The sequence below is a fragment of the Fodinicurvata sp. EGI_FJ10296 genome (assembly GCF_040712075.1).
In the GTDB taxonomy this organism is placed as follows: domain Bacteria; phylum Pseudomonadota; class Alphaproteobacteria; order DSM-16000; family Inquilinaceae; genus JBFCVL01.
Genome location: NZ_JBFCVL010000004.1, coordinates 173,015 through 229,654, shown reverse-complemented (window position 1 = coordinate 229,654; position 56,640 = coordinate 173,015). Strand labels below are relative to the sequence as shown.

The 56,640-nt window shown below is 62.8% G+C and carries 54 protein-coding genes and 1 tRNA gene (2 of these 55 only partly in view); 27 read left to right on the top strand and 28 right to left on the bottom strand.

Features of this window, described 5'->3' with window-relative positions:
• The 8 genes from ABZ728_RS09900 to ABZ728_RS09865 all read right to left on the bottom strand — a co-directional run.
• Positions 1–542 carry the 5' portion of an RraA family protein gene (locus ABZ728_RS09900; protein ID WP_366655934.1) on the bottom strand. 121 nt of this gene lie to the left of the window's left edge, so only the first 542 of its 663 coding nucleotides appear in the window; it begins with the start codon at positions 540–542; the stop codon falls past the left edge of the window.
• An 89-nt stretch (positions 543–631) separates the two neighbouring features.
• Positions 632–1,441 (bottom strand): carbon-nitrogen hydrolase family protein, encoded by an 810-nt coding sequence (locus tag ABZ728_RS09895; RefSeq protein WP_366655933.1) that lies wholly within the window; start codon positions 1,439–1,441, stop codon positions 632–634.
• A gap of 69 nt (positions 1,442–1,510) precedes the next feature.
• On the bottom strand, positions 1,511–2,794 hold the full coding sequence (locus ABZ728_RS09890) for a TRAP transporter large permease (RefSeq protein ID WP_366655932.1): 1,284 nt from the start codon (positions 2,792–2,794) through the stop codon (positions 1,511–1,513).
• A 44-nt stretch (positions 2,795–2,838) separates the two neighbouring features.
• The gene (locus ABZ728_RS09885) at positions 2,839–3,327 is read right to left on the bottom strand and encodes a TRAP transporter small permease (protein WP_366655931.1); all 489 of its coding nucleotides are present in this window, start codon (positions 3,325–3,327) and stop codon (positions 2,839–2,841) included.
• 3 nt (positions 3,328–3,330) lie between these two features.
• Positions 3,331–4,332: a TRAP transporter substrate-binding protein gene (locus tag ABZ728_RS09880; RefSeq protein WP_366655930.1), complete on the bottom strand. Its 1,002-nt coding sequence runs from the start codon at positions 4,330–4,332 to the stop codon at positions 3,331–3,333.
• Between the two features lie 149 nt (positions 4,333–4,481).
• Positions 4,482–5,399, bottom strand: a complete 918-nt coding sequence (locus tag ABZ728_RS09875; RefSeq protein WP_366655929.1) for a LysR family transcriptional regulator — start codon at positions 5,397–5,399, stop codon at positions 4,482–4,484.
• Between the two features lie 103 nt (positions 5,400–5,502).
• The gene (locus ABZ728_RS09870) at positions 5,503–6,066 is read right to left on the bottom strand and encodes an HNH endonuclease (protein WP_366656237.1); all 564 of its coding nucleotides are present in this window, start codon (positions 6,064–6,066) and stop codon (positions 5,503–5,505) included.
• Positions 6,067–6,253: 187 nt separating this feature from the next.
• A complete protein-coding gene (locus ABZ728_RS09865; RefSeq protein ID WP_366655928.1) occupies positions 6,254–6,901 on the bottom strand; it encodes an alpha/beta fold hydrolase in 648 nt (215 codons plus the stop codon).
• 116 nt (positions 6,902–7,017) lie between these two features.
• Between ABZ728_RS09865 and gluQRS the strand changes: the two genes are divergently transcribed.
• Positions 7,018–7,977, top strand: a complete 960-nt coding sequence (gluQRS, locus tag ABZ728_RS09860; RefSeq protein ID WP_366655927.1) for a tRNA glutamyl-Q(34) synthetase GluQRS — start codon at positions 7,018–7,020, stop codon at positions 7,975–7,977.
• Positions 7,978–8,004: 27 nt separating this feature from the next.
• On the opposite strand, the gene ABZ728_RS09855 is transcribed toward gluQRS, so the two are convergent.
• Positions 8,005–8,916 carry a DUF4743 domain-containing protein gene (locus tag ABZ728_RS09855; protein WP_366655926.1) on the bottom strand — a complete coding sequence of 304 codons (912 nt, stop codon included), beginning with the start codon at positions 8,914–8,916 and terminating at the stop codon, positions 8,005–8,007.
• Positions 8,913–9,278, bottom strand: coding sequence for a hypothetical protein (locus ABZ728_RS09850; protein WP_366655925.1), 366 nt, complete (start codon positions 9,276–9,278; stop codon positions 8,913–8,915). The genes ABZ728_RS09855 and ABZ728_RS09850 overlap by 4 nt, the downstream gene beginning before the upstream one ends.
• 324 nt (positions 9,279–9,602) lie before the next feature.
• On the opposite strand from ABZ728_RS09850, the gene ABZ728_RS09845 reads away from it, so the two are divergent.
• Both ABZ728_RS09845 and ABZ728_RS09840 read left to right on the top strand, forming a co-directional pair.
• A tRNA-Leu gene (locus tag ABZ728_RS09845) sits at positions 9,603–9,689 on the top strand.
• A 167-nt stretch (positions 9,690–9,856) separates the two neighbouring features.
• Positions 9,857–10,453: a methyltransferase domain-containing protein gene (locus ABZ728_RS09840; RefSeq protein WP_366655924.1), complete on the top strand. Its 597-nt coding sequence runs from the start codon at positions 9,857–9,859 to the stop codon at positions 10,451–10,453.
• Here ABZ728_RS09840 and cueR read toward each other — a convergent pair.
• Together cueR and ABZ728_RS09830 are read right to left on the bottom strand one after the other, a co-directional pair.
• A complete protein-coding gene (gene cueR, locus ABZ728_RS09835) occupies positions 10,422–10,835 on the bottom strand; it encodes a Cu(I)-responsive transcriptional regulator (protein WP_366655923.1) in 414 nt (137 codons plus the stop codon). The genes ABZ728_RS09840 and cueR overlap by 32 nt on opposite strands.
• Positions 10,836–10,999: 164 nt before the next feature.
• Positions 11,000–13,324 (bottom strand): heavy metal translocating P-type ATPase, encoded by a 2,325-nt coding sequence (locus tag ABZ728_RS09830; RefSeq protein ID WP_366655922.1) that lies wholly within the window; start codon positions 13,322–13,324, stop codon positions 11,000–11,002.
• 211 nt (positions 13,325–13,535) lie between these two features.
• Here ABZ728_RS09830 and ABZ728_RS09825 point away from each other — a divergent pair, with 211 nt between their 5' ends.
• The 7 genes from ABZ728_RS09825 (at position 13,536) to ABZ728_RS09795 (ending at position 22,655) form a co-directional block, all read left to right on the top strand.
• Positions 13,536–13,868 carry a multidrug efflux SMR transporter gene (locus tag ABZ728_RS09825; RefSeq protein WP_366656236.1) on the top strand — a complete coding sequence of 111 codons (333 nt, stop codon included), beginning with the start codon at positions 13,536–13,538 and terminating at the stop codon, positions 13,866–13,868.
• Between the two features lie 150 nt (positions 13,869–14,018).
• Positions 14,019–16,688, top strand: coding sequence for a hypothetical protein (locus ABZ728_RS09820; protein ID WP_366655921.1), 2,670 nt, complete (start codon positions 14,019–14,021; stop codon positions 16,686–16,688).
• A 217-nt stretch (positions 16,689–16,905) separates the two neighbouring features.
• The gene (locus ABZ728_RS09815; RefSeq protein ID WP_366655920.1) at positions 16,906–18,486 is read left to right on the top strand and encodes an ABC transporter substrate-binding protein; all 1,581 of its coding nucleotides are present in this window, start codon (positions 16,906–16,908) and stop codon (positions 18,484–18,486) included.
• Between the two features lie 102 nt (positions 18,487–18,588).
• Positions 18,589–19,569, top strand: a complete 981-nt coding sequence (locus ABZ728_RS09810) for an ABC transporter permease (protein ID WP_366655919.1) — start codon at positions 18,589–18,591, stop codon at positions 19,567–19,569.
• Positions 19,570–19,605: 36 nt separating this feature from the next.
• The gene (locus tag ABZ728_RS09805; RefSeq protein WP_366655918.1) at positions 19,606–20,598 is read left to right on the top strand and encodes an ABC transporter permease; all 993 of its coding nucleotides are present in this window, start codon (positions 19,606–19,608) and stop codon (positions 20,596–20,598) included.
• Between the two features lies 1 nt (position 20,599).
• On the top strand, positions 20,600–21,589 hold the full coding sequence (locus ABZ728_RS09800; protein ID WP_366655917.1) for an ABC transporter ATP-binding protein: 990 nt from the start codon (positions 20,600–20,602) through the stop codon (positions 21,587–21,589).
• Positions 21,590–21,593: 4 nt separating this feature from the next.
• The gene (locus tag ABZ728_RS09795; RefSeq protein ID WP_366656235.1) at positions 21,594–22,655 is read left to right on the top strand and encodes an oligopeptide/dipeptide ABC transporter ATP-binding protein; all 1,062 of its coding nucleotides are present in this window, start codon (positions 21,594–21,596) and stop codon (positions 22,653–22,655) included.
• 36 nt (positions 22,656–22,691) lie between these two features.
• Here ABZ728_RS09795 and ABZ728_RS09790 read toward each other — a convergent pair whose 3' ends face one another.
• The 9 genes from ABZ728_RS09790 to ABZ728_RS09750 form a co-directional block, all read right to left on the bottom strand.
• The gene (locus tag ABZ728_RS09790) at positions 22,692–23,648 is read right to left on the bottom strand and encodes a 3-hydroxyacyl-CoA dehydrogenase NAD-binding domain-containing protein (RefSeq protein WP_366655916.1); all 957 of its coding nucleotides are present in this window, start codon (positions 23,646–23,648) and stop codon (positions 22,692–22,694) included.
• Positions 23,645–24,049 (bottom strand): holo-ACP synthase, encoded by a 405-nt coding sequence (gene acpS, locus ABZ728_RS09785; protein ID WP_366655915.1) that lies wholly within the window; start codon positions 24,047–24,049, stop codon positions 23,645–23,647. The genes ABZ728_RS09790 and acpS overlap by 4 nt, the downstream gene beginning before the upstream one ends.
• A gap of 15 nt (positions 24,050–24,064) precedes the next feature.
• A complete protein-coding gene (locus tag ABZ728_RS09780; RefSeq protein WP_366655914.1) occupies positions 24,065–25,444 on the bottom strand; it encodes a hypothetical protein in 1,380 nt (459 codons plus the stop codon).
• Positions 25,445–25,568: 124 nt separating this feature from the next.
• Positions 25,569–26,432: an outer membrane lipoprotein-sorting protein gene (locus ABZ728_RS09775; protein ID WP_366655913.1), complete on the bottom strand. Its 864-nt coding sequence runs from the start codon at positions 26,430–26,432 to the stop codon at positions 25,569–25,571.
• On the bottom strand, positions 26,429–27,652 hold the full coding sequence (locus tag ABZ728_RS09770; protein ID WP_366655912.1) for an FtsX-like permease family protein: 1,224 nt from the start codon (positions 27,650–27,652) through the stop codon (positions 26,429–26,431). Before ABZ728_RS09770 ends, ABZ728_RS09775 begins: the two co-directional genes overlap by 4 nt.
• Complete coding sequence (locus ABZ728_RS09765) at positions 27,652–28,317, bottom strand: ABC transporter ATP-binding protein (RefSeq protein WP_366655911.1); 666 nt, start codon at positions 28,315–28,317, stop codon at positions 27,652–27,654. Before ABZ728_RS09765 ends, ABZ728_RS09770 begins: the two co-directional genes overlap by 1 nt.
• Complete coding sequence (locus ABZ728_RS09760; protein ID WP_366655910.1) at positions 28,314–29,027, bottom strand: hypothetical protein; 714 nt, start codon at positions 29,025–29,027, stop codon at positions 28,314–28,316. Before ABZ728_RS09760 ends, ABZ728_RS09765 begins: the two co-directional genes overlap by 4 nt.
• A gap of 11 nt (positions 29,028–29,038) precedes the next feature.
• The gene (fabZ, locus tag ABZ728_RS09755) at positions 29,039–29,491 is read right to left on the bottom strand and encodes a 3-hydroxyacyl-ACP dehydratase FabZ (protein WP_366655909.1); all 453 of its coding nucleotides are present in this window, start codon (positions 29,489–29,491) and stop codon (positions 29,039–29,041) included.
• Positions 29,492–29,506: 15 nt separating this feature from the next.
• Positions 29,507–30,715 (bottom strand): beta-ketoacyl-[acyl-carrier-protein] synthase family protein, encoded by a 1,209-nt coding sequence (locus ABZ728_RS09750; RefSeq protein WP_366655908.1) that lies wholly within the window; start codon positions 30,713–30,715, stop codon positions 29,507–29,509.
• Positions 30,716–31,048: 333 nt separating this feature from the next.
• On the opposite strand from ABZ728_RS09750, the gene ABZ728_RS09745 reads away from it, so the two are divergent.
• The 14 genes from ABZ728_RS09745 to ABZ728_RS09680 all read left to right on the top strand — a co-directional run bounded on the left by ABZ728_RS09745 (position 31,049) and on the right by ABZ728_RS09680 (position 44,343).
• Positions 31,049–31,924 carry a hypothetical protein gene (locus ABZ728_RS09745; protein WP_366655907.1) on the top strand — a complete coding sequence of 292 codons (876 nt, stop codon included), beginning with the start codon at positions 31,049–31,051 and terminating at the stop codon, positions 31,922–31,924.
• A gap of 49 nt (positions 31,925–31,973) precedes the next feature.
• Positions 31,974–32,282, top strand: a complete 309-nt coding sequence (locus tag ABZ728_RS09740; protein ID WP_366655906.1) for an acyl carrier protein — start codon at positions 31,974–31,976, stop codon at positions 32,280–32,282.
• A 127-nt stretch (positions 32,283–32,409) separates the two neighbouring features.
• Positions 32,410–33,117, top strand: coding sequence for a hypothetical protein (locus ABZ728_RS09735; protein WP_366655905.1), 708 nt, complete (start codon positions 32,410–32,412; stop codon positions 33,115–33,117).
• Between the two features lie 12 nt (positions 33,118–33,129).
• A complete protein-coding gene (locus ABZ728_RS09730; protein ID WP_366655904.1) occupies positions 33,130–33,870 on the top strand; it encodes an SDR family NAD(P)-dependent oxidoreductase in 741 nt (246 codons plus the stop codon).
• Positions 33,871–33,927: 57 nt separating this feature from the next.
• The gene (locus ABZ728_RS09725) at positions 33,928–36,339 is read left to right on the top strand and encodes a beta-ketoacyl-[acyl-carrier-protein] synthase family protein (RefSeq protein ID WP_366655903.1); all 2,412 of its coding nucleotides are present in this window, start codon (positions 33,928–33,930) and stop codon (positions 36,337–36,339) included.
• 10 nt (positions 36,340–36,349) lie between these two features.
• Positions 36,350–36,775 (top strand): thioesterase family protein, encoded by a 426-nt coding sequence (locus tag ABZ728_RS09720; protein ID WP_366655902.1) that lies wholly within the window; start codon positions 36,350–36,352, stop codon positions 36,773–36,775.
• 62 nt (positions 36,776–36,837) lie between these two features.
• Positions 36,838–37,650, top strand: coding sequence for a 3-oxoacyl-ACP reductase family protein (locus tag ABZ728_RS09715; RefSeq protein ID WP_366655901.1), 813 nt, complete (start codon positions 36,838–36,840; stop codon positions 37,648–37,650).
• The gene (locus tag ABZ728_RS09710) at positions 37,650–37,943 is read left to right on the top strand and encodes a phosphopantetheine-binding protein (RefSeq protein WP_366655900.1); all 294 of its coding nucleotides are present in this window, start codon (positions 37,650–37,652) and stop codon (positions 37,941–37,943) included. Before ABZ728_RS09715 ends, ABZ728_RS09710 begins: the two co-directional genes overlap by 1 nt.
• 3 nt (positions 37,944–37,946) lie before the next feature.
• On the top strand, positions 37,947–38,951 hold the full coding sequence (locus ABZ728_RS09705; protein WP_366655899.1) for a hypothetical protein: 1,005 nt from the start codon (positions 37,947–37,949) through the stop codon (positions 38,949–38,951).
• Positions 38,952–39,056: 105 nt separating this feature from the next.
• Entirely contained in the window at positions 39,057–40,409 is a 1,353-nt protein-coding gene (locus ABZ728_RS09700; protein WP_366655898.1) for a hypothetical protein, read from the top strand.
• Positions 40,410–40,454: 45 nt separating this feature from the next.
• Positions 40,455–41,678, top strand: a complete 1,224-nt coding sequence (locus ABZ728_RS09695; RefSeq protein ID WP_366655897.1) for a beta-ketoacyl synthase N-terminal-like domain-containing protein — start codon at positions 40,455–40,457, stop codon at positions 41,676–41,678.
• A 4-nt stretch (positions 41,679–41,682) separates the two neighbouring features.
• A complete protein-coding gene (gene fabD / locus ABZ728_RS09690; RefSeq protein WP_366655896.1) occupies positions 41,683–42,624 on the top strand; it encodes an ACP S-malonyltransferase in 942 nt (313 codons plus the stop codon).
• Positions 42,621–43,505: an ABC transporter ATP-binding protein gene (locus ABZ728_RS09685; protein ID WP_366655895.1), complete on the top strand. Its 885-nt coding sequence runs from the start codon at positions 42,621–42,623 to the stop codon at positions 43,503–43,505. The genes fabD and ABZ728_RS09685 overlap by 4 nt, the downstream gene beginning before the upstream one ends.
• A gap of 79 nt (positions 43,506–43,584) precedes the next feature.
• Complete coding sequence (locus ABZ728_RS09680) at positions 43,585–44,343, top strand: ABC transporter permease (RefSeq protein ID WP_366655894.1); 759 nt, start codon at positions 43,585–43,587, stop codon at positions 44,341–44,343.
• Positions 44,344–44,370: 27 nt separating this feature from the next.
• Here the strand turns inward: ABZ728_RS09680 and ABZ728_RS09675 are convergent, their stop codons facing one another.
• The 5 genes from ABZ728_RS09675 to ABZ728_RS09655 all read right to left on the bottom strand — a co-directional run bounded on the left by ABZ728_RS09675 (position 44,371) and on the right by ABZ728_RS09655 (position 49,219).
• Entirely contained in the window at positions 44,371–45,069 is a 699-nt protein-coding gene (locus ABZ728_RS09675) for an HAD family phosphatase (RefSeq protein WP_366655893.1), read from the bottom strand.
• Positions 45,070–45,165: 96 nt separating this feature from the next.
• Positions 45,166–46,329 carry a tRNA epoxyqueuosine(34) reductase QueG gene (queG, locus tag ABZ728_RS09670; protein WP_366655892.1) on the bottom strand — a complete coding sequence of 388 codons (1,164 nt, stop codon included), beginning with the start codon at positions 46,327–46,329 and terminating at the stop codon, positions 45,166–45,168.
• Positions 46,330–46,418: 89 nt separating this feature from the next.
• Entirely contained in the window at positions 46,419–47,591 is a 1,173-nt protein-coding gene (gene tgt, locus ABZ728_RS09665) for a tRNA guanosine(34) transglycosylase Tgt (protein WP_366655891.1), read from the bottom strand.
• Entirely contained in the window at positions 47,584–48,645 is a 1,062-nt protein-coding gene (gene queA / locus ABZ728_RS09660) for a tRNA preQ1(34) S-adenosylmethionine ribosyltransferase-isomerase QueA (protein WP_366655890.1), read from the bottom strand. Before queA ends, tgt begins: the two co-directional genes overlap by 8 nt.
• A 46-nt stretch (positions 48,646–48,691) precedes the next feature.
• Entirely contained in the window at positions 48,692–49,219 is a 528-nt protein-coding gene (locus tag ABZ728_RS09655) for a VUT family protein (protein WP_366655889.1), read from the bottom strand.
• 191 nt (positions 49,220–49,410) lie between these two features.
• Between ABZ728_RS09655 and ABZ728_RS09650 the strand changes: the two genes are divergently transcribed.
• The 3 genes from ABZ728_RS09650 (at position 49,411) to ABZ728_RS09640 (ending at position 54,004) form a co-directional block, all read left to right on the top strand.
• On the top strand, positions 49,411–50,835 hold the full coding sequence (locus tag ABZ728_RS09650; protein ID WP_366655888.1) for an amidase: 1,425 nt from the start codon (positions 49,411–49,413) through the stop codon (positions 50,833–50,835).
• Positions 50,836–51,012: 177 nt separating this feature from the next.
• Positions 51,013–52,326, top strand: coding sequence for a malonyl-CoA decarboxylase (locus ABZ728_RS09645; protein WP_366655887.1), 1,314 nt, complete (start codon positions 51,013–51,015; stop codon positions 52,324–52,326).
• Between the two features lie 94 nt (positions 52,327–52,420).
• Entirely contained in the window at positions 52,421–54,004 is a 1,584-nt protein-coding gene (locus tag ABZ728_RS09640) for an AMP-binding protein (protein ID WP_366655886.1), read from the top strand.
• A 70-nt stretch (positions 54,005–54,074) separates the two neighbouring features.
• Here the strand turns inward: ABZ728_RS09640 and ABZ728_RS09635 are convergent, their stop codons facing one another.
• Together ABZ728_RS09635 and ABZ728_RS09630 are read right to left on the bottom strand one after the other, a co-directional pair.
• On the bottom strand, positions 54,075–55,592 hold the full coding sequence (locus tag ABZ728_RS09635; protein ID WP_366655885.1) for a 5'-nucleotidase C-terminal domain-containing protein: 1,518 nt from the start codon (positions 55,590–55,592) through the stop codon (positions 54,075–54,077).
• A 217-nt stretch (positions 55,593–55,809) separates the two neighbouring features.
• Positions 55,810–56,640 carry the 3' end of a hypothetical protein gene (locus tag ABZ728_RS09630; RefSeq protein WP_366655884.1) on the bottom strand. It continues 1,761 nt past the right edge of the window, so only the last 831 of its 2,592 coding nucleotides appear in the window; its start codon lies beyond the right edge, outside the window; the stop codon is at positions 55,810–55,812.

Here is a 56,640-nt window from a genome sequence, read left to right as displayed (position 1 = left end):
ACCGCATCGACAGTGTCGGGGTTGAGTACGATGATGCCGTTCTCGTCCGCCAGAACCGCGTCGCCGGGATTGACGACAACGCCGCCGCAACTGACCGCCACATTCATCTGCCCCTCGGTGCCGAGCAGCTTGGTCGTGATCGGCGAGGGCCCCGTTGCCCAGACCGGAAGGTCCTTTTTGGCGAAATCGGCGATATCCGTGACCGGTCCGTCGACGACGCCGCCGGCGATGCCGATCCGCGCCAGGGTATGGGTGATCACGCCGCCCCAGCAGGCGTGGCGCCGATCGCCCGCGCGGTCGATGACGAGGAAATCGCCGGGGCGGATCAGCTTCATCGCGTAATGCAGCAGTGTGCTGTCAGCGTGCGGCAGGCGCAGTGTGACTGCCGTGCCGGCGACGCGGCGGCCGGGTAGAACGGCGCGCAGTTCCGGATCCATGAAGCCGGAATGCAGGAAATGACCGACTGTCGCCGTTTCGACCTGGCGCAGCTTCTCCAGACGGGCCGTGGTGACGGCCTCGGGCATCGGGTTGATTTTGAACATCTCTGGCCTCTGGTATTGGCATAATGCGCCGCTGTCGGTGGAAATGCGTCCCACCGGCAGCGGTATGGTTCGGCCCGAAAAGTCAGGCGTCAGTCCAGGACACGATGCGTCTGGATGGGGACGTTCTGGCGGATCCGGGCTTGCGATTCCCAATCGAACCGCGTGCAGACATAGCCGACGCGGTCGGGCATCTGGGCAACCACGGCGCCCCACGGCTCGATGGCCATGGTGTGGCCCCAGGTGGCCTTTTTGCCGCCGTCATAGGTTCCGACCTGCCCGACGGCCAGGAAATAGGTCTGGGTTTCGATGGCCCGGGCGCGTGCCAGAACCTCCCAGTGGTCCTTGCCGGTCATCAGCGTGAAGGCGGCCGGCAGGACGATGACCTGGGCGCCGGCGTCGCGCAGGCGCCGGAACAGTTCCGGGAACCGGATATCGTAGCAGATGGCACAGCCCACCGTAATGCCATCGACCTCGTAGGTGACGATGTCGCGTCCCGGCTCGACCGCTTCGGATTCGAGGTATTTCGTACCGTCGGGGGCAACGATGTCGAACAGGTGTATCTTGCGGTACAGCGCCAGCTGGCTGCCGTCGCGGCCGAATACCAGCGTCGTGTTGTGGACTTTACCGTTGCTGGCTACCTCCAGCATGCTGCCGGCGTGCAGGATGATCCCGTGCTTGGCGGCCAGATCGGCCATCTTGCCATAGACCGGGCCGTCGGGGACACGCTCGGCGGCGTCGCGGCGGTCCTGGGCCGTTCCGCCGTGGAACGTCCACATTTCCGGCAGAACGACCATGTCCGGCTTTTCCTCGGCCACCGCCCGTTCGATCAGGGCGATGCCGTCGCGGATATTGGCCTCCTTGTCGTTCTGCGAGTTCATTTGAATGAGGGCGGTTTTCATCGTCTGTCTCCTTTGATCCCGGGGTCTGCCCCAGGGTACGTCTGTCCAACGGTTACAACGATCCTGGCGCTATCCGGGTCCCATGATCAGGTTCGGAAGGAACAAGGTGAGTTGCGGGATATAGGTAATCAGGATGAGCACGACGATCAGCGGGACCAGCATCGGCAGGATCGCGATCGTGACCTTCTCGAACGAGACCTTGCCGACTTCGGAAATGATATAGAGACCGATCCCCATCGGCGGCGTGGCGATGCCGATCAACAGCGCAAGCTGGATGATCAGGCCGAAATGAACCCGGTCCACGCCGAACTGATCGATCAGCGGCAGCAGCATGGGCACAAGGATCAGCTTTGCCGGGACGCCTTCGACGACGCAGCCGATCAGCAACAGAAAGATCAGCAGCAGACCGAGGAATACGGGCCGGCTGTCGGTCAGCAAAAGTATGCCGGATGCCAGCATCTGCGGGATCATTTCAATCGCCAGCAGCCAGCCCATGACATGCGAAAAGCCGATGATGATCATGATGACGCTGGTGATCAGCATCGTGTCGGTCATGGCCGTCCACAATGCCTTGGCTGAGAGCGTCCGGTAGAGGAGCCCGAGCAATAGTGTGTAGGCGCAGGCCAGCACCCCCGCTTCGGTCGCGGTGGTGAATCCGGTCACGATCGCGAACAGGATGATCGCGGGCGCGATCAGGGCGGCAATGCCGTCGATCGCCGATCTGGCCGTCTGCTTGAGCGTCGCCCGTTCCTCACGCGGAAAGTTGTAGCGTGTGGCCGCCCAGCGATTGAACAGCATTAGCGCCACGACGATCAGCAGACCGGGAATGATGCCGCCAAGGAACAGCCGGGCGACGGACGTGCCGGAGAGATAGGCATAGATGACCAGGCCGATTGATGGCGGAATGATCGGGCCGATGACCGCAGCGGCCACTGTCAGCGCGGCGGCAAATTCGGCCGGATAACCCCGGTCGCGCATCGCCTTGACCTCGACCGCGCCGAGCCCGGCGATATCGGCTACCGCCGCCCCGGAGACGCCGGCGAAGATCATCGAGGCGATGACGTTGACCTGAGCGAGACCGGCGCGAAAATGACCGACCAGACAACCGGCAAAGTTGAAAATGCGATCGGTCATGCCGACGGCATTCATCAGATTGCCGGCGAGGACGAAGAACGGGATGGCCAGCAGCGCCGGGTTGTTGACGCCCTGGAGAACCTGGACGGGAATGATGTAGAGGGTGTCACCAAATCCCGCGAAGACGATCGACGCAAGGACGGCGAGGCCGATCGCCATTGTGATCGGCACGCGTAACAAGATGAAGGCGATGAAGCCGAGGAACAGAATCCAGGCCACGGTGGCGGTCTCCGTTCGTTATCGTTGGCGGAGGGCGCGGATCGTCAGTCGTCGTCGGGCGGTGGACGGCCGGCGACGACATCGACGGAATCGACGATGAAATGCACGATGATCAGGGCGCAGCTGACGAAAAGCGGCACCGAAAGCCAGTAGCGTTCGATTCCCACCATCTGGATCGTTCCCACCTGACGTTCGAGCAGGGCCGGGGCTTCGATCAGGATGATGGCGAGCAGGACCACGATCGCCAGATTGACGACCAGACGACCGATCATCTGAATTCGCGGCCCAGCCATCGCCATCAGGAATTCGACAGTGATGTCCTTGTTGCGCCGGTAAACGACGAAGAAGCCCAGAAAGCTCATCCAGACGAACAGGACGGTGGTCCAGGGAAAAACCCATGCCAGTCCCTGCTCGAACAGGAACCGGCTGGCGATGTTCATCACGTTGATCGTCAACATGATGATGAGCATGGTGTTTGCGAGCACGAGAAACGCGCGCTCGCAAACATCCAGGGCCGCTCTGACCGGCGCCATCGGCTAGCTGTCCTCGCGTGTCGCGTTGACGGCTTCAAGAAAATCAGCCGGCATTTCGCCGCTCTCGGCTGCTTCGTCGTAGAAGGACCGCATGCGTTCGACAAAGGCGGTGGTGTCGATCTCGGTGTACTCGACGCCTTCTTGCTGCATCCGTTCCAGCGATTCTTCCACGATGGCGTCGGTGCGGGCGACCGAGGCCGCCGCGGTTTCCTCGTGGGCTTCGATGATGGCCTGACGGTTCTCCTCGGAAAGGGAATTCCAGGCGTCGGAATTCACCATGAACGTCATGCCTTGCGGATACTCGTCGTGGCGGACGATATGCGGTGCGACCTCGTAGAAGCGCATGGCTTCGACGAGCGCCATCGGCGAGTTGACGGCTTCGACGATGCCGCGGTCGATGGCCTCGTAGACTTCCGTCCAACCCAGCGTGCGGACTTCCGCGCCCAGATGGGTCCAGGCGTTGGCGGCCAGTTCGTCGGGATGCATGCGGATGCGGATGCCCTGCATTTCTTCGAGCGTTTCCCAGTCCCGCTCGGAAACCATGACACGGTAAGGCCCCCGCACGAACGCGGCCACATCGCCGATGACGGTGATGTTGGCTTCTTCTTCGATCTGTTCGAGCCAGCCTTCGACGACATCTGACTGCATGAAGCGGGCATAGTGTTCGCGGTCATCGAACAGGAACGGTGCGCTGGACCACTTGACGTCATCTACCCATTTTTGAAGATAGGTAAATCCCTCCAGATACAGGTGGACGGTACCGAACTGGAGCTGTTCGAGAATCGTGTCGTCCTGGCCGAGCTGTTCGCTGGGGAAGACATTGACGGTGATGTCGCCGTCGGTCTTTTCGGCGACGAGGTCGGCGAACATCTGGAAAAGTTCGCCTTCGACGCTGTCGGCCGGCATCTTGTGGGACATGCGCCAGGTTTCGGCATGAGCCGAAGATATGGCCAAAGTCAGTGCCACGGCGCTTGCGGCTGCTGGAAGAATTGTTTTCAGCCTCATAGGATCGGTCCCCCTGTTGAAACGTTTTCCCTCGGCTATGATGCCAAGGTAGGCAGCGAGCCTCGCAGATGTTTCAAAATTGTGTCCAACAATTAATTTCAATCAGAAGCCATAAGCTTTCCTGATGATGTGTTTCCTAAGCCCGCTGATTACCGGCATTGCGCAAGGGACGGATCGACGGTGCTGCAATATTGGTGAGCACTCGATCGCGCGATCGCGGCCACGGCGGAAACGACGCCGTTTTCGGGGTCCGTGCGGTAGGTGGCAGTGAACGCCAGCGCCGGGAATGTCTGGCGCACCGGCAGTACCGACAGCAATCCCTCGGCGATTTCGCGCTGGATCAGGACCGGAGGAATCGCCGCGACACCCAGGCCATCGATCGCCAGCCTGATGATCGTCGCCAGCGAGTTCGAGCAGTTCAGCCGTACTTTCGGAAACTCGGGGCCGCGAAAATAATCCTCGATTACGGCATAGGGTATCGAACCCCGGGGATAGGAAATGATCGGCCGCGAGGCCAGATCCGCGACATCCATTTCCGGCGGATCGGAAAACAGTTTCGGGCTGGATACCCATGCCATCGAGTAGCTGCACAGGTCGACATTGACGAGTCCGCCGTCGTTCACTGGTCCCATGATCAGGGCCATGTCGATTTCGCCCGCGCGCAATTGCTGCGTCAGGTTCAAACTGGTATCGGCATAGATTTCGACCATGGCGTCGGGGTACATGTCCTGGATCGCTTCCAGAAGGCCGATCAACCAGGTGTGGATGATGGTGTCGATCACGCCCAGCCGCAGCGTGCCTTGAAACGCCTCGATATCGCGCGTGCGTTTGATCAGTTCGTTGGTCTGGGAAACGATCGTCTCGGCATGGCGAAGCACCTCGAGCCCTTGCTGGGTCAGGTGAACATCGCGTGCGTTTCGAACCAGCAGTTTCGTTCCCAACTGGCTTTCCAGCGAAGCGATTCGCATCGAGATCGTCGGCTGTGTGGCGCCCAGCCGCTCTGCGGCCAGCCGGAAGTTCCGCAGCCGCGCGACCCAGACAAAGCTTTCCAGAAGCTTCACATTCATGACGGGATGATACCACCGGAAATGCAGATGCACTCGGCAGTATAGGCCGTGCGCGCCTGATCCGAAAGGCTGCATACCATACGGCGGATCGCAAGAATGCCGGCTACCAGGGATCCAGTTCGGAATCCCAATATAAAAAATCCCGCCAACTCTCATGGAGGAAATTTGGCGGGAATGCACGTCCATTCAACTGAAGTTCGATCGTGGTCGGCTGTCTTGTCGTCTTCTTCAACTCCATGCCGCACTCTCGCAAGTTTTTGCTGCCTTTGCGCAGATTGCAGGCCGAGCAGGCGGTAACGACGTTGGTCCAGGTGGTCCGCCCGCCATGGGCGCGGGGGATGACATGATCGAAAGTCAGTTCATGTGTGGGAAAGCGGACGGCGCAGTATTGGCAGGTGAACTTGTCGCGGAGGAATACGTTGAACCGCGTGAATGCCGGCCGTCGCGAAGCCGGTACGAATTCCTTCAGCGAGATGACACTTGGCAGGGCCATTTCGAAGGATGGGCTGCGCACATGGCGATCGTACTCGGCAACGATATTGACGCGGTCGAGGAACACCGCCTTGACCGCTTCCTGCCACGGCCACAGCGACAAAGGAAAATAGCTCAGGGGCCGAAAATCAGCGTTCAGCACCAGAGCCGGGCAACTCTCAGCAGGGGGTGTCAAAGACCCGCTCCCTTGGTTGTTAACCCGATCCAAACGCCGCGAAACGGCGTTCGTTCCTCTATAGCCTTAGCCCGTTACCGCGATCGGCGCAATATCAAGTGCTTCGGTGTGCCTGTATTGTCATCCAGTTGTAAGAAACACATAAAAGGCGCCGCGCCGTGTGGGGCGGCGCTTTTACGCTTTTTGACTACCCGAAAATCTGTTTGAGGAACGATGCGCCGGCCTGGACTCCTTCGCCGTCGATTCCGTGTTCGAGATCCGGTCGCATCACGGCAGCGACCGGCACACCGAGCGCTTCCAGCACAGACTGCGCGCCCGTCAACGCCTGAGGCGGAACGATCTGGTCGGCATCGCCATGGACCAGCAGGACAGGGGGCTTCGATTTGATTTCGGTCTGCAGGCTTTCGGGATCGATCAGCGCGCCGGAGAAGGAGGCAACGCCGGCCAGAGGCTCCGGGCGGCGCAAGGCAGTGTGCAAGGCCATCATCGAGCCCTGGCTGAAGCCGAACAATGCGAGATCCGACGGCTGAAGGCCAGTCTCGGCCAGAAGATCGTCGATTGTCTTGTCAAGTGCCGGCGCGGCGGCGCGAACGCCTTCGGCGATTGAAGCGGGTGAGGCTTCGTTCAACGAAAACCACTGAAAGCCCGATGGCGCCATGTCGCAGGCGAATGGCGCATTCGGTGCGACGAAAAGCGTATCGGGAAACAGGGGCGCCAGATGCGGTGCCAGTCCCATCAGGTCGTTGCCATCGGCGCCCAATCCGTGCAGGAAGAGGACGATATTGCGGGCGGGGCCACCGGAAGCCGGTTCGGTGCGGGGGCCGGTAAGGGTCATATCTGTCATCCAACCCTTGTGACGGCAGTAACCCCCGGTTGTCAATCCGTGGCCGCGATCAGGACACTTGATGGCCGTCACAGGGCTTGCCCGATGAATGCTGCGGGAGTGGTCAATTGAGCGGCTATGCCGAAGACGATCGCGATTGGTCCGGCGCGGTGACGCGCTTCGCTCCCAGCCCGACGGGATACCTCCATCTGGGACACGTCTATTCCGCCGCGTTTGCGCGCCGCCGCGCCTATGGCGGTTCCAGTCGGGGAAGCGATGCGGACACGCCCCCGGCCGGTGTACGTGGGGCGTCCCGGTATCTGGTCCGAATTGAGGACATCGACATCGCCCGCTCGCGCCCGGAATGGGAGAAACTGCTGCTGGACGATCTGGACTGGCTGGGACTGGCTTCCGATGCGCCGGTTATCCGACAGTCCGAGCGGCTCGATCGGTATCATGCGGCGGTCGCGGCGCTGGAGCGCCTGGACGTGGTCTATCCGTGTTTTTGCACCCGACGCGAAATCGAGGCCGAACTGGCTGGCATGGCATCGGCGCCGCACGGCCCCCATGGCGCGCTTTATCCCGGCACCTGCCGCCGATTGAGCGGGTCAGAACGCGCTGCGCGCAAGGCCGAGGGGCGGCCATTTTCGCTGCGCCTGGATGCGGCCCGCGCGGCCGGGATGGCCGGGCCGCTTGCCTGGGTCGAAGAGGGGATGCAGGACGGTGCAGCCATTTCCGCGCGCCGCGTTACCGTCGATCCGCATCTGTTGGGAGACGTTATTCTCGCGCGCAAGGACGCGCCGACCAGCTATCACATCGCTGTCGTCGTCGACGACGCCGATCAGGGCATAACCGTGGTGACGCGCGGGGCCGATCTGTTTTCCGCGACCCATGTGCACAGGCTGCTGCAGGAACTGCTGTGCCTTCCGGCGCCGCGATATCATCATCATCCGCTGGTTGCCGGCCCCGATGGCAAGCGACTGGCAAAAAGGGCCGACAGCCTGTCGGTGGCGTCGCTGCGAACGCGCGGATACACAGCGCAAGAGATACTCGATCTGGCGCTGGCCGGCCCGTTCGTCGAGGGCTGATCGTTCGGTTCCGAAAAAGGCGCCGTGTCAGGCGTCGACGGGCCGGTGCAGGCCTTGCATCAGCGCCTGATAGTCCGGATGTTCGGGCCCGATATGGCCGTGCCTGATCAGGAAATCGATCATCACCGGGGCCACGTTGAACTTGAAATCGTCGCCGGTTTCCAGTCGCTGAATGACCTGATTGACGGGCATCAGGGAAAAATCGGCGACCTCGCCATCGGTGTTGTACGGCTCGACCCTTGCCGGCAGCGCGAGATCGTAATTGAACAGCACGTCGCGGCGCACGCCGGTTCCGTCGCCGCCGTCGGTGTCATGCGTGACATAGCTGACCGTGCCGGTAGGGCGCGCCATTCCCGCAATCTCGGCCGGAAGGCCCGCTTCCTCATACGATTCCTTGATCAGCGTCTCGAATATCGAATGGCCGTCGCCGATGCCGCCAGCCACGATATTGTCGAGTTGGCCCGGCGCGATCGCCCGATCGCTGCTGCGCCGGGCGATCCACAGTTTCCGGTCGGGACCGTCGCCGACATATCCGTTGACGTGAACGCCGAAGGCCAGAAATCCGAAAGCCGTCATCGCCGCGCGATCGACCGTGGCGACCGGCGTTTCGCCCCAGCCGTTAACGACCGTATACACTTCTGATCGCCGACGGCGGAGAATGCCCTCCTCCAGCATTCGGTCCACGGCCCGATCCAGTGCCGCGCTACGCATGGCGACCCGGTCGGCGGGCGGCAGCGCGGGATCGGTGTCGAGACGGATGGCCGCAGGTTCCGAATCGCCATTGCTCCCGGTTTGGACCATAAATGGCGTGCCCATTGCGGTCAGGCATCGCCGCGCCGACCTGCCGACAAGACCATAGCGGACCCCGTCGATCAGAAACGGGACGACAGATGACCGGTCCAGCCGGCTGCAGGCTTCGACGCGGGCCAGCAGGCTCATGCGTCGGCCGATGATGTCGACAGCGTCACAGCCTCAACGCCGAAAATGTTGCGCATGCGATCGGCGGCAGTGTGCGACTGGTCCGCCGTCAGGCCGCGATAGATCAGGCTAACCGTCATCCGGCCGGTGTCATCGCTGACGGCCGTACAACGTTTGGGAGCGATGTCCAGCCGGGCGACGATCTCCAGCGCGCGCGGCAGCAGGCCAGCGTCCTCGGCGGCGATCAGGTCGAACCGGTATTCGGTGGGGCAGGCTGCCGACTGGGCCTGACGGCCGCTAGCGGGATCGGCAGGCATGACATGCGCGGCGGTGCCGTGGTGTCCACGGGACGGCGAAGACAGGGAATTGAATTGCAGCGTCATGGTCGGTCTCGTATCGCTCGATGGGGTGTGGTGATGGCCGCTGCGCCGAAATGCGCGGCCAACCGGTGCCGCCCCCAAAGTTGAATTGTCGGGAAAATGACGTAGAGATTTTCTCTCGGCGCCTTCGTCAGGCCGCCGGGCCGATAATTCGAACGATGCCGATTACGAGCCGCAAATACGTCATGGTGATCATGAATGTAAGGTATGCGGGTCGTGGCGTCAACATGAGCGCCGATTCTTGTCGGTATGGCTGCGGCGGGTTCTTGCGTCGCTGGTTCCGGTTGGCTATAAGAAGCGCGTCGCGGCGCGAGGCGCCGGCCGGCTGCGGGCGTGGCGGAATTGGTAGACGCGCTAGACTCAAAATCTAGTTCTGGTGACAGAGTGTCGGTTCGACTCCGACCGCCCGCACCATCGGATATGCGCCTTGGATGCTTCTGGAACACCCGGCTTGGGATTCCAGGGAACGGGGCTACGCAAGGACGAGGAACTGGCTAGGACGGTAGCCGGTTCGTTTTGTGCTGGACGCAACGATGCGCTGAAGGCCGCCCGCCCTTTCGCGGATTGGCAGGACAACCGACATGACCGCTGTCGAGACATATGTCGATTACATGAAGTTCCTGCGCTCGTGGATGGCCAATCCAGGTGCTGTTTCGGCCGTGGCGCCGTCAAGCAACGCACTGGCGCGGTTGATCACCCGCGAGATTGGACCCGCACAGGCGCCGGTGCTGGAACTGGGGCCGGGGACCGGCGTTTTCACCAGGGCGATTCTCGCCCGAGGCATACACGAGTCCGATCTGACCCTGGTCGAGTTCGGCGAAGACTTCGCGCGGGTTCTGGAGTCGCGGTTTCCACAGGCGAGGGTGCTGAGGGCGGATGCCGGCAGGCTCGCGCAGGAGCGGGCATTTGTCGGTGCGCCCGTGGGCTCTGTCATCAGCGGATTGCCGTTGCTGTCGATGTCGCCGCGCAAGATCATGGCGATCCTGTCGGGGGCGTTCCTTTATCTGCGCCCCGGCGGCTCGTTCTACCAGTTCACCTATGGGCCGCGGTGTCCGGTGCCGCGCCGCATCCTCGATCGTCTCGGCCTGAAGGCGACATTCGTGGGGCGGGCATTCCGCAACATTCCGCCGGCCGCGGTTTATCGCATCAGCCGCCGCCGGCCTCATCCCGCCGTTTAGCGGCAAGATCTTCCAGGATCGGGCAGTCGGGGCGGTTGTCGCCCTGACAGCAGTCGGCCAGATGCACCAGCGTGCGGCGCATGGCCTCCAGATCGTCAATCCGCCGGCTCAACTCGTCGACGTGATCAAGGGCGATCCGTTTGACCTCTGCGCTCGATCTCTCCTGATTCTGCCATAGATGAACGAGCCGGCCGATCTTCTCGATGGAGAATCCCAGGCGGCGCGCCCTGTTGATGAAGGCCAGCGTATGCGCATCGCTGGGTGTGTAATGTCGATAACCATTGCTGCCGCGCGCCGCCGGCGGGATCAACCCGATGCTTTCGTAGTACCGGATCATCTTCGCCGACACGCCGGAAGCGCGCGCTGCCTCACCAATATTCATTGCCTGATTTCCCACGCCTCAGTCCTCCTGATCGTCCCCGCCTCAATTCTGATCGTCCCCGCCTTGAGCGGGGACCTCGCGCAGTGGCTCTCGCGATCGGAAAGAGCGAACCGGGTTTATCCGGATCCGGGCTCCCGATCGACGTCGGGAGCGATCAGGGGTTGTCAGGCCGCCTCCGCCCGCGGCGATGCCGTCGCACTGCGCTCGCCCTGCAAGGGTACCGGCGGCGCAAATCGGCGCAGACGCAAGGCGTTGGTCAGGACGCAAACGCTCGATGCCGCCATCGCCGCCGCGGCGAATACCGGCGACAGCAGGATTCCGAAAGCCGGATACAGCACACCGGCGGCGACAGGAATCAATATGGTATTATAGGAGAATGCCCAGAAAAGGTTCTCCTTGATGTTGCGAATTGTAGCATGCGAAAGGGCGATCGCGTTGGGCACATTGCGCAAATCCCCCGACATCAGCACCAGATCGGCGGACTCGATGGCGATATCCGTGCCGGTGCCGATGGCAATGCCGACATCCGCCCGGGCCAGGGCCGGTGCATCGTTGATGCCGTCGCCGACGAAGGCGACCCGCGCGCCCCTGTCCTGTAGCGCCTTCACGGCATCGACCTTTTCGTCGGGGCGGACCTCGGCGACCACGTCGTCGATGCCCAGCTGGCGGGCGATCGTTTCGGCCGTGCGACGATTATCGCCGGAGATCATGACGATCTTCAATCCCTGTCGCTGCAGCGTGGCAATGGCGTCGGGAGTGCTCTCCTTGATTGTGTCGGCAACGGCGATCAGTGCGGCAACCGTTCCGTCGATGGCCGCATAGAGCAACGTCTTGCCTTCGCCGGTCATGGCTTCGGCCTTGGCAGAGAATGCGTCGACGTCGATCGACAGCGACTTCATGTATCGCTCGGCCCCGACCGCGACGCGCCGGCCCTCGACCGCCGCGCTCACCCCAAAGCCCGCTTCGGCCCGGAAATCAGTGGCATCCGGGGGGGACAGCCCCTCTGCAGCTTCGACCACGGCTCTGGCAATCGGGTGTTCCGACCGGCGTTCGACGGCTGCAACCAGCCGCAATGTTGCGGTTCTGTCATGGCCTTGCGCGGTTTCGATATCGGTCAGCACTGGCCGCCCCTTGGTCAGTGTCCCCGTCTTGTCCAGTGCGATCGTGTCCACGTCTCTCAGCGCCTGCAGCGCGTCACCTTTGCGGAACAGCATGCCGAACTCGGCCGCCTTGCCGGTTCCGACCATGATCGACGTCGGCGTCGCCAGTCCCATGGCGCAGGGGCAGGCGATGATCAGCACCGCGACCGCGTTGACCAGGGCAAATGTCAGCGCCGGCGATGGTCCGAACGCCAGCCAGATGATAAATGTGATCGTCGCGGCGGCCATCACGGCCGGGACAAAGACGGCCGTAACCCGGTCGACCAACGACTGGATCGGCAGTTTCGCGCCCTGCGCCTGCTCGACCATGCGGACGATCTGCGCCAGTACCGTGTCGCGGCCGACCTTTGTCGCGCGAAAAGTGAAGCCGCCGGACTGGTTGACCGTGCCGCCCACAACCTCGGATCCAGCCGTCTTTTCGGTCGGAATGGGTTCACCGGTGATCATCGATTCGTCGATGAATGTCGTTCCCTCCAGTACCGTGCCGTCGACGGGAAGGCGTTCGCCCGGCCGCACGGTGACGACATCGCCGGCGACCACGGTCTCAACGGCGATTTCCTCTTCGACGCCATTGCGTCTGACGCGTGCGGTGGGCGCCTGAAGGCTGAGCAGCCGGCGGATCGCCTGGCTCGTCCGGCCTTTGGCGACGGCTTCGAGATAGCGACCCAGCAATATCAGCGTAACCACGACCGCCGACGCCTCGAAATAGACGTTGGCCGTCCCTTCCGGCAGGACTGTCGCCATGAACGTCGCCACGACCGAATAACCCCAGGCGGCGGACGTACCCAGCATGACGAGCGTGTTCATATCGGGACTTCGGCGCATCAGCGCCGGCCAGCCTTTCTGGTAGAACCGCAGGCCGGGACCGAACTGAACCAGCGTCGCCAGGACGAAATAGAGGTAATAGAGGTTCTGCTGGCCGACTGTTCGATGAAGCACATCATGGAAGGGCGGAATGAAGTGGCTGCCCATGTCCAGTACGAAGATCGGCAGCGTCAGAGCCGCTGCAAGCATCAGCGACCGCTTCAGCCGGCCGGCTTCCCGCGCGCCGGCATCCGCCTGATCGCCGCCGCCGTCCCGGGTCTCGGCCTCTGCGGCATAACCGGCTTCGGTCACGATCCGGGCCAAAATCTCAGGCGTGACGGTACCCGGCCGCGCGATCACGGTGGCTTTGCCGGTGGCGATGTTGGCGTTTGCGTCCACGACGCCATCGGTCGATTTCAATGATTTTTCGACGCGCCCGACACATGATGCGCAACTCATGCCGCTCACGGTGATTACGTGAGTGACGGACGACGTTGTGCCGGTGTCACGGCTGGCTTCGGTCATGGCTTGATACCTCGTTCCCCTGTGAGGCTTCCTACATGGGGCTTCCAATGATGGGAAGGTCAAGGGAAGATATGATTTTTTCAAGGGGCGGATGTGAGCGGGATTGCGGCCGCAGCGCGATGGACCGGATGGGCCGGGACTGATATCGGGTACGGCCAGCGGTCGTCGTCCCGATACCATCGTGTCGGGCGAGTCGGCAGGGATGGAGACCATGGTCAATTATATCTATCTGGGCATCGCGATCGTCTTCGAGGTCATCGGGACCAGCGCGCTGCAGGCGTCCCGGCAATTCACCCGCCCGATTCCGTCGCTCGTCGTGATCACGGCCTATGGGCTCGCCTTCTATTTTCTGTCGTTCACGTTGCGCACGATCCCGGTTGGTGTCGCCTATGCGATATGGAGCGGGCTGGGGATCGTCCTGATTTCCTCGATTGGTGTCTTCTGGTTCCGCCAATCGCTGGATTGGCCGGCTGTGGCCGGCCTCGGGCTGATCATTGCCGGCGTTCTGGTCGTCAATCTCTTCTCGAACTCGGTCGGGCATTAGAAGAATTGACACTCGTCCGCCGAGGACGATTTTCGGCGGCGAAATCGTGGTGTCGAAAGCCCCGGAATGTGTTGTATGATCCGAAACGGCCGAAGGCGCTATTTGAACGCGCCGCCAGCTACGGACAAGCAACGACAACAGGGGCACTCCATGAAATCCAGATCTGCGCTCGCCTTCCGCCTCGCGGCCGGGGTCGCGGTCGGCGCGTTCGCCGCTGCCGCCGGGCCGGCTTTTGCTCAGGTAGGCATGACCGGCTACAACCTGAGCGGCGGGTTCACGCCGTCGCCGCAGGTGCTGGACCTGACGGCGCGGGGCGCTGATCCTGCGGGCGACGAGGTCCGCGGTTGCCCGGGCTATGCGAACCTGAGCGAGGGCGGTTTCAGCCTGACTTTCAGCGATGCTTACACGCCGCTTCGGTTCTACATGGACTCCACGGAAAGTCCGGGCCTGCTCGTGCGCGGTCCGGACGGCATCAGCCGATGCGCCGGCGTCGACGAGGACGGCGTAGCACAGGTCGCGATGGGCCGCACCCTCGACGGCGAATACGAGATATGGCCGCTTTCCGGCGAGCCCGGCGAATCCGTTTCGACACGGATTCTCATCTCGGAATACGAACTTCAGGCATACGAGATCCGGCCGCCCGAGCCGCCGAACGCCGAGGACTTCGAGCCGCCGATGCTGGGCACGGTCCAGCTCGATCCTGCAGCCTCCGGGCGACAGACTTTGGCGTCGGGCACCATCAATGGTACCCGGGATGCGTGGGAACTCTCGCAGAACTGCTCCGGCAATGTCGATCCGGGCGGTGCCCATGTCGCCGTCGATCTGCCGGAACAGGCCGACACCCTCAGCTTGAACATCCAGGCCGACAGCGACGCAGTGATGATGGTGCTGACGCCGGACGGCGAGTGGCTCTGCAATGACGATGCTTCCGGCTTCGACCCTGCCGTGACGCTGTCGCCGGCGCCGGCCGGCCGCTATTACGTGCTCGGCGGTACCTTTGGCAGCGGCGTCACGACGGATGCGACGTTCTATGCCAGTTTCGGCCAGCCGATCTGGGGTTCGGGCGATGGTGTCGAGACTTCCCCCGGAACCGACACAGCCGGAACCGATACAGCCGACTTCGAACCGCCGGTATTCGGCTCGTTCGCCATCGGTCCGTCGGCGACGGGCAGGCAGACGCTTGCGTCCGGCAGCATCACCGGCAATCGCGACGCTTCACAGTATTCCTCCAGCTGCTATGGCAATGTCGATCAGGCGGGCGCCCATGTCGCCGTCGATCTGCAGGAGCCGGCGGATATGCTCAGCCTCAACATGGAGGCGGTTTCCGACGGCGTGATGATGGTGCTGACGCCAGACGGCGAATGGCTGTGCGATGACGATACATCGGGATTCGATCCTGCGGTGACAGTCTCGCCGGCTCCGGCCGGACGGTACTATGTCCTCGGCGGCACCTTTGGCAGCGGCGTCACGACCGATGCGACGTTCTATGCCAATCTCGGCGAGCCGATCTGGGGGGCTGACGATACTTCCGGAAGTGACGACAGCGGATCGAATGACGGCCTCGGCGTTGGCGCGGAGCCGGCATTCGGCTTCATCGAACTGCCGGCTGCCGGTGCGCCGCCGGTGTCGCAGGACTTGAACCTTGCCGGTTCGACACCGGCGTCTTCCCATGGTTCGGGTTGCTATGGACAGATCGACCCCAACCGGCCGGATTTCGTCGTGCAGGTATCAGGGGACGGCGAGCCGGTCGCCATGAGGGTGAGCTCCGATGCCGACACGACCCTGCTGGTCGTTGACCCCGCAGGCGATGTCCACTGCAACGACGACAGCTATGGTCTCGATCCGGAAATCGCCTTCGACGCCGGTATGGCCGGTGACTATGACGTCTGGGTCGGCTCGTGGGGCAGCGGCAATGATCGTCCCGCCACGCTGACCGTCTCGCGCGAGGCCGGGGCGCCGGTGGAAGATTATTCGGACTTCCGCCATATGGATCCGGACGAGATCTTCGCCAATGTCGAAACCGCCCGTGACGTCTGGATCGCCATGCTCGCCGAACTCGAGGCCGAGGGGACCGTGGTGACGGTGGAGCAGATCGATGCCCCCAGCGACGAATCCCTCCATGTCGACGGCATCTCCATGGTCGATGACGAGTTCAGCGAACCGGTCACGATCGAGAGCTTCCGGATTAATGCACTGGATGTCGCCGGCCTGCGGGAGCAGGGGGAGCCTGGCTATTTCGACTTCGAAGTCAGCGGCCTGGATTACATGCCCATGGCCAGAAGCGCCGCATCGGAATCGGGCATGCCGCTGGGCGAAATGGCCGATCTCGAATCGGCGCTGGCCGGCTTTGCCTTTCGGGTTATGCCGATGGACGGTTCGACCGATGTCGGCCTTTCGTTCGACATCGCCGACGCGCTCGGTATCGCCCTCGACGCGGTTCTGGACGGTGAATCGCGGAGCTTCGCCGACCTGGATCGGGCGGCGCTCGCGGAGCTTGAATTGACCGTCGAAGATAACGGCTTCATTGCCGCCCTCGTTGAATCGCAGGGTCACCTGATCGGTATGACCGGTGACGACATGCTGGCGTTTCTCGATCAGGGGTTTGCCGAGGCGCCGTTCCCGATTGCCGAGTCCGATCCGCGCGGTTCGATTTTCTATGCTGCACGCGAAATGTTCGCTCAACGCGAGACTGGCGGCACGCTGAGGGTGGCATTTCGTCCCGATCAGCCCATGACGATGGATGAAATCGGCGCGTCGCTGGAAACCAGCATGCCGGTCGGCGAAAGTCTCGGCATCGAGGCTCGTTTCGTGCCGAATTGACGGACACGTTCTGCTGGTACGAATAAATCCCGTGAGCGGTCGGCCGTCAGTTGCGGCGGCCGACCGCTCGGGCCGGGTCTACCCCTATTATCATATCCTTATGGCTAATCCGACCAACGGATACGTTGCTATCGAAGACAACCGATGGCAGCATGATGCCAATACACGTGCCGCCATTGCGCGCCGTGGCGAATGAATGAATGCAGGGGACTTCATCATGAAAAAGAACATATCCGTTATTGCGATGACGGCCATGGCTTCTATTCTGGCCAGTGCGGCCAGTGCCGAAACGGTCCGGTGGGCGCGCTCGGGCGACAGCCTGACACTGGATCCGCATGCCCAGAACGAGGGGCCGACCCATAACGTGTCGCACCAGCTCTACGATCCGCTGGTTTATCGCAACCTCGATCTGGAACTGACGCCGGGCCTGGCCACCGAATGGGGCGTGACCGACGATCCGAACATCTGGGAATTCAAGATCCGCGAAGGCGTTACCTTCCACGAAGGTCAGTCGCTTACGGCCGACGATGTCGCATTCTCGCTCAATCGGGCACGCCATGACAATTCCGACATGAAGGGACTGTTGTCGTCGGTCGTCGATGTCCGGGCGGTCGATGACTACACGGTCCATGTCGAGACCGACGGCCCCAATCCGCTGCTGCCGAACAATCTGACCAACATGTTCATCATGAGCCGCGAATGGGCCGAATCCAACGACGTCGAGACGCCGCAGGATTACGCCGGCGGCGAGGAGACCCATGCGGTCCGGAACGCCAACGGCACCGGCGCCTTCCGATTGGTGAGCCGCGAGCCTGATGTTCGCACCGTCATGGAGCGCAACGACGACTATTGGGGTGCGGATATCTATCCGATGGAAGTGTCGGAGATCATCTTCACGCCAATCCAGTCGCAAGCGACCCAGGTGGCGGCGATCCTGTCGGGCGAGATTGACTTCCTCATGGAGCCGCCGGTTCAGGACGTCGAACGTCTCAGTCAGGCCGAGGGAATCAAGGTCGAAACCGGGCCGGAAAACCGGACCATCTTCTTGGGCATGCATCAGGGCAAGGACGACCTCGAATATTCCGACGCCGAGGGCAATCCGTTCTCTCATCGCGAAGTCCGCGAAGCCATGATGCTGGCCATCGACGCCGACACGATCCAGCGGGTGGTGATGCGCGGGTTCTCCGACCCGACCGGCGCCATGCTGCCGCCATTCGTCAACGGATGGACCGAGGAAATGCACGAGCGGCCGGAGGTGGATACCGAGCGGGCCCGCGAATTGCTCGCCGAAGCCGGGTATCCCGACGGGTTCGATATAACGCTGCATTGCCCGAACGACCGGTATGTCAACGACGAGGCCATCTGTCAGGCGGTCACTGGGATGCTCGGCCAGATCGGAATCACAGTCACGCTCGACAGCCGGACCCGCAGCCTCCATTTCGCCGATCTGCAGAACGGAGAACTGGAGTTCTACATGCTCGGCTGGGGCGTGCCGCCGCTGGATTCCGACTATGTATTCAACTTCCTCTACCACACCAATACCGGCGACCGCGGGTCCTGGAACTTCACCGGCTTCTCGAACGAACGGGTCGACGAGTTGACCGTTGGAATCTCGCAGGAGACGGATCTGGAGCAGCGCGACGAGATGATTGCGGAAATCTGGGAGATCGTGAACGAGGACATCACATATCTTCCGATTCACAATCAGGTTTTGGCCTGGGCGATGCGTGACGATATCGAGTTCCCGGTCCAGAGCGAGAACACGCCGATGTTCAAGTACATGGAGTTCACCGACTGAGGGCAATCCCTCACCTTCATGAACGGCGCCACCTTCGGATCGAACGACCGGGGTGGCGCCGTAAATTTTTCGACTGTCATGCCCGACCGGCGGTATTCCTGAATGATCGCGTATAGTCTCCGTCGATTGATCCAAGCGCTTTTCGTCATGCTGGCGGTGGCGTTGATTTCGTTCACGCTGTTTCAATTCGTTGGCGACCCGATCAACAACATGCTGGGTCAGGAGGCGACGACCGCCGATCGCGATGCCTTGCGCGACCGTCTCGGGTTGAACGATCCGATACCGATCCAGTTTCTGCGCTTTGTCGGCAATGCGGTTCAGGGCGAGTTCGGCATCTCCTATCGCTCGAACCGGCCGGTTTCGGACCTGATTCTGGAACGGCTGCCGGCAACACTGGAACTGGCATTCGTTTCGGCCGTGTTCGCCGTCACGCTGGGTATTTCCATGGGCGTCTATACCGCCCTGAGACGCGACGGCTGGGCCAGCCGGGTCATCATGACCGTGTCGCTGATCGGTGTTTCGTTGCCTACATTCCTGATCGGCATTCTCCTGATCTATCTGTTTGCCGTGGAACTGGGCTGGCTGCCGCCGTTCGGACGCGGCGACACCGTCGATCTGGGTGCCTGGACGACCGGATTCCTGACGACCAGCGGATTGCGGTCGCTCATCCTGCCGGCCATAACGCTCGGGCTGTTTCAGTTGACGCTGATCATGCGGCTGGTACGGGCGGAGATGCTGGAAGTGCTGCGCACCGACTATATCCGCTTCGCCAGGGCGCGGGGGCTGCCCAACCGCGCCGTCAATTTTGGCCATGCCCTGAAGAACACGCTCGTGCCGGTCATCACGATCACGGGGCTGCAACTGGGATCGATCATCGCGTTCGCGATCATCACCGAAACCGTCTTCCAGTGGCCGGGGGTCGGGTTGCTGTTCATCAATGCCGTCCGGTTCGTGGACGTGCCGGTGATGTCGGCTTATCTGGTTTTCATCGGCCTGGTCTTCGTGACCATCAATCTTCTCGTCGATCTGCTGTACTACGCTGTCGACCCGCGCATGCGGATCGGCTCGCCGGTTGGCCGCTGACGATCTTTGTCCCGTCCCGTGTCGAGAGACGCCGCCATGACGAACCCGCCTGATCAATCCGGCCAATCGGCCCCGGATCCACGCCATGCCGATCGGACGGCCGACGGGCCGGCGCCCTCACGCCTGCGCCGGATGGCGGCCAGCGATATCACCTATTCATTTCTGCGGTCGCCGGTGACGGTTACCGCGGCAGGGCTGACATTGCTGATCGTTCTGGCGGCGATATTCGCCCCCTGGATCACACCGCAAAATCCGTTCGATCCGGCCAACCTGAATTTGGCCGACGGATTCACACCGCCGTTCTCGGCCAGTCCGATTTCCGGCAACTGGTTCCTGCTGGGAACCGACAATCAGGGTCGGGACGTCTTCTCCGCCATCCTCTACGGCGCCCGGATATCGCTGCTCGTCGGCGGGCTGGCGGTGCTGTTCGCCATGGTGCTGGGTGTTTCCATGGGACTGATCGCCGGCTATCGGGGCGGTTGGGCCGACACGCTGATCATGCGGGTCGCCGATGTGCAACTCACATTTCCTTCGATCCTGCTGGCCCTGCTGATCTTCGGTGTGGCGCGGGGCGTGATGCCACGGGATCTGTACGAGGAGACGCTGATCATCGTCCTGATCGTGTCCATCGGCCTTTCGGATTGGCCGCAATACGCCCGCACGGTCCGTGGGGCGACGATGGTCGAGAAGAACAAGGAATACATCCAGGCGGCACGGGTCATCGGCCTGCCCGCCGGCAAGATCATGGTACGTCATCTGCTGCCGAACGTAATGCGCCCGGTGCTGGTGATCGCGACCATCGGTCTGGCGCTGGCGATCATCGCCGAGGCGACGCTGTCGTTTCTGGGCGTTGGCATGCCGCCGACGCAGCCCAGTCTTGGCACCCTGATCAGGGTCGGACAGGACTTCCTGTTCTCCGGCGAATACTGGATTGCGCTATTCCCCGGCATCGCGCTGCTGATCCTGGCCCTCTCGGTCAATCTGCTGGGCGACTGGATGCGCGATGCTCTCAACCCGAAGCTCCGGTGACATGCAACAACCGCTTCTATCAGTTCGCAATCTCAGGATCGCTTTCGACTCTCGTCACGGGCCGGTCACGGTCGTGGACGATATTTCCTTCGATATCGCCAGGGGTGAAGTGCTGGGTGTCGTCGGCGAATCCGGCGCGGGCAAGTCGCTGACCGGCACGGCCGTGATCGGCCTGATCGAGCCGCCGGGCCGGATCGACAGCGGCGAAATCCGGCTGGACGACAAGCGCATCGACAATCTGCCGGCGTCCGCCATGCGGCGGATCAGGGGCAAGCGCATCGGCATGGTGTTCCAGGACCCGCTGACCAGCCTCAACCCGCTCTATACCGTCGGCGAGCAGATCATCGAGACCATCCGCGTGCATCTCGGTCTGTCGCCGTCGGCCGCCCGAAAGCGGGCGATCGATCTTCTGGGCGAGGTCGGCATCCCCGCCCCGGCGCAGCGCATCGACAGTTATCCCCACCAGTTTTCCGGCGGCATGCGCCAGCGGGTCGTGATTGCGCTGGCCATCTGCGCCGAGCCGGAACTGATCGTCGCCGACGAGCCGACGACGGCGCTGGATGTCTCGGTGCAGGCGCAGATCATTCGGCTGCTGCGCCGCCTCTGCGACGACCATGGCACGGCGATCATGCTGATCACGCATGACATGGGCGTGATCGCCGAAACCGCCGATCGTGTCGCCGTCATGTATGCCGGACGCGTCGCGGAAATCGGCCCGGTCAGGCCGGTGGTCAAGGCGCCGTCGCACCCCTATACGCGCGGCCTGATGGGGTCGATCCCCAGCCTGACGGCCGAGGTCGATCGCCTGTATCAGATCGACGGAGCAATGCCGCAACCCGGCGCCGTTCCCGCCGGATGTCCTTTCCACCCGCGCTGCCCGGAGGTGTTCGACCGTTGCCCGCGCGAGCGGCCGGATGTCATGCCGGCGGGCGAAACCCTGGCGTCCTGCTGGCTGTACGATCGAAACGGAGGGGGCGATGGCCGTGGCTGAAACGATGGAACGGAAGCAACGGGACAACCGGGGGGCGGCGGAGCCGGGGCGCGATCTGGTCGAACTGGTCGACGTCACTCGCCATTACGATGTCTCCAGGCCGTGGCTCAACCGCGTTCTTGAGCGAACGGGCCGACGCATCCTGCGGGCCGTTGACGGCGTTTCGTTCTCGATCCGCCGGGGCGAGACTTTTGCCCTGGTCGGTGAATCCGGCTGCGGAAAATCGACCGTTGCCCGGATGGTGGTCGGACTGGAACCACCGACGGACGGGCGGCTGACATTTGACGGTGTCGATATCGGCGGGCTGGGCTATCGCGCCGATGCCGCCGCGGTGCGGCGCCGGTTCCAGATCGTCTTTCAGGATCCCTATGCCAGCCTGAACCCGCTTTGGCGGGTCGGCGCCATCATTGCCGAGCCGATCCGTGCTTTCGGCCTGGCCGGGGAAGGCCGTTCCATGGACCATCGGGTGGCGGATCTGCTGACGGGGGTCGGTTTGCGCGCCGGCGATGCCAACCGCTATCCACACGAGTTCTCCGGCGGGCAGCGTCAACGGATATCGATTGCGCGTGCGCTTGCCGGCGAACCGGAATTCCTGGTGTGCGATGAGCCGACATCGGCGCTGGATGTCTCGGTGCAGGCGCAGATCCTGAATCTGATGAAGGATCTTCAGGACCAGCGCAGCCTGACTTATCTGTTCATCAGCCACGACATGGCCGTGGTCCGGCACATGAGCGACCGCGTCGGCGTCATGTATCTGGGTCAGCTTTGCGAGATTGCGCCGACCCGCACGTTGTTCCACATCCCCCGCCATCCGTATACCCGGATGCTGATCGACACCATTCCCGATCTGGAGATGACGGGGCGCGAGCGCTCTGTCATCGGCGGCGATCTGCCCAATCCGCTCGATCCGCCAAGCGGGTGTCCCTTTAACGCCCGGTGTCCGCACGCCAACGACCGCTGCCGGAGTGAAGTGCCGCAATTGATCGAGACGGGTGAGGCCGGGGCGAAAGTGGCCTGCCACGCAATCGAGGAAAAGCGCCTGACGCCGACGCCGCTGATATCGTGAGGCGGCGCCGGTTCGTCATCGGTAAGCCGGGTCCGGTCAGGCCGAGTGAGGGTCCGGGGCATCGGCGATCGCCGCCAGCACATGGGCGAGAGCCAGATCACGGTCCCGCGCGCGTTCCGCCGGACCCCGCGCTTTGCGGACACGTTCGAAGTGGCGGACGATCACCCGGCGCATGAAGTCGGGCAGGTCTTCGGTGCTGAACGATTCCAGCATGCCGCCGATGCCGGCGTCACCGCCGGCGATGTCCATGTTGAACAGCGGACCGCTGATCGCGTATCGGCGTCCGATACCACGGGTGACGGCCTGATCGATCTGATCGGGCGTGGCCTCGCGCTGTCCGATCATCCAGAACGCTTCCCGCAGGATCGCGGTATGCAGACGGTTCGCGATCAGGACTTCCATTTCGGTCTTCATGCGCAGCACCGACCGACCCGATGCAGCAATTGCCGCGTCGACGCGGTCCATGGTCGTGCGGCTGGTCGCCTTGCCGGGCGCGATTTCGACCAGGGGCATGTATTCCGCCGGTTCCAACGGATGGGCGGTGGCCATGCGGGACGCGCCGTCAAATCCCGCCTGGATGTCGGTCATCAGCAGGCTGGAGCAACTGCTCAGCAGCAGCGTGTCCGGTCCGGCGGACGCATCAAGCTGGCGAAACACGTCGCGCTTCAGTTCCAGTTTCTCCGGGACGCATTCGTGAACGATGTCGGCGGCGGCGCCGACCTCGCCGATGGTCGGAACGACAGTGACCGCGTCGGCCGCCGCATTCGGTGCCAGACCCAGGATGGCCATCGGTTCTGCCGCGGCTTCGATCTTGGCGGCCAGGACGGCACCGGGATCCGGTTCCGTCGACGTCAGTACCACGCGGTATCCCCGGTAGTGGTACCAGACGGCCCAGCCCAGGCCGATGCGGCCGGCGCCGACGATGCCGATGACGGGAAGGGGCGTGTCGGCATCGGCCGGGCCCGCGGAGGTCGTGTTCGCGTTTTTCATCATGGGGTCAGCAGGATCACGGCAATTGAAAGGGACTGGCTATCGCTCAGGGACAGGTGAACGGTCGGCACCCGTCCGAAATCGGCTTTCAGGCGGTCACGGCAGATTTCCTCCATGATGAGAAACGGGGCGCCGTCGTCGCGGTTTGCGACCGAGACATTGGCGAGCCCCATTCGGGCGATTCCGAGCCCCGAAGCCTTTGCCATGGCTTCCTTGGCACAGAAGCGGTTGGCCAGGGACGGCAGCGGATTGCGCTTGGCCAGGCAGTAGGCTTGCTCCTGCGGGGTGAAGATCCGGTCGAGGAAGGCCTGCCCCGTCCGGTCGATTGCCCGCTGAAGCCGTGCATGTTCCAGGATGTCGACGCCCATGCCGAGAACCGGAACATTGTCGGGGAGTGGTATCATTGACTGCACCGCACGTCAGAACAACCGCCGATAGGTCAGCATGGCGCGTTCGCTGAATGGAATAAGGCCGAACTCGCTGCGGTCCGATCCGGCAAAGACTTCGCCGACGAGTTCGAAACGATCGGCGGAGGTTGGCTCGTAGGTCAGGCGGGCGCGGGCGGAGCTGCTGGAATCATCCAGATTGTGGATGCCGACGAGGGAAAGGTCGAAATCCGACCCGATGGCGATGTCACTGAGCCGGGCGAACAGGTAGTTGCGTCGAAGCGGACTTTCGAATGCGGCGCCGGCAGCGAGGCCCAGTTGTCCCGCGGCAGACGCCGCAGCCGGGCCGCCGGCCCTGAATGCCGGTGCGGCCCGATCGATCAGGGCTGCGATGTCGTCGAACTCGCTGTCGGAATAGCCGCGTGCGTCATGATAGAATTCGCCATTGAGTGTAATGCCATTCTCGAATGTATAAGTCGCGCCCACGACAATTTCGGGATAGACGCGGTCGCCGTCGGCACTGTCGGGAAAAGTGACGGGCTGCCCATTGACCGTCGCCGTACTCAGACGGTCGCGGCCGCGGCGGAAATGCAATGCACCTTCCGAGTAAAGGATGGTTGCACGGCCCAAAGTCGCGGATAGGTTGTAGCCAAGGGCAGAGCTATGGCCGACTACGGCGTTGACGGAAAAATCGGCATCGATGGTTTCGAAGGTACCCTGATAGTCGAGGTACAGCCGGGTGGGTGTTTCCTGGACTTGCTCGATTTCCGGCAGCACGGCGGCTGTCACCGTTCCCGACGTCGTGAAATATTCTACACCGGCCACAATGTCGCCTGCGATCTCGGCCCGCCGGTCGTCATCGCGTAGCAGTCCGTCGGATTCTTTGCCGGCATTGAGAAAATCCGTCGGGTTGAATCCGTTGGCCACGCCGCTGACCGTCCGTTTCAGACCGGCGAACAGGAATGCTTCCGGCGTTGCCATGACGTCGACATAGGCTTCGTCGATGTTCAGACGTGCCGACCAGCGATCGATGTCGTCATAGGTGAGTTTTGGCCGCAATCCGATGGTAAGAAAGGCATCGCCCGGTCGCTCAAGCACGATCCGACCGACCGCCTCCTGAATGTGGCTTTCAGTGTCGAAAATGGCACCGTCAGGATTGATGTCGGCGTTGTCACGAAGTCCGTGCACTCTGCTGCGAAGATGGGTGCTGGCGTTGACCAGCCAACCTTCGAGCGGATCGAATGCGGCTTCCGCCGGTTCTCCGGCATCTGCATCCGATGCTGTCAACGGCAATGGTGTCAATGCCGCGGCGGTTCCGGCAAGGAAACCGGCGATGGCGGTTCGGCGGACCGGCCGATGCTTTATGGCGGCATGGCGTCCGTCCGACCGATCTTCCCTGATATGCGGGTCCATGGGAGTCCTCGCTTGGGTTCCAGAGAGGCGATGGCGGGGTCCTGTCAAGGTCGCCGCGTTCAGGGGTGTCCGATACCGGACACCCCTTTTGGCAAGGAGAGAGGCAGCACCGTTGTCCCGTGCATCAGCGAACACGCGTCATGAACGAGCGCTGAAAATACTGATCCGGCGTCACCTCGACGGCCATGTCATAATAGCGCATGGTCGTAACTTCGCCGGTGTTGACCGCGCTGTGTACCTCCAGCACCGTCGGGCGTTCGCGGCCGAGCAGTTCCTCGTATTCTCCGTAATAGGCCGTATTCAACAACCGCCCGGACAGGGCGAAGAACTCCGCCTTGATCGGATGGCTATTGTCCTGTCGGACCCACAGCGTCAGGCTGCCATAGGCGGCGAAGTCACTGTCGCGCTCCAGCGAAAGGCGCCAGGCATCGACGCCGTCGACGGTATCGGCCTCGATCGCCGTAGCATCATAGTCGAGCGAATAGACGACCCGTGAGACATCGGCGTTAGCGACAGTTCCCGAAAGACGCTGCTGAGGCGAGATCCGGATCGGGCGGCTGGTGCCCGGAATGTAGATCCACATATTGTCTTCGACGCTCAGCAGGACCCGCCCGGCTTGATCGGGCGGGTCACTGAAGACCACGAGACTTTTCTCGGAATCCTTGACCCGAACGCGAAGGGCGCTGGTGTCTACCTCGTCGTCGCTTCTCGATTCCACTTCGAGACTGAATACGAAGTCGGTGTCGGGGGCTCTGATTTCGTCGACTTCTTCCAGGATCACGTTCGGGTCCGGCAAGCCGGAGTCCGCTGAGGATTTCCCGGGCACTGACAGGACCGCCAGAGCCGGGGCCAGCATCAGCGCGGCCAGAGTGCGGAGGGCCGTCCCGCCAGCGGCGGCGGCCCCAGCCCCGGCCCCAGCCCCAGCCCCAGCCCGGTTCTCGGCGCGGGGACTGAAGGGCGAGCGGTTTTGTCCGGAGATATCGGTCATGAGTGCTGCAATGCCTCCACAATCCTGAGACGGGATGCCACGATGGCTGGGTAAAGAGACGAGACGACCGAGGCGCCGACGGTCAGGGCGAACGCATAGGCCACGATGCCGGGATCTATGACGATCAGTGCATCGAAGCCGACCGTTTGTCCGGGCGGCGGCGGCATCGGAATCCCGCCGGCAATATTGATGACGACGGCGAGCAGTATGCCGATGCCGATGCCGAGCAGGCCGCCGAGGATGCCAATTGCCAGACCTTCGGCCAGAAACATTCGCATGACGGACAGGCGCGGACTGCCGATGGCGCGCAGGGTGCCGATTTCCCGGATTCGTTCGAACACGGACATGCTCAGCGTATTGGCAATGCTGAACAGGACGACCAGGCTGATGATGATCGAGAAGACGCCGAAAATGCCGTTATAGAGCGCCACGACGTTCTGGTAGAAGCCGGCGATGTCTTCCCACCAGCGATACTCCAGATCCAGTCCGGTTCGGTCCATGGCATCGACGACGGCCGCGCGCGTTGCGGTTTCGTCGGCCTCGGGATCGAACAGAACCAGAAGGCTTTCGACCGCGTCGGTGTTAAGGGCTTGTTGCACCAGTGAAATCGGCAGCTTGATGAAGACACTGTCGAAGTCTTCAGAGCCGGTTCGCGCGATGCCAATGACTTCGAACTCGATGGCATTGATCACACCGTCATGGGTGGTTGTCATGATCATGACGAAGTCGCCCGGTTCCACGCCCAGGCTCTGCGCGAGTTCCTGGCCGAGAATGCCGCCTTCGGTATCGTCAGGGCCGAGCTGAAATCCGCGCGTGATCGTCTCGAAGTCGTTGAATCCGCCTTCGCGACCGGGCATCACGCCAATCACATTGGCATTGATCGTCGTTTCACCGGTACTGGCCAAGCCGGAAAAGGTAAGGCGTCGGGTCACCGTTTCCAGGGCATCGATGGAGGCGAGTTCGTCCTCGACCCGTTCGGGATCTTCGATCAGGTAATCGCCGGGATTGGCCGTTCCGTTCTCGGTGAAGCCTTCCTTGTGGATCTGCATGTGACCCAGCTGGGTTCTGATCGTCGATTCCTTCAATCCCTGGAACGAGAACTCGATGAACCCGCCGAACACCACAATTGCCGATATCCCGGAAACGATAGCTGAGAAAGTAATCAGCGTTCTTCGCTTATTTCGAAAGATATTTCGGAGCGCCAGAAATAAATTGCTCATTATGCCACCATTGCTCCGTCGTGAAGTGCCAGTCTCCGTTTCGCATAATCCTGAACCATCGGATCGTGAGTGGAGAAAATGAACGTAGTATTCATTTCTTCATTCAGGTTCGCCATCAGATCGAGGATTTCTCGACTCGTCCCGGAATCCAGTGCGGCGGTCGGTTCGTCCGCCAGTACCAGTTTCGGTGTGTTTACCAGGGCCCGCGCGATGGCGACCCGCTGCCGCTGTCCGCCGGACAGCTTTTCCGGCCGGTGCTTGACGAACCGGGCCAGCCCGACCTTTTCCAGAATGGCGGCAACCTTTTCGCGGCGCTCGCGGCGCGGGACGCCGGCGACGATCATCGGATACTCGACGTTTTCCGCCGCCGTCAGCACCGGTATGAGATTGAAGGACTGAAAGACGAAGCCGATGTTGCTGTTGCGGAGTGCCGATTGCCGCCGATCGGATTGTCCGGCCACGGGCTCCCCGAACAGCGAGACGGTGCCGCTCGTCGGCAGGTCCAGACATCCGATGATGTTGAGCAGAGTGGATTTGCCGCTGCCGGACGGCCCGGACACCACAATCCGTTCCCCTTCGGCGATGTCGAGATCGACACCATCGAGGGCACGAATCTCGGACTCGCCCATTTTGAAGATCTTTGTGACGCCGCGGAGCCTAATCATTGATTCAGGGCCTCCTGTGCCCGCTCGCCCCATTCGCTGTCCGGGGCGAGATCGATCGCGCGTTCGAGATGCGTCTCCTCCTCTTCGCGGTCGGGCGTCAGTTCGGCAATTTTCACATGGATCTGCGCGATGGCTTCGGGGGATGAGCCGATCTCTTCCTCCATCCGGTCCACCGCCATCCGGAAGTCGTCGAGGGCGATGGTGTGGCGCTCGAACATGTCGGGCAGCGAATAGCTGTGATTGGCGCGCAGCAGGCGAAGGCGGATGTTGTCGCGGTCGGCGCGGACAGCTTCGTCGATGAGGGCGATGCCCCTGTTGGCATTGCTGACGCGGGTTATGACGTTCCATGAATCGCGGGCGCGCATGGTCGTCGCGCTGCCGAGATAGGCACGGGCCATCTGGTCGTCCGGGTCGATCTCCAGGACACGCTCAAGGTATTCCTGAGCAGCCGACGGCGCGCCGCCGACTTCGATCGAGCCCAGATTGTGATGGGCGATGCCCAGCGTTCTCAGCGCGTCGAGATCGTTCGGATCTTCGGCGATCGCCGCCTCGGCGGCCTCAATGTAGGGAGCGAGCCCGTCCTGGTCCATCGTCGCATAAAGCGCCGGATCCACTGCGAGAGCCGGACCGACCGTTCCAAGCGAGGCAACCGCCAGTATGGCGGCTCCCCGGATGGCGGATTTGCATGCCGCCCTGATCGCGTTTCGCATGGTGGGTAACCCTATTCTCGTGAGCCGATGTTGAAGTCGCCGGTTACGAGCGTGTCGCGGCCGGCCTTGATTTCGCCACGGACCTTGCGCAGGTCGCCCATCTGGGTCTGGACGGCCATGCGGATGACCATCTGGTCGCCAGGAACCGCCGGCTTGCGAAGGCGCATATTGACCGCGGCAAGGAAGAACTGGCGCTGCTTGCCGCCTTCTTCGGCGACGGATTCCGGGGTGCGGCCGATAAAGGCCGCCGTCTGAACCATCGTCTCGGCCAGAAGAACGCCGGGGACGATCGGTTGACCGGGAAAATGCCCCTGGAAATACGGCTCGTTCACGGTGACGTTCTTCACCGCAACGGCGTGGTCGTCACCGACCTCGATGATCTTGTCGATCAGAAGGAACGGGTAACGATGGGGCAGCAACCGCATGATCGCCGCGGAATCGAAGATGACCTCGTTGCCGGACATCGCCGGACCCCCCTTTTAGACCCGGCCGAAGACGACGGTGCTGTTGCTGCCGCCGAAACCGAAATTGTTCGACATGGTGATCTTGACGTCGCGCTCGTGGGATTCCTGGCGGATGCCGGGGAGCGGCGGGTCGTCAGGCGTCTGGAATGTGGGCGTGCCCGGAACGAAGCCGTTGCGGATGGCGGCCAGCATGGTGACGGCCTCGATGCCGCCGGTGGCGCCGAGGCAGTGACCGTGCATCGACTTCGTCGAACTGACCGGTACCTCGTGGGCGTAGTCGCCGAACACACGATGGATGGCCCGTGCTTCGGAGGCATCGTTGTGAGGTGTGCCGGTTCCATGGCCGTTGATATAATCGAGTTGCTGCGGCTCGACCTTCGCGGCTTTCAGGGCATTGGACACGGCCGCCGCTGGGCCCTTGGCGGTCGGATCCGGCGCCGTCATGTGCTTTGCGTCCGTGCTCTGCCCGTAGCCCAGGAATTCCGCCATGGGGACGCCGCCGCGGCGTAGCATGTGTTCCTCGGATTCCAGAACGATGATGCCGGCACCTTCTCCGAGAATCAGCCCGTCGCGGTTCTTGTCGAATGGGCGGCACGCGGTCGGCGAGACGTTGCGCATGATGTTGAAACCCGCAACGGTCATCTTGGCCATGGTGTCGAAGCCACCGGTGATCACGACATCCGCGTCGCCGATGGTGATCAGGTCATGCGCATAGGCCATGGCCGAATTCGACGATGCGCAGGCGTTGGAGAAGACATAGCCGCCGCCGCCGAAACCGAATTCGTGAGCGATTCTGTTGCCGGGAACATAGAGCTGCTGATCCAGAAGCAGCGCTTTCCGGCCTTTCCCACGCTCCCGGTACGATTGATAGAACTTCTGGTAGTTGACCGATCCGCCCAGCGTCGATCCCAGGCTGACCGCCGTATAGTCGGCGTCGACATCGCCGTGGGACAGCCCGGCCATGGCCATTGCTTCCCGCGCAGCAACCACGGCCATCTTCGAGCTGCGATCCATGCGTTGCAGTTCCCGGGCGGAGAAATGCTGGTGCGGATCGAAATCCAGGGCTTCGCATCCCAGAGCGCCAGCGACTTCAGACGCGTCCATCGACTGAATCGGCCCGGCCGCATTGCGGCCAACCCTGAGTGATTCCGTAAACTCGGCAAAGTCCGTTCCGATAGAGCAGACAATGCCCGCTCCAGTGATCATTACCCGTCGCGATGACATCCACCATTCCTCCGACTGCGTGGGCCTGGCCCCCACGATTGAAGCCGCAATGCTGCCAGGAGAAACCCTTAAAAAGTGTATATATCCATCAAATTTTCCCGTTAAAGGTACTTCCGCCGACGGCTGGAAAGGCAACCTCACGTGTCTGGCGGGTCGAACTGATAGAATTTTTGCACTACCTAAGGGAAAAGCTTTTCAGACGATACACGTTTAGGTATATTCTCGCAACTTCAGATATAATTCTTATGGGTTAACACACGCTGTTGATTCGAGCATTCCGACGGAGCCGCCTGTTGAAGGCTTTCGTGATCGCTGCTCGGAATTGGAGGTGGAATGGCAAAGATCGACCTGCCCGATATCGACCTGCCGGCCTTGAGGCATCGGCCGCCATTCGTTTTCCATGACCGCATCGTCAGCCTGGATGCCGAGGCTGCGGCCGGCATTTTTCACAGCGGCGCCGAATCCGTGCACTACTGTGACGGCCGCTCGGTCGACGGTGTTGATCTGATTGAGTCACTGGCGCAGGTCGCTGGCATTCAGAACCGGTACTACTTTCCCGATCTGGGGCAGGGATATCTGGTTTCGGTCGACGATCTTGAACTGGGCGCCTCGGTGCCCCGGCCCGCTGATCTGCGCCTCTCGGTTAGGCTGGTCGAATCGCGGGGGCAATACTTCGAATACCACGGCGATGCCGAGGACGCGGCAACCGGGGCGACGGTGGCCAGCGGCCGGTTCGTGACATACCGCGCCAATCCTGTCCCGGAGTCGGCGGGTCGCACCGAATCCTGCGACGGCTGGCGGCTGCTGCATGCAGGCCATGTGGCCGAAGACCGGCAACGCGCGGAAACGCTGCGCGAGTGGGATATCAAGTCCGACGGCGCGGTCGTCCATCGCCGCTATGACCCCACCGAGACATTCTTCCTCGGGCACTTCCCGGACGAGCCCATCGTGCCGGGCATCATTCACGTCAAGGAGATGGTTCGGGCATGTGGGCACTTCCTCGGTTCGGCCCGGCTGCGCGACGGCGTGGTCGACGGTGGCCGCATCGAAAAGGTCCGCTTCAACAAGCCGGCTGGGCCGGGTGATCTGGTCGAATACAAATGCACTGTGATAGAAGGTGCAGAATCAAATGTAAAATTCCGATGTATGGCAATATCGGATCGACGAAAACTTTCAACTCTCAATATTAATGTTTTAAAAACAAATTGAGACTATAAGGCACACCGCTTCTTGCTGTAAAATTTGACGGAGATAGCACATGGCATCGCCATCTATAGACGAAATCAGCTCTGTGATTCGCGACAAAATTCTAATTGAAGGGCTCGAACTGGAGGAGATGGGATTTTCCCAAGACGAGTTGAGCGACGACATCCTGCTGCTTGACCCGTCGGGCGTAGGGCTCGATTCGGTCGATGCGCTGGAACTCGTTGTCGGCATTCGCAAGCATTTCGGAATCGATGTGGGCGAGGTCGATCAGGAATGGTTCGACGAACACTGCAAGTCGATCGGACACCTTGCCAAATTCGTGGAGCAGCAGCTCAAGGCCGGCAACGCCGGAACGGCATGACAGCCTCGTTCACATCCAGACCCGCCGGGGCGTCGCAGTTCCGGAACGGCTCGATGCCGTGACTTCCGGCGTCCGCGGGGGGTATGTGCAGAGGTGAAGTCCAAGAGAATTGGAAGGGGCGGCAGTTATGCCCAAGCGCTATTTGTTCGTAGATTGCCTGGACACGGTGGGTCGCGCTGTCGTGGACGCCGTCGCCGGGACGGCCGGTGAAGGTGCGGTTCACCGTCTGCAGGCCATGGGCCGCGATGGTGACGAACGCCCGGCAGGAGGCCTCGTCGCCGGTGCCGATATCAAGCGGGCGGCTGCCGAACACGGGCCGTTCGACGTGATCGTGATCGGACCGCCGATCGTTGACGAGTCCGAAATGATCGATGCCGACAGCCGGCCCAACGAAGCCGTGATCGAAGCGATCGACAGCGCGGCCAAGCGCAGCCTCGATATTCTTCAGGCGGCCCTGCTGGTGTCGCTGGATCGGGGCGATGCGCAGATCTGGTCTCTGGGGCTGGACGATGCGTTTGCCTATTACCTGGAAGGCATGCCCGTGGCGCCGATTGTAACCCAGACCCGGGTGTCCTGCATGCGGACCCTTTCGCGGGAATATGCACGAATGGGCGTCAGGCTGAACTCGGCGATATTTCAGCCGCCGGCGGACATGGTCTCAGCCGACGCGCTGAAAAAGGGCCGCAAGGATCTGAAGACCTATTCGATGAGGCACAAGCTGGTCGATGCCGACCGCCAGGCCTCGCTGCTGACCGGCTATCTGGCGGCCGACGCGCTTGCGCTGAACGGCGCTACGCTCTGCCTGGGTACCGGCGTAAACGAATTCAATATCTAACAGGGGCCCGCAATGCGATTCGCAGACAAAGTGGTTCTGGTAACCGGCGGGACCCGTGGCATTGGCCGATCGATCGTCGACCGGATGGCTCAGGAAGGCGCGCGCATCGCCGTCACGTATCGCCGCGATGAAGACAGCGCCCGCGCGGCGATGGCCGATCTGGAGGCGCGGGGAGTGACCGTGGATCTCATTCGCTCGGATCTGGCCGACCCTGGCGAAGCGGCGACGCTGCCGGACCGCGTGGTGGAACGGTGGGGCCGGCTCGATTGCCTGGTCAACAATGCCGGTGGCACCCATGACGGCGCGTTCGCGACGATGTCGCCGAAAGACTACGAACAGGTCATCGAGACCAATCTGACCGGAACCCTGCGGCTGTCGCTTTATGCCGCGAAGCATCTGGTCGAAACGAAGGGTTCGATGGTCATGCTGTCCTCGCTGGCCGGCGTCTTCGGCAAGGAAGGGCAGGGATCGTATTCGGCAAGCAAGGGCGGTCTCGTCGGCATGACGCGCTATCTGGCGCGGGTGTTCGGGCCTGACGGTGTCCGCGTGAACGCGGTCGCGCCGGGTTTCATCGAAACCGACATGGTGCGGGCGCTGGAGCCGGCGATGTACGAGCACGTTCTGCGCGGCACGGCGATGAAGAAAATGGGTCAGCCCGAAGATGTGGCCGGAACGGTGGCGTTCCTTGGTTCCGATGACGCGGCCTACATTTCCGGCAGCGTGATCCGAATTGACGGTGGGTTCCACAGATAGTCCGGCCAGGGGCAGCGCGATAATCCGGCGCTGGCGACAAATCAGGGAGTTCTGGGCGTGGATGCGATCAGTTTGAATACGACCGAACAGGACAGTCGCCGGCCGGTGATCACCGGCATGGGCGTTTGCAGTCCATTGGGAAATGATCTCGACAGCTTCGGCGCCGCCGTTCTCGACGGTCGTGATGCGATCGATCGCATCACGACATTCGACGCCGACAAGTTCGAAAGCCAATTGGCAGGCGCCTTTCAAGACGACACCGGACTGAACGTTTCGGAGCGCGACAAGAGCTGGATGGATCGTTGTGCCTGGTACACGCTCCATGCGCTGAAAGAGGCGCTGCAGCGTGCGGATTTCGATCCGGACGCCATGGCACCGGAACGGATTTCCGTGGCGCTGGGTACCTCGCATAGCGGTCTCGTGCGAACTGAAGACGTCGCCCAGGCCATCGTCGACAAGCGACTGGAAGACAGCGATCCGCGCCATGCCCTGGCGACGCTGATTTCTCATGTCAGCGCCGTGGTCTGTCATGCGACCGGCGCGCGCGGCGAGCGGGTCACCATTTCTTCGGCATGCGCATCGTCGAACAACGCGCTTGGCGTCGCGGCCGACCTGATCCGGGACGGCCGCGCCGATGTGGTGATTTCCGGCGGCGCCGATACCGTTTCTCTTTGCGTCATGGCCGGCTTCAACTCCCTGAGAGCGCACAGCCCGGAGAAGAACGCACCGTTCAGCACGCCGGTCGGTCTTAATGTCGGCGAGGGCGCCGGCGTTGTTGTGGTGGAAAGTCTGGCCCACGCCCAACGGCGCGGCGCCACCCCGGTTGCCGAGATCCTTGGCTACGGTCTTTCCGGTGATGCGCACCACATCACCGCACCGGACGATACCGGCGACGGCGCCGAACGGTGCATGCGCGAGGCGCTGTGGCAAGCCAATATGGCGCCGTCGATGATCGACTACATCTCGGCCCATGGAACCGGCACCGAAGCCAACGACGCCGCCGAGGCCAAGGCGTGTCTGCGGGTGTTTGGCAGCGACGTGCCAGTCAGTTCGTCGAAGTCGTTTCTGGGGCACACCCTGGGCGCGAGCGGTATCCTCGAAATCCTGGTTACGCTGCTTTGTGCGGAACGGAATCTGATCGCGCCGACGATGAATTTCCGCGGTCCGCGGCCGGGCTGCCCGGAACTCGATTTCGTTCCGAACGTGGCGCGGGAAGGTGCGGTAAGAACCTTCATCTGTAACAATTACGGCTTTGGCGGCAACAATTCCTCGGTGGTCCTGACCCGCGACGTCGCGAAATACGAGGTTCGCCCGATCGAGAGTCACGATGTGGCCATTACCGGTGTCGGCGTGGTGAGCGCGCTGGGCCATGACGCCGATACCGTCTTCAATGCCCTGCTAGAAGGACGATCGGCGCTGCAATTGAGCAACGAGCACGAGGCGTGGGTCGGACTGACGCCGAAGCTTGCGTTCACGGATCCGGACTTCAAACTGTTCCGCCGCAGTTCGCCGATGATCAAGTTCGCCATCCACTCGACGGCCGAAGCGATCGGCGGCGACCGCGATCTGATCCGCGGCAACAGCCAGGCCGGACTGATCCTGGGGATCAACAACTCCGCCCAGAAGAGTACCGAAAAATATCTGGAGTCGGTATTCGTCGACGATCCCAGTCTGGCCAGTGCTCACCATTTTCCGATGACCACGATGAATGCGGCCGGTGGTCAGACCTCGATCATCTTCAAGGTCAAGGGCTATACGACGACCGTGTGCGGCGGATTCTCGGGCATTCACTATAGCCACGACCTGCTTGCCCAGGGTCGGCAGGACATCATGCTGACCGGTGGCTCCGACGAGGCCACGCCGACGCTGACCGAAGTCCTGAAGCACGTGAACCTTGCAACGGCCGAGAAGGCGTCCGTGTTCGGCACCGACGGTTTCGGCGTCAATTTCGGCGAGGCGGGGGCGTCGCTGAAGCTTGAGCGGGTTGAGCACGCGGCCGGCCGTGGCGCGCGGATCCTGGCACGAATTCTGGGGACGGCACAGGGCCAGGATGCCGGTCTCAATCTCTGCCGGCCGGACGGCCGCGGCCTTGCCGACGTCATTCGCACCGCGCTCGGCCGCTCAAGGGCCGAGGCGAGCGATATCGAGGCGATCGTGGCCTTCGGCGTCGGCAGCCGTCACACGGTTATGGCGGAAGGGCGAGCGGTTGCGGCCGTGTTCGGCGAACAGGCGCCGCCGATCACGGCTCTGACCGGAGCTGCCGGCTACGCGCCGTCCGCGCTCCCGGCGCTGACGCTGGGCATGGCCGCCCAGGCGGTGTCGCGCGGCGTGATGTTCGGCTGCGTCGGTGCGGCGGCCGATGTGCCGGGTATTCTGCGCGAGCCTGTGGCCCTGTCTGCCGGGGCCCGTGTTCTGGTCATCGGCACCGATCCGACAGGCGTGCACAGCGCCACGGTACTTGCACGCTGAGGAGGGCCCGATGTCCACAACGCCGGTCGGAACCAGCTACTACAAGGTTTGCTTCGGCGATACCGACGCTGGCGGTGTCGTCTATCATGCGCGCTATTTCGAGATGGCGGAGCGTGGACGCAACGCCTTGATGGAGGAATTCGGCGTCCCGGTGGGGCCCCTGTTCGATGATCGGGAAATCGCCCTGGTGCTGCGGCGCGCTTCGCTGGAGTTCATCAAATTTGCCCGGTACGACGAGAATCTGAGGCTGGAGACGGGCATCCTGAAAACCAACCCCGCCCGGACCCGCTGGAGGACGTCGATATTCAATGCACGGACGCTGCTGTGCAAAGTGGACGTCGAGATCGTGTGCATCGACCGTAAATCGAAGACGCTGATCCCGGCGCCGAGCGATCTTGCCGACGTCTTTCAGCGTTTGCCGGAAGCGCGGCCCTGAACAGGGTCCAGGAAGCCGTCGGGGGCCGGTCGTAGTCCGGTCGTAATCCCGGGGCAGGGGGAATGACGGACAGGAAAGGGCACTGGCCCGAATTTGTCGGCGCCCGCCATCATTGCTGCAGGAGGATACACGTTTTGCTAGAAGGAAAGACCGCAATTGTAACCGGGAGTTCGCGGGGTATCGGCCGGTCTACCGCCCTCCTGTTTGCCCGAAACGGTGCCCGGGTGGTGATCAATCACACCCGACCGGGGGATGCGATCGATGAAACCCGGGCAGAGCTCGATGCCGCGGGGGCGGAATATATCGTCTGCCAGGGTGACATCTCGGACGTCGCTTTCGTCAAGGACATGGTCGCAAAAACCGCCAGCACGTTCGGCAGCGTCGATATTCTGATCAATAACGCGGGCATCACGCGCGATCGGCCCACGATGCTGATGACCGACGATGACTGGTACGACGTGCTGACGAAGAATCTCAGTTCGGCCTTTCTGTGCTCGCGCGAAGTGCTGCGCCCGATGATGCGTCAGAAGGATGGCCGGATCGTTATGGTGAGTTCGGTCACGGCTGCATCCGGCCGGGTCGGACAGGTCAACTACGGGGCCGCCAAATCGGGCATGAACGGCATGATGCGGTCCCTCGCGCGCGAGGTCGGGCGCTATCAGATCCGCGTCAACTCGATGCTGGTCGGCATCACCGAGACCGATATGACCAAGCAGCTCCCCAAGGACATGGTCGTCGACCTCAAGAAGGGGCTTGCCCTGCAGCGTTTCGCTGAACCCGAGGAAATCGCCAACGTGGCGCTTTTTCTGGCGTCGGATATGTCGAGCTTCGTCACCGGCGCGGAATTTTTGATAACTGGTGGAGGATATATGTGATGGCCGAAGCGCGGATTGACCTTGCGCGCGCAAAGGCGCGCGAACGCCGTGAGATGCTTGAGCGTCTCAAAGGCGTTCTCATTGACCAGCTCATGCTGTCGTTCGATCCCGATGAAATCGCGGATGATACGGGCCTGTTCGGTGCCGGTCTGGGACTGGACTCCGTCGATGCTCTGGAAGTGATCTTTTGTGTCGAGAATGAATTCGGTATTCGAACGGACAATGACGACATGCTGGCCTTTCGAACGCTGAATACCGTTATCGATCTGGTTGAAGAGCGGTCGGAGGCCTGAATCATGACAAGCACATACTCAGTAGTACGCGACGGTGTAGCCTTCATCAATTTCAAGGATGAAGGCAGATTTGAAATCAGTGGTTCCGATGCTACCGCCTTTATGAATGGTCTCGTGTCGAAGGATCTGGAGGCGCTGGAGGAACTGCGGACGGTTCAGACACTTTTCCTCAATGACGCCGGAGAGGTCATTTCGATCGCCTGGGTCATGGTCGACCGCGACCGACTGGTCATTCTGACCGAACCGGCCGACCGCGACCTGCTTCGCGATCATCTTCAGGCGAAGCTTGCCGAAGCCGGTGGCCTCGACGTGACGGTTTCCGATCTTGGCGAAACCATGCAGAGCCTGGCGCTCATGGGGCCGTCGGCGCAGAAGCTTGCCACAGATGCCGTCCATGAGGACATCATCGGTCTTTCGTTCCTCAGCTTCGATCAGTACGACGAAATCGATGCACTGGTGATGCGCGTCGGCTATGTCGGCGAATACGAATATCGCATTCTGGTTCCGCAGGGCGATGAGACGGTCGAAAAGAAGATCCGGGAAGCCGGCGCGGAAATCGGGCTGGAAGAGATCGACCCTGCCGGTCTGGCGCCGCTGATGCTCGAAATGCGCCAGATCACGCGCTCGCGCGATCTGAACGGCGTGTCGCCGATTGAAGCCGGTCTTCATGAGATGATCGATTTCAAGAAAGAAGAATTTATCGGCCGAGATGCCGTGCTGGCGATGAAGGACAACATCGAGCGCCGCCTGATGACCGTTGTCATCCCGGGCCCGAAGATCGCCGCTTTCGATCCCGAGGTCCGCATCGACGATGATGTCGTTGGCCGGGTCGTGTCGCATGACTATTCCGAGGGCATGGAATCGATGCTGGTGCATTGCGTGGTCAACAGCGACGTCGCGGCCGTCGGTGTGACCTATGACCTGTACGACGGGTCGGGTGCTCTCGTTGCCGGTACGGCGCAATCGGCGCCGCTGCTGCTGACGAAAACGATCAAGGGCGTCACCTGAGCAAGCGGCGGGCCGGCCATCCGGCCCGCCGCGCTTTCGTTCCGTTTACGAATGTTTTCCGTTCACCGGCACCGGCTCTGGCAAACGACCAATGGAGACAAGTGCATGTCGGCGCAATCCGAAGCCGTAACCGATTCCCCGGAAGAAACCGATCTGCCGCTGGCAGCGTCTGTCAACATGATGCTGGCGTCTATGGTCGCAATCGTTCTCGCCTTTACGCTGGCGATCTTCACGCCGCCGATATTCGGCTTGACGGCCTGCGTTGCCATCTACGGGCTCGTCGTTGCGCAGGAAATCCGGAACGGCGTGTTCGCGCCGACCTCCATTACCGTTCTCGTCGTCTATGCGGGCTTTGCCAGTCTTGTCTGGATAGGAATCGATCCCGACACATGGTTGCACCAATTGGCCCTGGTGTTGTTCGGGGCACTGACGATTGTGACAGGGACAATGCTGGCATTCGGCAAGCCTTTCACGATGGTCTATTCGCGCAGTAGTGGCATGAAGTCGCTTCATTGGTTCGGCAGTTCATTCTGGGTGGCCGCATTTGCTTTGGCGGCCTTTACAGCCTACTATTTCCGTCCCTCGGTCTGGTTCGTGTTGGCGCCGCTGATCATCATCATGATGGCGGTCATGTCGGTCATCATTACCAACTTCTTTTATTTCGGTCCGCGGCATGTGCGCGAACGCCGGTTCCAAATCGGCGAGCTGACCTTCGAGGAAATGGCGCCGACCGAGGAAAATCTCAGCCGCTTCTTCGAGATCGTTGCCGGCGAGTTCTGGCAGGTTGCGTCCAAAGACAAGAGCAACCGCGCCAAGGGCATCACCAAGGCCGATCTGCACGAAAAATTCCTGATCCATGACTCCGAGTTCAGGAAGTACAACACCTATTTTCGGGCCATGAATGGTGAAGAAACAGTCGGCGTCGTCTGCTTCCACCACGATAATAAAGATGTCGGGCTGCCTGTCGAAAGTGGAACCAAGATTTCATTCGACGCGCTGAGGCGACGCGGCAAGGTCGCAGAAATGGACCTCATCGGCGTTATTGAGAAATACCGGATGCGCAACGACGCGTTCGTAGGCCTCGTCAAATGCGGCCTGGATCTGGCGCACGATCTCGGGATCGATTTTCTTGCCATCGAATCTTTCCCCACGCGGCAGGGGCTCTACAAGAAAGTCGGCTTCGTCAATGTCACCGACGAGCCGCGTCTGTCCAGCGTCGATCAGTACGGCTACATCCTGCCGATGCGGCCAATGGTCGTAAACATGGGCGCCACACTCGCGACAGCGGCAGAGGATCGGAGCCTTTCCACCGATGCACTGGGCGAAAGCCTCAACATGTATCTGGCCGAACGCGCCGCAAAGAGAATGGTCCTGAAGCATATGTTCTCGTTTCGCAAGGAACCAATATGGGAAATGGGCCCCGACGAATTGAAGAATGCGGTCGCGCTGACCGGATGATCTTCGACTGATTTCAGAAATTCTTGATAAAGAAGAAGGAATCCCATGAGCAATAACGATCTGGTTATTACGGGTATCGGTGCGATCGGGCCGTTCGGTATTGGACGCGAGGCGCTTCGGGAAACCGTCTATGGCGGCCGCAAATGCCTGACCAAGCTGGATGAGCATTATTACAAGGGGTGGGCGGCCAAGGTTCCGCCGTTCAAGGTTCAGGATCACGTGCGGTCGACCCAGGCGCAGCGTGCGCCCCTGATTTCGCGGCTGGCAATCACGGCGACGGCACTGGCAATCCAGGACGCCGAACTCGACACCCGGACCGACTACAAGGATCGGCTGGCCGTCATCTATGTCACCGGACACGGCCCGTCGATCACGGCGAACCAGATGCAGGAAAGCATCTATCAAAGCGGTCTGGGATCGGTGAAGCCGCGCCTGTTTCAGGAGGGCGTCTATAACGCGCCCGTCAGCCTGATCAGCATTCACTATGGCATCCGCAGCCCGGTGCTCGTCTGCTCCATGGGCAGTGCATCCGGTCCCTATGGCCTGAAGATGGTTCAGGACTACATGGCGCGGGAAGACATCGATTGCGTCGTGCTGGTTTCCGCCGACGAGATGGCCAGTGTGTTCGGTGAAGGTCTGGAGCAGTTCGGTCTGCTGTCGCCGAACGACGGCGGCGAGGCCTGCATGCGGCCGTTCGACAAGCGAATGAACGGCCGCCTGACGGGCGAGGGCGGGGCCGCGCTGGTCATCGAACGCCGCAGTTCGGCCGAAGAGCGCAGCCGTCGGCCCTATGGGCGGATTCTGGGCGCTTCATCCGGCATGGACGGTCACGACGTCGGCTTCGATGCGCCGACCGGCGACGGGCTCCGCCGTGCCATTCGCAAGACCTTCAAGCGCACCGATTGCGGGCCGTCGGATGTCGTCGGCCTCTTCTCCGGCGCAATGGCCAATCCGCATGACGACAAACTCGAAGCGGCCGTGCTGTCGGAAACCTTCGACGGATCGGGCGGTATTCCGCCGGTCACGTCGACCCGCCCGACGCTGGCGGATGCCGTCGGTCCGGCGGCTTTGTTCGATACCATTCTGGCCCTGGATGCGCTGAACGAGGAAAAACTGCCCGGCGTGCCCGACTGGGAAGGGCCGTACGAGGGTTGCGAGAACGTGCCGATGGCGGTCGGCCCGACGGCGATCAGGGATGGCAGTGCCGTCATGATCACGGCGATGGCCTTCCACGGCAATTACTCGGCCGCATTGATCGGGCGGGCCTGACGTCATGGCGCCCCCAAGCCGAAAAATCGCGTTTCTCTTCCCCGGTCAGGGCGCGCAGGCCAAGGGCGTTGCCTCAGCCTATCGCGAAGCGTTCGCCGGTATCGCTGAACGGTTCGAGCAGGCGGCATCGATCACGGGGATCGATGTCGATCTGCTGACGGGTGACCGGGCGCCGGATGTTGCCGATGCCACGGATATCGTGCAGCCGGCGATCTTTACGCTGAGCACGGCGATCGCCGCCGAACTGGCGGCCGCAGGCGTGCGGCCGGCGGTTGCCGCCGGTCACAGTCTGGGTGAATTGTCGGCGTTGACGGCCGCCGGGGCCCTGAGTTTCGAACAGGGCGTCGCCCTTGTCGCGCTTCGCGGGCGGCTGATGCGCGAGGCTGGCGACCGTGATCCCGGTACCATGAGTTCGGTCATGGGGCTGGATGAGGCCGAGATCGATGCCGTTCTCGGGGACCTGAACGAAGCGGTCTGGCCCGCCAACCTGAATGGCGGTGGGCAGATCGTCATTTCCGGCCGCGTGGACGCTGTCGCCCGCGCGGGTGAAGCGTTGCAGAGCCGGGGCGGCGCCATCCGGCCGCTTTCGGTCAGCGGGTCGTTCCACACACCGCTGCTGGCCGAGGCGGGGGAGACGTTTGCCCGGGCGGTGACGGAGATTGAGGTCGCGGATCCGTCATATCCGGTGATATCGAACATTACCGCCGAACCACTGACGACGGCGGCCGACATTCGCGCGGAGCTGGCCGCTCATATGACGTCACGGGTCCGGTGGGGTGACAGCGTCGAGGCAATGCGGGATGCCGGTATCGATACTTTCGTCGAGGTCGGGCCGGGTAAGGTGCTGAGCGGCCTGGCCATGCGCATCGACAGGAACCTGCGCCCCCACAATACCCAGTCGGTGGCGTTCTTCCAGAGGACGCTCGAACAGATTGGGCCTGAATGATGACGGAAACCAGCGGGGTCGCGTCCTTCGACAACGTGAGCAAACGCTACGGAGACGTGACCGCGCTGGACGGTATCGATCTGACCATCCAGTCGGGGCAGGTGACGGCGCTGCTGGGTCCGAACGGGGCCGGCAAGACAACGGCGCTGGAATTGCTGGTCGGGCTGCGCGGCGCTGACCATGGCACCGTGTCGTTGTTCGGCGGCGATCCGCGTCTGGCGGCGTCACGCCGACGGGTCGGCGTGACGCCCCAGCAAACGGATTTTCCGCCGGGGGCTACGCCGCGCGAGATCCTTCACCTCGTCGCCTGTCACTACTCCAGCCCGATCGGACCCGGGACACTGATGCGCCGGCTCGGTCTGACAGACGTGGCGGATCGGCCCAGCGGCGGTTTCAGCGGCGGCCAGAAGCGGCTGTTGGCGCTCGGCTGCGCCTTTATCGGCAATCCGGATCTCGTGGTTCTCGACGAGCCCACCACGGCACTGGATGTCGGCGTCCGGCGCGACGTCTGGGCGGAAATCGCGCGGCAGGCCGGGGCCGGACGGGCCGTCCTGCTCACCACTCACGCCCTTGAGGAGGCCGAGGCGCTGGCCGACCGGATCGTCGTCTTCCGGTCGGGCCGGATCATCGCCGACGGCACGGTTGCGGAAATCGCCGCCCGCGCCGGTGCGCGCCGCATATCCTTTCTGGCGGACCACTCCCCCGACCTCGACGGCATCGGCAGCGTGTCGGTCGATGGTGCGCGACATGACGTGCTGACGACGGATTCCGACGAGGCGGTCCGCCGTCTGGTCGCCTCCGGCGTCTCATTCCGCGATCTGGAAGTTGCCAGAGCCAGCCTGGAGGAAGCCTTTCTGTCGCTGACCGGCCAGGGGTCCTGACAGGGTCGCCGGCCGCCCGGACCCATAATCCTCAAGCCCCATAATCCTTAAGCCGCGAACGAACTGGGACAAGCGCGCCATGAAATCGATCCCGATCCCGTCGCTGAAGCTGACGCTCGCCTTCGTTCGCCTTGAACTGATGGATGTGGTGCGTCATCCCGCCTATCTGTTTCCGACGGCGGTTCTGCCGCTGATGCTGTTCGTGTTCTTCGGCGTGCCCAACGCCGGCACACCTGCCGAAGCCGGGTTCATGCTCGGCTCGTTTTCGGTCTTTGCCGTTCTGGGCGTAGCGTTCCATCAGTTCGGTGTGGGCATCGCGCAGGACCGGGCGACGCCGTGGCAGCGCTATCTGCGGACGTTACCGGCTTCTCCCGTCAGCCAGTTCGTCGCCCGCATCGCCGCCGCCATTCTGGTCGCGGCGGTCGGCGTCACCATTCTGGCCGTGGTGGCCGTGGCGACAACGCCGCTGGCATTTTCGCTTGGCCAGTGGGTGCTGCTGGCCGCCGCGCTGACGCTGGGGGCTGTGCCCTTCGCCGTCGCCGGGATCGCCCTGGGCTATTGGACGAGCGCGAAATCAGCGATCGCGATGGCCAATGTCATCTATCTGCCGCTGTCCTATCTAGGTGGGCTCTGGGTGCCGCCGATGGATCTGCCAGCGTTCGTCCAGCAGATTTCGATCTTCATGCCCTCGCGTATGGTTGCCGAACTGGTCTGGCCGATCCCGTTCGGTTTTCCGGTCGGGTGGTATCCGTTCGCGGGGCTGGCGGTGTTCTTCTTTCTGTTCAGCCTGCTGGCGTGGTGGGGCTATGCGCGCGAGGAACAGCGCCAGTTCCGATAATTGCCCAGGTATGGGGGAACCAGCGGTTCATCCCAGCAGGCCGAGGTCGTCGAAGACGGGCAACAGCGCATCGTAGCCGGCGACCACGAGTGCCGCGCCGGCCGTCAGCAGGGCTTCGCCGTGGCCCGGCGGCGTATGGGATCCGCCGGCGAAACCGATGACCGGCAGCCCGGCCTGGTGCGCGGCCGTGACGCCCGCGACACTGTCTTCGACCACGACCGTGTCGTCCCGGCGGCCGCCCAGCGATTCGAAGGCAAGATTGTAAATGTCGGGGGCGGGTTTCGGCCGGCTGACCCGTTCGGCGGCAAAGATCGTCGCCGGGTCGAAATATCCGGCCAGTCCGGCCTTGTCCAGAGAGGCCCTGACCCGGTCCGCGCCGCTGTTCGATGCGATACCCCGCGCGCCGGTCATGCGTGACAGGAACGCAGCCGCACCCTCGATCTCCGTTACCTCCGACCGCAGGGCCAGATCGATGGCGTCTTCAACGGCGATGACAAATCCCGGCGGCAGTGTGACGCCTGCCTCGTCGGCCAGCGTGGCGACCATTTCCGGTGTCGTCCGGCCGGTAAAGCGCTGTGCCAGATCGACTTCGTCGGTGGCGACACCCAGCGCGCCCAATTCACGCCCAACCACCATATTTGCCAGCCATTCGCTGTCGACCAGCACACCATCACAATCAAAGATCGCCAGTCGCGCGCGGTCGGGCAGGGATGTCTCAAAGGTCATTGTTCGCCGGATTCCTCTTCGTCAGGGCGGCACGCGGGTCGGATGATGGAGCGTGCCGATCGGTTCCCGGCGATACTGCCCGGTCGGCGGCGAGGGTCAACCCGTTTTAAGCGCCCGATCCCATTCCTGCCGGATTTCCGCATTCGGTTCGGCGTCGCGGCGCCGGCCGGCCTCGGCGGCGATCTCGGCACTGTCGGCGAGCTGCGAGAAAGCCCAGACGGCCATTGCCCGCACCAGCGTGGAGGAATCCGACAGACGCTCCCGCACCGTGGGCAGCAATGCCGGCATGGCGCTGTTGCCGATCGCGATCATGACATTGCGCACGAAGCGGTCCCGTCCGATCCGCTTGACCGGCGAGTTTCGAAACACGTCGCGAAATCCGGCATCGTCAAGATCGGCCAGATCGGCCAGTCGCGGGGCGCTCAATTCGACGCGCGGGAGAAAATCGTTCTCGTTGGTCCTGCTGGCGAACTTGTTCCACGGGCAGACCGCCAGGCAGTCGTCGCAGCCATAGATGCGGTTGCCCATGGGCGCGCGCAGCGCCTCCGGGATATGCCCCTTGTGCTCGATCGTCAGATACGAGATGCAGCGGGTGGCGTCGAGTCGGTAGGGCGCTGGAAACGCATCGGTCGGGCAGACTGACAGGCAGCGGTTGCAGGATCCGCAGTGATCGGGCTCCTGTTCGTCGGGCGGCAGATCGATGTCCAGAAACATTTCGCCCAGGAAGAACCACGAGCCGAGCCGTCGAGAGACCAGGTTGGTATGCTTGCCGGTCCAGCCAAGGCCGGCGCGTTCCGCGATCGGCTTTTCCATGACCGGCGCGGTATCGACGAAGACCTTCAAGGGACGGCCGGTGCGGGCGGCATAAGCGCGCGCCAGTGCCTTCAGACGTTTCTTCATGGTGTCGTGATAGTCGCGATTGCGGGCGTATACCGACACGGCACCGCGCGATTTCTGTTCCAGCAGCGTCATCGGGTCGTCGGCCGGACCATAGTTGATCGCCACCGACATTACAGTCCGCGCATCGCCCCAAAGCGTGCGCGGCTCTGCGCGGCGGTCTGCGGTTTCGGCCAGCCATCCCATATCGCCGTGGTAGCCAGCCGCCAGAAACCCGTCGAGACGCTCGCGCAGCCCCTCGAACGCATCAGCGGGAGCGAATCCGACGGCATCGAACCCGATTTCCAGCGCTTGGCTGCGCAGCCACGACCGCAGGCCGGCCGGGCTGCCGGTGTCGTCGGTAGTAGGATCGGCGACTGTCATCGCTGCGGCTTTCAATAACCTGGGGGCCGGGTCATCGCCGGTCGGGTCGAGCTCTGTCGAATGGCGGCCGGACCCGTACCGGAACAGACCTATAGCCGGTCTATATCGCCGCGGAGCCACCCATCAGCCATCATCGCCGTCGCGTCACCGAACCGACCTTGTTCGATCGATGCGCGCATCTCGGCCATTATATCCTGATAGTACCTAATATTATGCCAGGTCATAAGTATTGCACCCAAAATTTCCCCGCACCGATTCAGATGGTGAAGATAGGCGCGGCTGAATCGGGTGCAAGCGGGGCAACCGCAGGCTGCATCCAGAGGGCGCGGGTCGTCCTGGTGGCGGGCATTGCGGATGTTGATCTTGCCGTGCCGGGTGAACGCCTGGCCCGTTCGCCCCGAGCGGGTCGGCATGACGCAGTCGAACATATCAACACCGCGCCCGACCGCCCCGACCAGATCGGCCGGCGTGCCGACCCCCATCAGATAGCGTGGGCGGTCGGCGGGCAGAAAGCCGACAGTGGCATCCAGAACGCGGAACATCTCCTCCTGCCCCTCGCCGACAGCCAATCCGCCAATCGCATAGCCGTCGAAGCCGATGGCGGTCAGCGCCTCGGCACTTTCGCGACGAAGGTCGTCATAGACGCTGCCCTGAACGATGCCGAACAGCGCATGACCGGGCCGCACCTGAAACGCGTCCTTGCTGCGCAAGGCCCAGCGCATCGACAGGCGCATGCTGTCCGCTGCCGTCGCCCAGGGCGCCGGGTGGGCGGTGCATTCGTCCAGCGCCATGGTGATGGTGCTGCCGAGCGCGTGCTGAATGCCGATCGACGATTCGGGCGAAAGATGGTGCCGGCTGCCATCCAGATGAGACTGAAACGTCACGCCGTCTTCGGACATCCGGCGCAGCGCCGCCAGCGACATGACCTGAAAACCGCCGGAGTCGGTCAGTACCGGCCCCTTCCAGTCCATCATCCGGCGCAGGCCGCCCAGACGCTCGACCCGGTCTGCGCCCGGACGCAGCATCAGGTGATAGGTATTGCCCAGAACGATCTGGGCGCCGGTATCCGCCACGTTTTCCGGCAGCATGCCCTTGACCGTGCCCGCGGTGCCGACGGGCATGAAGGCCGGCGTATCGACCGGGCCATGGGCGGTGGAAATCCGGCCGCGCCGTGCCGCGCCATCGGTTGCGAACAGATCGTATTTGAACGCTGTCTGCGGGTCGTCAGTTATGTGGGGGGCGGTGATGTCGGCTTCACTCATATTGGGTACCGTTTCCTGAGGCGGGAGCCGACGGATCGAGCAGGCAGGCGTCGCCATAGCTGTAGAATCTGTAGCCGGTGTCGACGGCATGGGCATAAGCCGCCTTCATACGCTCGGTTCCGCTGAACGCGCATACCAGCATGAACAGAGTCGAGCGCGGCAGATGGAAATTGGTCATCAGCCGGTCGACGGCGCGAAACCGGTAACCCGGCGTGATGAAGATGTCGGTGTCGCCCGCAAAGGCCCGGATCTCACCGTTCGGCGCCGCTGCCGATTCCAGGAGGCGCAGGCTGGTCGTGCCAACGGCGACGATCCGGCGGCCGGCGGCCTTTGCCTGGTTCAGCCGGTCCGCGACCTCGGCCGGGATCTCGCCGGTTTCGCTGTGCATCGCGTGGTCGTCGGTATCCTCGACCTTGACCGGCTGGAACGTGCCGGCGCCGACATGCAGCGTGACGAAAGCCCGTTCGACCCCGGCCGCGTCCAGGGCCGCCAGCAGATCGGGCGTAAAGTGCAGACCGGCGGTCGGCGCGGCGACGGCGCCGTCGCGTGCCGCATAAACGGTCTGATAGCGGTCACGATCATCGGTTTCGGCCCGGCCGCCGCGAATATAGGGCGGCAGCGGCATCGCGCCCAGTGCCTCGATCGCCGCCGTGACGGGGCCATCGGCGCATTGGAAGGTCAGCGCGATCATGCCGTCGGCCGCCTTGTCGTCGACCGATGCCGTCAAACGGTCGCCGAAGTCGACGCGGTCGCCAACGCGAAGGCGCTTGCCCGGCTTCGCCAGGACAGACCACCGGTCGCCGCCGAGATTGCGCATCAGCGTCACCGATACCGACACCTCGTCACGTTTGCCGGACAGGCGGGCAGGGATGACGCGCGTGTCGTTGAAGACCATCACGTCGCCGGGCGCCATCAGCCCGGGCAGATCGTGCACCGACCGGTCGATCAGGGCGTCCGGTGCGACATGCAGCAGACGCGCCGCATCGCGCGGTTCGCAGGGGCGCTGCGCGATGCGGTCCTCGGGCAACGTGAAATCGAAATCCGCGACCTTCATCCGTGTCGTCCGCGTGTCTTCGGAACGCCCGTATGCGGAGCGACGGTCACGCCGACGGCATCGAGGCGGGACGGGTCAGCGGCATCATGGCCCGGAACGGGATCAGGAAGAGCAGGGCCAGGACCACCTTGACGGCGAAATCACCCGCAATCAGCGTGACCAGTGGCAGGCCGGCGCCAGCGAAGGCCAGGGTGAAGAACAGCAGCGTATCGACGAACGACGCGACGACCGACCCCAGGAGAGGGGCTTTCCACCACACGGTATTCCGCAGCTTGTCGAAGATATAGGTATCGAGCAGCTGGGCAACCAGGAACGCGCAGCCGGACGCCATTGCGATGCGCGGTGTCGCCAGATAGATCGACAGCACTACCGCCAGGGCGAAACCGACATAGACGACCTGGCGGGCCTTTGCCGGTCCATAGGCCCGGTTGGTGAGATCGTTGACCAGAAAAGCCAGTGGATAGGTCAGCGCGCCCCAGGTGAGCCAGTCATTGATCGGATACTGGACGAGAAAATTCGATGCCGCGACCAATCCGGCCATACTCGACAATGCGATTGCGAGTCCGATCGCCATGATGCTCAAATCCTCGTGCTGATTCCGGCGGAACTGGTAATGACCTTCGAGAGGCGCGAGCCCATGCGACCGTCAGCTGTTGCGGCGCGGCTCGCGCGCGTTGTACCGAAAACTGCCGCGGGGGGGAAGGGCCGATTTTCCCGTTCCGGCTACTGCAGCAAGGTCCCGGAGAAAGATAAAAAGGAAGCGAAATGACGGAAATCGACAGACTGTCGGCGGTGGAACTGAGGCATCGGATCGCAGCGGGGCGTGTTTCGGCGTCGGATGCGCTGGAGGCCGCCGCCGACCGGATCGCGCTGCGCAATCCGGCTGTCAACGCCATGGTCACACTGTGCCTGGACCGTGCCCGTCAGGAAGCAGGGGCCGCAGACGACGCCGTCGCCGCCGGCCGGAAACTGGGACCGCTGCACGGCGTGCCGTTCGCGGTCAAGGATCTGAACGAGACCGAAGGGGTGCGGACGACCTGGGGTTCGCTTGAGTACAAGGACCACGTTCCCCGCCGCGATTGCGGCCTTGTAGCAAGGATGCGGGCCGCCGGTGCTATTCTGGTCGGCAAGTCGAACACGCCGGAATTCGGCGCCGGGGCCAATACGCGCAACGCCGTGTTCGGCGCGACGGTCAATCCGCTGGATACGACCAGGACCTGCGCTGGGTCGTCGGGCGGATCGGCGGTGGCCCTGGCAACCCGGATGGTGCCGCTGGCCACCGGGTCGGACACGGGCGGATCGCTGCGGGTTCCGGCGGCCTTCAGCGGTGTGGTCGGTGTGCGGCCAACACCGGGGCTGGTCGCGGACGAGGGACGGGGCAACGGCTGGACGACCTTCGCGGTCGAAGGGCCCATGGCGCGGACCGTGGGTGACGCGGCACTGATGCTGTCGGTTCTGGCCGCCGACGACCCGCGCGATCCGATGGCCGGGCCGGTCGACCGCCGCGATCTTGCCGACGCCCGGCCCGCCGACCTCAATGCTCTGCGCGTAGCCGCAAGCGCGGATCTGGGCATCGCGCCGGTGGACGACGATATTCGCGCGGCTTTCGACGGAGCCGTCGACGCGCTGGCGCCCGCCGTTGCGTCCGTCCGGCGCACCGATCCGCCCCTGGCCGATGCCCATCGGGTATTCGACGTTCTTCGGGCTCAGGCCTTTGTCGGTAGCTACAAGGCGATTTACGACCGCAATCCCGACGCACTGGGCCCCAATGTCCGCACGAATGTCGAGATGGGGTTGAGCATGACGCTGGTCGATGCGGCCGACGCCCATGCGCGCCACGTCCGTCTCTATCGCCGGTTCGTTGACTTCCTGGACGATCACGACGTGCTGATCTGTCCCGCAGCGCCCGTGTCGCCCTTTCCGGTGGATGAATGGTATCCGGCTGCCGTCGGCGGTCAGGCCATGGATGTCTATTACCGCTGGATCGCCCTGGCCTATGCCCTGACGCTGACGGCACATCCCGTGGTCGTCGTGCCATGCGGGACCGATCGCCATGGGCTGCCATTCGGCATTCAGATCTGCGGCAAACGGGGCAGGGATGCGGACGTGCTGCGCATTGCCGCAGCGATCGAGGCGCGTTTCGCGACTGTGACCGGTTTTGCGCCGGCCCGGGCCGCGGAAGACGTCTGACGCGATCGGCCGCGACCGGATCCTACTCCCCGAAGAAATCCGTTCACGGATTTGCCTTCGACCGACCCATGATGGCTCTTGAACGCTCGGACCGGGTGTATCAGGCTTGGGGCATGCCTGTGTAGTCGGCGACGGGCCGGCGATGCGGTGTGGGCATCCGGCGCGGGGGAGCCTGTCATGAGCTACAGCTTCTATCAGATCCTTAATTCGGTGGCGGACCGCGGCCTGGAACTCCTGACGCTTCGGCGTGAACGCTCGCTGGCGACCGGCCTTGCCGCCCTGTCGGTCGACCTGATTTCGCAGCGCGGAGAGGCGTCGGGCGTCGCGCTGGCCCGGGAAGTCGTAAACACCTACAGGGCGATGGATGAGGCCAACAAGCTGGCGTTTTTCAAGGCATTGGCGCGTGATTTTGACCCCGAGCCCGACGAGGTCATCGCCGCTGCCGATGCCTATCGCGAACTCCGCGATTCCGACAGTCTGATGCGCCTTGCGAAAGCGGTCGAATCGCCACGGCACGAGTTGTTCCGGCGCATCAACATGGCGCCCGAAGGCACCGCCACGATCATCGAGATGCGCCGCGATCTCGGCCGGCATCTGGCCGATCACCGGGATCTGCGCAGTCTCGACGCCGACATGAAGGCGGTCCTCAGCGATTGGTTCAACCGTGGGTTCCTGGTGCTGAAGCGGATCGACTGGTCGACCCCGGCCGTAGTGTTGGAAAAGCTGATCCAGTACGAGGCCGTCCACGAAGTGCCGGGCTGGGACGATCTGCGACGCCGTCTGGCCCGCGACCGCCGTTGCTATGCTTTCTTCCATCCGGCGCTTAAGGACGAGCCGGTCATCTTCGTTCAGGTCGCGCTGGTCAAGGGTATGGCCGGGCAGGTCCAACCGCTGTTGGCCCGTGACGCGCCCGTGGGCGATACCGCGGTTGCGGATACGGCGATATTCTACTCCATTACCAACTGCCAGGAGGGCCTGCGCGGCATTTCGTTCGGCAGTTTCCTGCTGAAGCAGGTCATCGCGGATCTGCAGCGCGACTGGCCGGGGATCAGGACGTTTGCGACCCTTTCGCCGGTGCCGGGGTTTCTGGCGTGGCTCCGCGCTGTCGACCGCGATGTGGTGCCGGAAAAGCTGCGTGCGCATATCGATGCCGCGCGCAATGCCATCGACGCCGACGGGTGGATCGGCGATCCCGCCAAGCTGGACCCGGTGCGCAAATCGCTGTGCGCCGCCTGCGCTAATTACCTGGTGCGGGAGAAGCGCGGCGCGCGGCCGCTGGATGCCGTGGCCCGATTCCATCTCGGCAACGGCGCAAGGCTGGAGCGCCTCAACTGGATGGGCGACACCTCGCCCAAAGGGCTGCGGCAGAGTGCGGGAATTCTGGCCAACTATCTCTATAAGCCGTCGGATATCGAGGGCAATCACGAGATGCACGTCAATACCGGCCACATCGTTACCGGCAAGAGCGTCGAGTCCCTGTTGAAGACATAGAATTCGCGCAACGTTGCCGGCCATGGACCAGTTGGCAGCGTGGCCCTATGCTGTCCATCGCAATCGAACGAACTGCAAAGGGGTGGGCAGCCGCATGAGTGCACCGGACGCGACGGAGAAAAGTTTGACGCTGCAGTCGGCGTGGGCCGCCCGGCTGGCTGCCTCGCGCGACAACACCGCGTTGATATGCGACGACGGTCGCGAATTGGCCTATGGCGATATCGACCGGCTTGCCGGTCGGTTCGCGGCGCTTCTGCGTTCGGCGGGCGCCCGGCGCGGCGACCGCGTTACCGTGCGCGTGGAAAAATCGCCGGCGCTGGTGTCCCTGGTTCTCGCCTGCGTGCGCAGTGGTTTCGTCTATCAGCCGCTGAACACGGCCTATGCGCCGGCGGAACTTGACTATTTCGTCGGCGATGCCCGCCCGAAGATTATTGTCTGCGATCCCGCCGAGGCCACGGCGATGGCCGATCGCGGGCGCCGCATACTGGGTGCCGGCACCGGCGGCGGCGTGGAGATTTTCACCCTTGATGCCGACGGCCGGGGCAGCCTGTCCGATGGCGCCGGGCTTCACCAGGACGGCGTTCTGGACCCACCTGTTGCGCCCGACGATCCGGCGGCCATTCTCTATACTTCGGGCACAACCGGCCAGCCAAAGGGTGCCGTGCTCACCCATCGCAATCTTGCTTCGAACGCAGCGACATTGATCGGCGCCTGGGGCTTTACCGAGCATGACGTGCTGATCCACAGCCTGCCAATCTATCATACCCACGGTTTGTTCGTGGCCACCTTTTGCGCCCTGCTGAGCGGCGGGCGGCTGATCTATCTGCCGAAATTCGACGCCGATACCGTCATCCGTCACCTGCCGAATGCGACCGCCCTTATGGGCGTGCCGACCCACTATACGCGGCTGGTCGACCATCCGGATCTGACACATGATCGATGCAGCGGCATGAGGCTGTTCGTCTCGGGGTCAGCACCGCTGAGAGAAGAGACGTTCGAGGCCTTCCGCGAGCGGACGGGCCACACGATCCTGGAACGCTATGGCATGACCGAAATCAACATGGCATGCTCCAACCCCCTAAACGGAGACCGCCGCGCCGGCACCGTCGGGCCCGCGCTTCCGGGCATCGATGTCCGGGTGACCGACCCCGACACCGGTGATGAACTGCCGCCCGGGAAGGTCGGGCTGCTGCAGGTCAGGGGCCCCAATGTCTGCAAGGAATACTGGGGAAAGCCCGAGAAGACGGCGGCGGCCTTTACTGACGACGGGTTCTTCCGCACCGGTGATCTGGCACGGCAAAGCGACGACGGCTATGTCACCATCGTCGGCCGTGACAGTGACATGATCATCAGTGGCGGGCTCAACGTCTATCCCAAGGAAGTCGAACAGGTCCTCGACGCCCTGGACGGTATCAAGGAATCGGCCGTGTTCGGTGTGCCGCATCCCGATTTCGGCGAGGCGGTGGTCGCCGTGGCCGTTCCGACGGACGGCACGAACAGCTTGCCACCGGAGACTGCCATCCGCGACGCGTTGAATGCCGGAGTTGCCCGCTTCAAACAGCCCAAGCATATCGAGCCGATCGCGGAAATCCCAAGGAACACCATGGGCAAGGTGCAGAAATCGGTGCTGCGGGAGCGGTTCAACAGCCTGTTCAACGGACAGTCTGTCGGGGGTTAGCCTTCGAAGTAGAATGGGCCGCCCCCGTATCGCCGGAGCGGCCCGATTTTCCCGACGTCCTGACGCCAAATCAGTCGACGGTTGAAATGCGGCCTTCCACCTCTGGCGCGACTTCGCCCATTTCGGCGATATAATCGGTGACCTGAGCTGCCATGAACTGAGCGGCAAGGGGGTCGATGATGCGCGGGGCATCGACGAAGACGGTATAGGCGTCGCCGCCGTCCGCCATGAAGTTGTTGGTGGCCAGGGAATATGTGGCGTCCCGGTCGATCGGCTCGCCATCGACCATTACCTCAACCACACGGTTGCCCGGCTCTGCGGACGGATCATAGGTGAAGGAAAGGCCCGACACCTGCGGGAACCGGCCTTGACCCTCTTCGACGGTGCCGACTCCGATTTCCAGCGCCTCGACGATATCTGCGCCCGTGACTTCGAGTTTGACCGTCGTGTTGCCGAATGGCAGTTCGGTCTGGATGTCGCGGCGCGTCAGAACGGTTCCGGCTGCGTAAGTCGTGTCGCCCCGGATCCCGCCGCCATTGGTGATCGCGACATCAGCATCCACGGCGTCGCGAATGGCGTCGGCAACCAGATTGCCAAAAGTCGTTTCCCGGCTCCGCACAAAGGAGCGACGACTGTCCAGTTCGGTGGCCGTCGTTCCGATATCGACGTCCAGCTGATCGGAAAGCTGATCCTCATAAGTCTGTACGGCTGCGGCCATGTCGGCGTCCGGCTCGAAATCGGCGCTGTCGATGATGCGGAAGGCGGGTTCCCATTCGACCGAACCGTCTTCGTCGCGCGTCATCGTGACATCGACGGCCACGACGTAGTTGGCTTGCTCATCAGCTTCGACGAAGGCTGTGCTGTCGTCCCAGTAAGTGAAGAGGAAGTGATCATGCCCGCCCAGGATCAGATCCACGGCGTGCTGGTTGATCAGGGACATGTCCTCGCTGACGCCGGTGTGCGCGATGGCGACCACGAGGTCGGCGCCGTCTTCGCGCAACGCCGAGGCCGTATCGGCTGTCACGTCGAGGATCGGCAGAAATTCCGCATCTTCGGGGCTGGCGATGTCGGCCGTGCTGGGCGTGGTAAGGCCGAGGATGCCGACCGTAAATCCATCGACATCAATGGTGGCGGATTCGACGGTGCCGTCCAGAAGTTCACCGCCCCGGACGACGTTGGAGTTGACCACCGGGAAATCGGCTTCGGCCACCCGTTCTTCGGCCACATCCGGCCCGAAATCGAATTCGTGGTTGCCCAGGGCGTAGAAGTCGACGCCGAGCTGGTTCATCAGGTCAAAATGGTGAGCGCCCTGATCGAAGCCGCACAGGAGACAGGGCGAGATTGAGTCGCCGCCATGGACCATGAAGACGTTGTCGCTTCGGGATTCCTCGTCGGCCAGGATGGCCGCCAGCCGGGCATAGCCGCCGCGATCCCCGGAGCCTTCCATGCGGTCGAAGTCGTTGACATGCAGGAACGTAAAAGTTGTGCTGTCCTGTGCCAGCGCCGGTGAGGCGGCAAGCAGGGCGGCCGTTGCGACCGACAGCGCCGCGGCGCCGGTCGCGCGGATCGTCGCGCGTTTCGAATTCATTGTCGTGATCTCCGCTGGTCGTCATCGGGGGTGGCATCGCTGATGCCGGGTGAAGGTACCACCGACTTGGGGAATCACGGAAAATGTTTTTCACGGTCATTTGTAAAGATTTCATGACAGCGATATTATACTGTGTAATCTCAAGCGTTAGCCCGGCCGATGCAGGAAAACAGGGCAAGACGGTATCGGAACATCTCGCGGGTCCTTCGTGTCCGGCTTACGGCTCCAGGGCACCGGCCCGGTCGGCCGGAAACAGATGCATGGTGCCGAGATTGACCACGCCGCCGGTCAAGGGAACGGTGAACGAGGTGGTCTCGGGCATGGCATAACCAAGGCTTTCCACCTGATCCGGATCAGGGGTGAGCGTATAATCGCCCGGCAGCAGGTCATTCAGGATGTAGAATCCGTCGAAAGCCGCTACCGCGCGCGACGCAACCTCTCCCTGATCGTCGATCGCCAGCAATGTCGCGCCGGAAAGCGTGACTTCTTCGCCGGATACGCGGGTCGCCCTGATGGTTCCCTCGGCCTCGCCGCCGGGACGAACGACCATGGTCACCGGCTGCACGACGCCGGGGCGGCTGGTCACGGCGGTGTCCTGGCTTTCGATCAGCAGGAATGGATCGTCAAGCGATCCGCCGACGATATCGATCGGCGATACTCGCCCCGACGTAAGCGGCGGGATCATCGCCACCCCACTTTCGTCGGTGCGGCCGGACCGGCTTCCCGACCTGACACGGACCCGGTCCAGCGGTTGGGGCCCGCGCGCCGTGCCGTCATCGAGAACGACCCGCGCGGCCGCCGTACCGTTGCGGGCGATGCCACTGGGGGCCGTCCGGTATCCGCCGTTCCACGGGTCCCAGGCGGCACCCGTCGAAAGCGTCAGGCCGACTTCGAAGGCGCCATCGGTGTCGATGCCGGCCGAGGCGCCCAGGGTGAGGGGGCCGAAGGTCCTGCCTGCGCCGATGGACAGACTGGTGAGGCCCGCGCCACGAAAATCGTGGGCAGCAGTCAGCCGACCGCGATAGCCGCCATCGAGCCGCCAGTTGAA

Excerpts from the sequence above, each read along its gene's own strand:
- cueR (WP_366655923.1), bottom strand. The coding sequence starts at position 10,835 with ATGAATATTGGTGAGGCAGCGCGCGCTTCCGGCGTGTCGGCGAAGATG.
- ABZ728_RS09800 (WP_366655917.1), top strand. The coding sequence starts at position 20,600 with ATGCAACAACCGCTTCTATCAGTTCGCAATCTCAGGATCGCTTTCGAC.
- ABZ728_RS09745 (WP_366655907.1), top strand. The coding sequence starts at position 31,049 with ATGGCAAAGATCGACCTGCCCGATATCGACCTGCCGGCCTTGAGGCAT.
- ABZ728_RS09680 (WP_366655894.1), top strand. The coding sequence starts at position 43,585 with ATGAAATCGATCCCGATCCCGTCGCTGAAGCTGACGCTCGCCTTCGTT.
- ABZ728_RS09815 (WP_366655920.1), top strand. The coding sequence starts at position 16,906 with ATGAAAAAGAACATATCCGTTATTGCGATGACGGCCATGGCTTCTATT.
- queA (WP_366655890.1), bottom strand. The coding sequence starts at position 48,645 with ATGAAGGTCGCGGATTTCGATTTCACGTTGCCCGAGGACCGCATCGCG.
- ABZ728_RS09635 (WP_366655885.1), bottom strand. The coding sequence starts at position 55,592 with ATGAATTCGAAACGCGCGACGATCCGCGCGACCGGCGCCGCGGCGCTG.
- ABZ728_RS09805 (WP_366655918.1), top strand. The coding sequence starts at position 19,606 with ATGACGAACCCGCCTGATCAATCCGGCCAATCGGCCCCGGATCCACGC.
- ABZ728_RS09760 (WP_366655910.1), bottom strand. The coding sequence starts at position 29,027 with ATGCGAAACGCGATCAGGGCGGCATGCAAATCCGCCATCCGGGGAGCC.
- ABZ728_RS09795 (WP_366656235.1), top strand. The coding sequence starts at position 21,594 with ATGGAACGGAAGCAACGGGACAACCGGGGGGCGGCGGAGCCGGGGCGC.
- ABZ728_RS09840 (WP_366655924.1), top strand. The coding sequence starts at position 9,857 with ATGACCGCTGTCGAGACATATGTCGATTACATGAAGTTCCTGCGCTCG.
- ABZ728_RS09740 (WP_366655906.1), top strand. The coding sequence starts at position 31,974 with ATGGCATCGCCATCTATAGACGAAATCAGCTCTGTGATTCGCGACAAA.
- ABZ728_RS09855 (WP_366655926.1), bottom strand. The coding sequence starts at position 8,916 with ATGAGCCTGCTGGCCCGCGTCGAAGCCTGCAGCCGGCTGGACCGGTCA.
- ABZ728_RS09700 (WP_366655898.1), top strand. The coding sequence starts at position 39,057 with ATGTCGGCGCAATCCGAAGCCGTAACCGATTCCCCGGAAGAAACCGAT.
- tgt (WP_366655891.1), bottom strand. The coding sequence starts at position 47,591 with ATGAGTGAAGCCGACATCACCGCCCCCCACATAACTGACGACCCGCAG.
- ABZ728_RS09750 (WP_366655908.1), bottom strand. The coding sequence starts at position 30,715 with ATGTCATCGCGACGGGTAATGATCACTGGAGCGGGCATTGTCTGCTCT.
- ABZ728_RS09715 (WP_366655901.1), top strand. The coding sequence starts at position 36,838 with ATGACGGACAGGAAAGGGCACTGGCCCGAATTTGTCGGCGCCCGCCAT.
- ABZ728_RS09790 (WP_366655916.1), bottom strand. The coding sequence starts at position 23,648 with ATGATGAAAAACGCGAACACGACCTCCGCGGGCCCGGCCGATGCCGAC.
- ABZ728_RS09820 (WP_366655921.1), top strand. The coding sequence starts at position 14,019 with ATGAAATCCAGATCTGCGCTCGCCTTCCGCCTCGCGGCCGGGGTCGCG.
- ABZ728_RS09810 (WP_366655919.1), top strand. The coding sequence starts at position 18,589 with ATGATCGCGTATAGTCTCCGTCGATTGATCCAAGCGCTTTTCGTCATG.
- acpS (WP_366655915.1), bottom strand. The coding sequence starts at position 24,049 with ATGATACCACTCCCCGACAATGTTCCGGTTCTCGGCATGGGCGTCGAC.
- ABZ728_RS09895 (WP_366655933.1), bottom strand. The coding sequence starts at position 1,441 with ATGAAAACCGCCCTCATTCAAATGAACTCGCAGAACGACAAGGAGGCC.
- ABZ728_RS09685 (WP_366655895.1), top strand. The coding sequence starts at position 42,621 with ATGATGACGGAAACCAGCGGGGTCGCGTCCTTCGACAACGTGAGCAAA.
- ABZ728_RS09730 (WP_366655904.1), top strand. The coding sequence starts at position 33,130 with ATGCGATTCGCAGACAAAGTGGTTCTGGTAACCGGCGGGACCCGTGGC.
- ABZ728_RS09695 (WP_366655897.1), top strand. The coding sequence starts at position 40,455 with ATGAGCAATAACGATCTGGTTATTACGGGTATCGGTGCGATCGGGCCG.
- ABZ728_RS09705 (WP_366655899.1), top strand. The coding sequence starts at position 37,947 with ATGACAAGCACATACTCAGTAGTACGCGACGGTGTAGCCTTCATCAAT.
- ABZ728_RS09880 (WP_366655930.1), bottom strand. The coding sequence starts at position 4,332 with ATGAGGCTGAAAACAATTCTTCCAGCAGCCGCAAGCGCCGTGGCACTG.
- ABZ728_RS09640 (WP_366655886.1), top strand. The coding sequence starts at position 52,421 with ATGAGTGCACCGGACGCGACGGAGAAAAGTTTGACGCTGCAGTCGGCG.
- queG (WP_366655892.1), bottom strand. The coding sequence starts at position 46,329 with ATGACAGTCGCCGATCCTACTACCGACGACACCGGCAGCCCGGCCGGC.
- ABZ728_RS09875 (WP_366655929.1), bottom strand. The coding sequence starts at position 5,399 with ATGAATGTGAAGCTTCTGGAAAGCTTTGTCTGGGTCGCGCGGCTGCGG.
- fabD (WP_366655896.1), top strand. The coding sequence starts at position 41,683 with ATGGCGCCCCCAAGCCGAAAAATCGCGTTTCTCTTCCCCGGTCAGGGC.
- ABZ728_RS09780 (WP_366655914.1), bottom strand. The coding sequence starts at position 25,444 with ATGGACCCGCATATCAGGGAAGATCGGTCGGACGGACGCCATGCCGCC.
- ABZ728_RS09650 (WP_366655888.1), top strand. The coding sequence starts at position 49,411 with ATGACGGAAATCGACAGACTGTCGGCGGTGGAACTGAGGCATCGGATC.
- ABZ728_RS09710 (WP_366655900.1), top strand. The coding sequence starts at position 37,650 with ATGGCCGAAGCGCGGATTGACCTTGCGCGCGCAAAGGCGCGCGAACGC.
- ABZ728_RS09645 (WP_366655887.1), top strand. The coding sequence starts at position 51,013 with ATGAGCTACAGCTTCTATCAGATCCTTAATTCGGTGGCGGACCGCGGC.
- ABZ728_RS09720 (WP_366655902.1), top strand. The coding sequence starts at position 36,350 with ATGTCCACAACGCCGGTCGGAACCAGCTACTACAAGGTTTGCTTCGGC.
- ABZ728_RS09775 (WP_366655913.1), bottom strand. The coding sequence starts at position 26,432 with ATGACCGATATCTCCGGACAAAACCGCTCGCCCTTCAGTCCCCGCGCC.
- ABZ728_RS09850 (WP_366655925.1), bottom strand. The coding sequence starts at position 9,278 with ATGACGCTGCAATTCAATTCCCTGTCTTCGCCGTCCCGTGGACACCAC.
- ABZ728_RS09765 (WP_366655911.1), bottom strand. The coding sequence starts at position 28,317 with ATGATTAGGCTCCGCGGCGTCACAAAGATCTTCAAAATGGGCGAGTCC.
- ABZ728_RS09770 (WP_366655912.1), bottom strand. The coding sequence starts at position 27,652 with ATGAGCAATTTATTTCTGGCGCTCCGAAATATCTTTCGAAATAAGCGA.
- ABZ728_RS09830 (WP_366655922.1), bottom strand. The coding sequence starts at position 13,324 with ATGACCGAAGCCAGCCGTGACACCGGCACAACGTCGTCCGTCACTCAC.
- ABZ728_RS09655 (WP_366655889.1), bottom strand. The coding sequence starts at position 49,219 with ATGGCGATCGGACTCGCAATCGCATTGTCGAGTATGGCCGGATTGGTC.
- ABZ728_RS09825 (WP_366656236.1), top strand. The coding sequence starts at position 13,536 with ATGGTCAATTATATCTATCTGGGCATCGCGATCGTCTTCGAGGTCATC.
- ABZ728_RS09865 (WP_366655928.1), bottom strand. The coding sequence starts at position 6,901 with ATGACCCTTACCGGCCCCCGCACCGAACCGGCTTCCGGTGGCCCCGCC.
- ABZ728_RS09735 (WP_366655905.1), top strand. The coding sequence starts at position 32,410 with ATGCCCAAGCGCTATTTGTTCGTAGATTGCCTGGACACGGTGGGTCGC.
- fabZ (WP_366655909.1), bottom strand. The coding sequence starts at position 29,491 with ATGTCCGGCAACGAGGTCATCTTCGATTCCGCGGCGATCATGCGGTTG.
- ABZ728_RS09885 (WP_366655931.1), bottom strand. The coding sequence starts at position 3,327 with ATGGCGCCGGTCAGAGCGGCCCTGGATGTTTGCGAGCGCGCGTTTCTC.
- ABZ728_RS09675 (WP_366655893.1), bottom strand. The coding sequence starts at position 45,069 with ATGACCTTTGAGACATCCCTGCCCGACCGCGCGCGACTGGCGATCTTT.